The sequence below is a fragment of the Nocardia noduli genome (assembly GCF_019038455.1).
Taxonomy (GTDB): Bacteria; Actinomycetota; Actinomycetes; order Mycobacteriales; family Mycobacteriaceae; genus Nocardia; species Nocardia noduli.
Genome location: NZ_JAFMPL010000032.1, coordinates 1 through 56,385, shown reverse-complemented (window position 1 = coordinate 56,385; position 56,385 = coordinate 1). Strand labels below are relative to the sequence as shown.

Here is a 56,385-nt window from a genome sequence, read left to right as displayed (position 1 = left end):
CTGATTGAGGATGTCGCTGATCTGGACGTCGCTCTTGCCCTGCGCCAACTTCGGGAAAGCGCTCTTGAAACTGACGACGAAGGTGCCCGCCTTCGCACCGTCGACGACCCGGGCGACGCTCGAGGCGGCCGCCGCGGACGCCGAGGTACCGGCCGCCGCGGAGGATGTGGCTGTGTCGTCGTTGCAACCGGCGAGGAGCAGGGCGAATACGGAGGCGCTGGCCGCGAGAGCGGCGGAGGTTCTTCTCACGGAGCGGGATGCTAGCGGCCTCGAACAAAAGTCGCCCTCCGTGTGGTTAACGGAAGGCGACGATTGCGTGGACCGAAACTGTGAGGTCAGACCGGTTCGATCAGGAATACCTGAGCCCAGTAGGCGGCCTGGTCGGGGCCGAGCAGCGGCATCAGGTAGTCGAAGATGATCGATGACATCAGTGCGGTACTCCCAAATATCGACGTACGGGGTCACTTCGGAACACGCGGGATGTGCCGAGAACCGGACAGCCCGCGCCGCCCGGGAACGTTAGCAGCCGCCGACGACGCGCCGACGGCTGCGGGTCGGGCATAACAATTCATCTCCTACTGGCCCCGATCGTGATCGACGTCATAGAGTGGTCGCCGTTGGCAAGGCCCGTTGCCGGGCTGCATCGGGCCTTTCGAATTTCGATCGCGGAAGCAGGTCTCAACTCCATGCGGGTAGTTCGTTCTATGGTCGCCGGTGCTCTCATCGCCGGGGCCGCATCGGTTTTCGCAGTGCTCGGTGCCGGGTCCGCAAGCGCGGTCGCCGTCACCCCGCTGCCGGGTGGGGTTCAGGTCGATCTCAGCCCGGCCGATACCCAGTGGGTGCACCAGACCCACTTCGGTCGCACGATCGCGGGCCTTCCGCATCCGTCGGCCGCGTCGTTCGGTGAGGCGCTGGACGGGGCTGCCGCCGTGTCCTCGGCCTACCCGACGGGACGGGTCACCTTCACCGTCTTCGGTCCGTTCAACGAACTGAACGGCACCATGCTGGCGTTGCAGTAGCTGGTGGAATTACACCAGCGGATCATCTCGGCGCCGGTCGACTTCGGCGCCGTCAGATCCGAATTCGGCTTGGCCTCGACGTATCCCGCCGAGGCCACCGCGGAAGCCCGCGACGCGAACGACGTGTTCGCGGGCAACCGGATCGATCGCACCGATATCGAATTCGTGACCATAGACCCGCCGGGCTCGATGGACCTGGACCAGGCCGTCCATCTCGAGCGCACCGGCACCGGTTTCACCGTGCACTACGCGATCGCCGACCTCGGCGCCGTCATCGCCCCCGATGGCGCGCTCGCCCGTGAGGCAGGCGCGCGAGGCCAGACCTTCTACATGCCCGACACCGTCGTGCCACTGCATCCGCCGGTGCTCTCGGAGGGTTCGGCGAGCCTGCTGCCCGACCGCACCAGACCCGCCGCGCTGTGGACCATCGAATGCGACGAGAACGCCGAACCGCTGCGGTACTCGGTCGTGCGGGCCACCGTCCGCTCCCGCGCCCGGCTCGACTACGCCGGTGTGCAAGCCGACGCCGACGCCGGTCGCCTACACCCCTCGATCGCGGCCCTGCCGGAATTCGGCACGCGGCGCATCGAAGTGGGGCTGGCCCGTGGCGTGATCGGGTTGCGGCTGCCGTCGCAGAGTGTCATCCGCGACGACGCCACCGACGGGCACTGGCAGTTGGTACTGGAACCGCGCACCGCCGCCGACGACTGGAACGAACAGATCTCGCTGCTCACCGGGATGTGCGCCGCCCGCATCATGGTGGACAACTCCGACGGAGGCCGGGCCGGTCTGTTGCGCACGATGCCGCCCCCGCCCGAATCGGCCATCCAATCCCTGCGCCGCACCGCCGCGGCCGTCGGGGTCGCCTGGCCCACCGACAAACCGGTCGGGCGGATGCTCGCCGAACTGGATCCGAACACCCCCGCCGCCCTCGTGCTCATGTCGGAGGCCACCGGCCTGCTTCGCGGCGCCGCCTACACCGTGCTCGGCGCCACCGATCTGTCACCGGAGGCATTGCGCCACAGCGCGATCGGCGCACCCTACGCCCACGTGACCGCGCCGCTGCGCCGACTGGCAGACCGCTTCGGCACCGAGATCTGCCTGGCCCGCTGCGCCGGGACACCGATCCCGGAATGGGTGCGCGAGGGTCTCGCGCCGACCGCCGAATCGATGAAACGCAGCGACGCCGTCGCGGGCAAGGTCGAGCGCGCCTGCATCGACCTCACCGAATCGACCCTGCTCGCCTCGCGCACCGGCGGCGAATTCGACGCCGTCGTCCTCCGCGAGGGCAACGGCAACCGGCCCGCCGAGATCTTCGTCGCCGACCCGCCCGTACTCGGCCGCTGCGCGGGCGCACCCCCGGAAGGGACCTCGGTCCGCGTCCGTCTCGTCACGGCCGATCCCGCCACCCGCAAGATCACCTTCACCTTTCCCGCCTGAGCGGGCCCACTCGCAAGACCTCTACAACGTGTCGGAGGATTCACTCCCCGCCCACGAACGCCGCCGTCGCCAACGCCGTGATCGGCAGCCCGACGTGCGGCAGCCCAGCGACGTGTGGGCCGCCCCGCAACGCAATCCCGCCGATCCGCGGCCGTCGTGAACGCCGCGCCGCCCGTGCGGCCGAGCGCGCCGCTCTGCGCGACCAGACCACGACCTGAGCCGACTTCCGGGCCCGTGCCGCCGAACCCGACCACGCCGCCACCATGGAAGTTATGCGCAGCTTCTTCGACCCCGCGGAAATCTTCGATGCTCGCGGCACGGTCGCTCCTGGACAGATCGTGTTCCTCAACGGTGCGTCGAGTTCGGGTAAATCCAGCCTCGCGCGCCGACTGCTGATCGATCTGGACCGGCCCTTCTTCCACATGGGTGTCGACATGATCGGCGCGATGCGGTCGGAAACGCGCACCGGCGAACTCGATCCGGCGGCGCTCGCCGAAGTTCTGCGGCGCACCCGTGCGGGTTTCCATCGGGCGGTCGCGGGAATGGCGCTGGCGGGTAACGACATCGTCGTGGACCATGTCCTCGGTGAGCCGTGGCGGCTGCGGGACTGTCTCACGGTGATGGCGGGCATCGATGTCGTACTCGTCGGTGTGCACTGCTCCCTCGACGAATTGCGTCATCGAGAACGGCGGCGCGGAGACCGCGTCGTCGGTACCGCCGCCGCGCAGGTCGATGTGGTCCACGCACACGGGATCTACGACCTGGAAGTCGACACCGGACGCGACACCGTCGAGGTCTGCTCGGCCCGGGTCGCGGAGTTCCTCGAGCAGGGACCGAAGCCGCGAGCATTCGATCGTCTTCGCGCCGCCGCGAAACCGTGACGCGGCGGGACCTACTGCGGCTACCCGGTCGACAGTGCTCGGGCGGCGACGGGGTAGCGGTCCAATTCGCGATCGGCGGCGCTCTGTTCGACGGCGGCGAGGCGGTGGTAGATATCGGTGGATTCCCCGGCGGCCTCGGCCGCGGCGGCGCGTTCGAGGATCGCCTCGCGCGATTCGACGGCGTCGCGGTGGTCGCCGAGCACCGTCTGTAGTCGTTTGGCGCGCGAGCCGAGCGCGGTCGCCTGCTCCCCGAGGACGCCCTCGGCCGCTTCGCACGAATACCGCAGGCGTTTGGCGCTTTTGCGGATGTCGTGCAGCAGTTCGACGCGGTCGGCGGGGGAGACGGTCGGCTCGGTCCTGATCAGCGCTTCGACGCGTTCCTGGTCGCGGTGCAGTACGAAACCGAAGAATCCGGCGGCGGGGGCGGCGGCGCGCGAGGAACGCAGCGGCGGCGCGGTACGCCATCGGATCAGCAGGTCGTGCAGCGCGCGGTAGCGGTCGGCGTCCAACGCGGTGAGGATGTCGGTGTGCGCGGACTCGTAGCGGGCGCGCTCCGCGGTGACGAGCCGGGCGGTCGCGGTGGCCAGGTCGCCGGGGGAGAGGTCCGCGGCCTGTTTGTCGAGCAGGGTGACGAAACGATCGGCGCGCACCTCGGCGTCACGCGCGACGCCGAGCAGATCGGCCAGCCATTTCAACTCGATATTCGCCGCCGTCACCGGATCTCGCTGGAGCAGCGTCTTGTACGACCGCAGCACACTGCGCAGCCGTCGCGTCGCCACCCGCATCTGGTGCACCGAATCGTCGGCGTCGGCGCGCACGTCGGGTTCGGCGGCGGTGAGCCGGTCGACGTCGTCGCCGAGCGCCGTGATCAGCGCGGTTCCTGCGGTGACCCCCATGCGATCAACTCACTTTCGAGAATCCGTCGGTCGCCTCGACGAGATGGTGGGTGATGCCGGGTTCGTTCGCCGAGTGACCGGCGTCGTCGACGATGTGCAACGTCGAACCGGGCCAGGCGCGATGCAGATCCCAGGCGCTGACCGCGGGGCAGACGATGTCGTGACGCCCCTGGACGATGACCGCCGGAATATGGGAGATGATGCCGATATCGCGCAGCAGCTGTCCTTCTTCGAGGAAACCGCCGTGGCGGAAGTAGTGGTTCTCGATCCTGGCGAAGGCGAGCGCGAACCGGGGAGCGGCGGTCTCGGCCACGCGGTCCGGCTGCGGCAGCAGCGAACTCGTCGAACCTTCCCAGGTGGACCAGGCGATGGCGGCGGCGGTCGCGATCCGGTCGTCGAGGGAGTGCAGCAGCCGGTGGTAGACCTCGACCAGATCCTCGCCGCGTTCGGATTCCGGCACCGGGGCCAGGAATTTCTCCCACTCGTCCGGGTAGACGTATCCGGCGGCGCCGTTGTAGTACCAGTCGATTTCCTTGCGCCGCAGCAGGAATATGCCGCGCAGCACCAGTTCGGTGACCCGCTCGGGATATTGCTGGGCGTAGGCGAGGGCGAGCGTGGAACCCCACGAGCCGCCGAAGACCTGCCACCGATCGATGGCGAGATGGGAACGCAGCGCTTCGATATCGGCGATCAGATGCCGGGTGGTGTTGGTCTCCAGTGACGCGCCGTCGGCCAGGTGCGGGGTGGAGCGCCCGCAACCGCGCTGATCGAGCAGCACGATCCGGTAGGCCGACGGATCGAAGAACCGCCGTTGCGCGGGCGAGGTGCCGCCGCCGGGACCACCGTGCAGGAACACCACCGGCTTACCCTCGGGGTTGCCGCTGACCTCCCAGTACACGGACTGGCCCGCGCCGACGTCGAGCATGCCGGAGTCGTACGGCTCGATCTCGGGATACAGCGTGCGCATCACAGCCCCACGATCACCGAGGCCAGATCCGGCGCCGACAACGCCTCGATCGCCTGCTGGCGCACATCGGGACAGCTCTTCGAGGTGGCGGTGTCGACGACGGCCTTGTTGCCGAGAACGTCGATACCGTATTGCAGTCCCCACGGATGCACGATCAGGTTCATGCCGACCCCGCCGAGCGTGGGGCCCTGCACCCGGAAATTCGACAGCTCGGGGCGGATCGCGTCGCACAGCGCCTTGCCCGCCGCGTCGGTCACCTGGGCGGTCGGCTTCTGACTGCCGCCGCTGCCCGCGCCCGTGGTGGCCTGCGGGGTCGAGGTGACCGAACCGGAACTTCCGGTGGGATTCGGGTCGTCGGTGGGTCCGCAGGCGGCCAGCGCCGCGGCGGTGAGAACTCCTGCCGCGAGCAGCGTGCTGCGGGAAATCCATCGGCTGTGCGGCATCGGTACCTCTGATCGTGTCGAATCGGTCGATTTCGATACTGCCACTGATTCGACCGGTCCGGTGCGCGCCTCGGGAGGTCCGGTTCAGCCGAGGTCGTCGCGCAACTCGTCGAGCAGGCCCCGTTCTCGTTGTACCGCAACGGGTTCGAGGACCGGCGCGGACGGCAGGTCGAGCAGTGTCGTGGGAACGTCCACCGCCCGACCCGCCCGCGAGATCAGAAGCTGTGTTCGGGACCGGGGAAGGTGCCGCGCCGCACCTCGTCGGCGTAGGACGCCGCCGCGGTGCGCAGCTGACCGCCGATATCGCCGAAACGCTTGACGAATTTCGCGGTCCTGCCGCTGGTGTATCCGGCCATGTCCTGCCAGACCAGCACCTGGGCATCGCATTCCGCGCCCGCGCCGATGCCGACGGTAGGAATGGTCAGTTTGCGGGTGACCTGTCCGGCGAGTTCGGCGGGAACCATCTCCATGACCACCGAGAACGCGCCCGCCTCCTGTACGGCGATAGCGTCGGCGATGAGCTGTTCGGCGCCGTCACCGCGGCCCTGCACCCGGAAACCGCCGAGCCCGTTGACGCTCTGCGGGGTGAAACCGATATGCGCCATCACCGGGATGCCCGACGCGCTGATCAGCGCGATCTGCTCGGCCACACGCTCGCCGCCCTCGAGTTTCACCGCGTGCGCCTGGCCCTCCTTCATGAACCGGGTCGCGGTCGCGAGGGCCTGCTGCGGGGAACTCTCGTAGGTCCCGAAGGGCAGGTCGGCGACGACGAGGGCGTTCGGCGCGCCGCGCACGACGCCGCGAACGAGGGGGATCAGCTCGTCCACCGTGATGGGCACGGTGGTGTCGTAGCCGTACACCACGTTCGCGGCCGAGTCACCGACCAGCAGGACCGGGATCCCGGCCTCTTCGAACAGGCGGGCCGACGAGTAGTCGTAGGCCGTCAGCATGGCCCAGCGCTCGCCGTCGGTCTTCATCTGCTGGAGGTGATGCACCCGCGTCTTGCGCACGGTCTTCTTCGGCTCGGCAGGAGCCGCACCGTAGGCAGGGGTTTCCGAATCGGATACGGACATCATCGTCCCTTTCGCTACGTGTCGCCTCGAGGCCCTGTCGGGTCCCCGGGTTCTCTGACAGCTCCAGTGTGCCACCGCGGCGACCCGGGTAATAAGGCCGGTCGCCGGTGCAATTGGTCACAGGCGGTGACCGGCCTGCCCCTCCGCGGCCGCCGTGGACGGTGGTGACCGCGCGACATGATCGGCGGCCCGGGTGGTGGCGCGCGGGGAAGCGCCGAGCTCCTGGCAGGATCATCGCCATGGGTCGGGTGCGGAGCGGTCGTGGGTTGCTGGTGACAGGTGTGGCCGGGATGCTGCTGGTCGTCGCGGGGTGCGGCGGTACGGCCGAGCCGAAGACGACACCGGTGCCCTCGCCCCCGGCGCCCGCCGGACTGGAGCGCTTCTACAGCCAGTCGGTGCGGTGGGGTGACTGCGACGGCTTCGGCGATCCGGAGGATCGTCTCCCGCCCAGCGCCGAATGCGCGAAGATCACCGTTCCGGTCGATTACGCGAAACCCGACGGCGCTACCGCGCAGATCGCGCTGTCGCGGATCCAGGCCTCGGGAGACAAGATCGGATCACTGCTGCTGAATCCCGGCGGTCCCGGCGGTTCCGGATTGTCGATGGTCAGCATCGCCGGGCGCGGCGAGCTGGCCGAACGTTTCGACCGGGTCGGGTTCGACCCGCGCGGGATCGGATCCTCGACGCCGACCATCTCCTGCCTGACGCCGCAGGAGTCCGACGCCGAGCGGGCCGACCCGCCCGAGGACAACTCCCCGGCGGGGATCGCCGAGATGGAGGCCGAGAACAAGGCCTACGCGGACAAATGCGCGGAGCGGACCGGCACGGAATTCCTCGCCCACGTCGGCACCCGCGAGGTCGTGCAGGACATGGACGTGATCCGGGCGGTGCTCGGCGATCCGGGGCTGAACTATCTGGGCTACTCCTACGGCACCAGGCTCGGTTCGGCCTACGCGGAGCGATTCCCCGACCGGGTGCGCGCGCTCGTGCTCGACGGCGCGGTCGACTCCTCGCAGGACCCGGTCCAGGAATCACTGCGCCAGGCCGCCGGATTCCAGGGCGTGTTCGAGGCATACAGCGTCGAGTGCGCGGCCGAACCCGACTGCCCGCTCGGCTCCGATCCGACTCGAGCCGTGGCCCGTTTCCGGGCACTGGTCGACCCGCTGTGGACGACGCCCGCCGCGACCACCGACCCGCGCGGGCTGACCTACGACGACGCGATCACCGGCGTCCGGCAAGCCCTCTACACCGACGAACTGTGGCAGGTGCTGACCATGGGCCTCGACGAACTCGGCAAAGGTCGCGGCGACACCCTGTTGCAACTGGCCGATATGTACGACGGCCGCCGCGAGGACGGCACCTATCGCAATACCGACGACGCCTTCAACGCCATCCGCTGCGTGGACGATCCCCGGATCGCCGATCCGGCTCTCACGGGTCGCCAGGACATGGAATACCGCAAGGCCGCGCCTTTCATCGATGACGGTCGTGGCACCGGCGCGGCCCCGCTCGACCTGTGTGTGTCGTGGCCGGTCCCCAATACGAGCGAACCGCATCGGATATCGGTGACGGGTCTGCCCGAGACGGTGGTGGTCTCCACCACCGAGGATCCGGCGACTCCGTATCAGGCCGGTGTCGATCTGGCCCAGCAACTCGGGGCATCCCTCATCACCTATCGCGGGAATCGGCACACCGCCGCGCTCGTCGCGGGCGACAAATGTCTCGATGACGCCGTTGTCGCCTACCTCGTCGACCTCACCGAACCCGCGCCCGGACTCACCTGCTGACAGCGTCGCGGCGCGGCCGTGTCCAACCCGCGTCATACCTCACATTCACGGCAGTTCGGACGCGAACTAGGTACCGGAAAGCCACTCAGCTACCGACATTGCAAACCTCAGCCTGTATGTAACACGGATTTAACGCCAGGTCTTTACTCTCGCGGACATGGATCGCCAGAAGGAATTCGTGCTGCGGACGCTCGAAGAGCGGGACATCCGCTTCGTGCGTCTCTGGTTCACCGACGTTTTGGGTTATCTGAAGTCCGTCGCGATCGCGCCCGCCGAACTGGAAGGCGCGTTCGAGGAGGGCATCGGATTCGACGGCTCGGCCATCGAGGGCTTCGCCCGCGTCTCGGAGGCCGATATGGTCGCCAGGCCGGATCCGTCCACCTTCCAGGTGCTGCCGTGGGCCACATCCAAGGGGCATCAACATTCGGCCCGCATGTTCTGCGACATCACCATGCCGGACGGCTCACCGTCCTGGGCCGACCCGCGCCACGTGCTGCGCAGACAGTTGAACAAAGCCGCCGACGTGGGCTTCAGCTGCTACGTGCACCCCGAGATCGAGTTCTTCCTGCTGGAGAACAGCCCGCAGGACGGCACCCCGCCGCAGCCCGCCGACTCCGGCGGCTTCTTCGACCAGGCCGTGCACGATTCGGCCCCCAACTTCCGCCGTCACGCCATCGACGCGCTGGAATCGATGGGCATCTCGGTCGAGTTCAGCCATCACGAGGGCGCGCCCGGCCAGCAGGAGATCGACCTGCGTTACGCCGACGCGCTGTCCATGGCCGACAACGTGATGACCTTCCGCTACCTGATCAAGGAAGTGGCCATCGACGAGGGCGTGCGCGCGACGTTCATGCCCAAGCCGTTCGCCCCCTACCCGGGTTCGGCCATGCACACCCACATGAGCCTGTTCGAAGGCGAGGCCAACGCCTTCCACGATCCCGACGATCCGATGACCCTGTCGAGCACCGCTCGCGCGTTCATCGCGGGCATCCTGGAACACGCGCCGGAGATCAGCGCGATCACCAACCAGTGGGTGAACTCCTACAAGCGCCTGATCCACGGCGGCGAGGCGCCCACCGCGGCCTCGTGGGGCCGGTCGAACCGGTCCGCGCTGGTGCGCGTGCCGATGTACACGCCGAACAAGTCCTCCTCGCGCCGCGTCGAGATCCGCAGCCCCGATTCGGCCTGCAATCCGTACCTGACCTTCGCGGTCCTGCTCGCGGCCGGTCTGCGCGGTATCGAGAAGGGCTACACGTTGCCGCCGGAAGCGGAGGACGACGTGTGGTCGCTGACGGTGGCCGAACGTCGCGCGATGGGTTTCCGGGAACTTCCCGGCACCCTGGACGAGGCGTTGCAGGCCATGGAGCGGTCCGAACTGGTCGCCGAGACCCTCGGCGAGCACGTGTTCGACTTCTTCCTGCGCAACAAGCGCCGGGAGTGGGCCGACTACCGCAGCCAGGTCACGCCGTACGAACTGAAGGAATACCTGGGTCTCTAGATCGAAGAGATCACACTGCAACCTGTGCTCGGCCGGCTGTCGACCGGCCGAGCACCTTTCTTCACCCGGGCCATGTAATTTAAGAACCATGGTCCGGCCACCGTCTGCCCGCTCCGCTGTTCCAGGTGTCGGTCGGCTCGGATTGCTCGAGCCGACAGCCGCCGATTCGCTACGCGAATTGGCCTGGGACAACGTCGAAAGTATCCCCGTGCTGTGGGCGCTGTCGCGCGCACCGGACGCGGACCTGGCGCTGAACACGATGGTGAAACTGCGTGAGCAGCTCGGAACCGAATGGGCGGCACTGGATTCGGCGGTGCGCACCGATACCTCGTTACGCGGCAGGCTTTTCGCGCTGCTCGGCGCGTCGAGCGCCTTCGCCGACCACCTGGTGGCCGACCCGTCGTCGTGGCTGGTCCTGCAACGCCGTGACCTGCCCGATCGCGACGAACTGATCGCCGATCTGCTCGAGGTGGTCAAGGCCGTTCCCGAGGAGGGCCCGCACGCCGGGCCGATGCTGTTCCGCGCGCAGATCGCCGGGCCCGACGCGGTGGCACTGCTGCGCAGGCGCTACCGCGATCAGCTCATGCTGCTCGCCGCGCTCGATCTGGCCGCCACCGTGGAGAACGAACCGGTACTGCCGTACCAGCTGGTCGGGCGGCACCTGACCGACCTCGCCGACGCCGCGCTCACCGCCGCGCTGTCGGTCGCGGTGGCCAGGGTGTGCAAGGACGGTCCGTGTCAGGTCCGGCTGGCGGTCGTCGCGATGGGCAAGTGCGGTGCGCGGGAACTGAACTACGTCAGCGATGTCGACGTGGTCTTCGTCGCCGAACCCGCCGACCCGACGGCGACCAGGCTGGCCGCCGAGATGATGAGCGTGGGCAGCCAGGCCTTCTTCGACGTCGACGCGGCGTTGCGTCCCGAGGGCAAGGCGGGCGCGTTGGTGCGCACGCTGGAATCGCATCTCGCGTACTACCGGCGATGGGCCCGCACCTGGGAATTCCAGGCGCTGTTGAAGAACCGTCCGATGACCGGTGATCTCGAACTCGGGCAGCAGTATCGGGACGCGCTCATGCCCATGGTGTGGGCCGCTTCGGAGCGTCCGGATTTCGTGCCCGACGTGCAGGCCATGCGCCGCCGCGTCGAGGATCTGGTGCCGGAGGATCTGCGCGAGCGCGAACTCAAACTCGGCCACGGCAGCCTGCGCGACGTCGAATTCGCCGTGCAGTTGCTGCAATTGGTGCACGGCCGGGTGGACGAGACCTTGCACGTGCAGGGCACCGTCGAAGCGCTGACCGCCTTGGCGGCCGGTGGTTACGTCGGCCGCGACGACGCGGCGAATCTGACCGCCTCCTACGAATTCCTGCGCCTGCTCGAACATCGGCTGCAATTGCAGCGGCTCAAGCGGACCCACACCCTGCCGCCCGCCGACGACGACGAGGGTATGCGCTGGCTGGCCCGTGCGGCCCATGTCCGTCCCGACGGCAGACAGGACGCGGTCGGCGTGCTGGCCGCGGAGATCCGCCGCAACGCGGTGCGGGTGCGGCGATTACACGCCAAACTCTTCTACCGCCCGCTGCTGGAATCGGTCGCGAAACTGGATTCGGACGCGCTGCGGCTGAGCCCGGACGCGGCGATCCGCCAGCTGGCCGCGCTCGGCTACACCTCGCCCGAACACGCGCTCGGACATCTGAAGGCCCTGACCGGCGGGGTGTCGCGTAAGGGCAGGATCCAGGCGCTGCTGCTGCCGACGCTGCTCGAATGGCTGGGTGACACACCGAATCCCGACGCGGGCCTGCTGGCCTACCGTCGGGTGTCCGAGGGTCTGGACGACCAGATCTGGTTCCTGCGCGAACTGCGCGACGAAGGCGCGATCGCGCAACGGCTCATGATCGTGCTCGGCTCCTCGGAATACCTGCCGGACCTGCTGATCAACGCGCCCGACACCATTCGCATGTACGCCGACGGTCCGAGTGGGCCGCTGCTGCTCAGCCCGAAACAGGAGGACGTCTCCCGCGGCATACTCACCGCCGCCGCGCGTTACGAGGATCCCTGGCGCGCGGTGGCAGCGGCGCGTTCGCTGCGTCGCCACGAACTGGCCAGGGTGGCCTCGGCCGATCTGCTGGGCATGCTCGACGTCCCGCAGGTGTGCCGCGCGCTCTCCTCGGTCTGGGTCGCGGTCCTCGAAGCCTCCCTCGCCGCCGTGATCAGGGCCGACGAGGCCGAGACCGGTGAACCCGCGCCCGCCGACTTCGCGGTGATCGGCATGGGCCGACTCGGCGGCCTCGAACTCGGTTACGGCTCCGACGCCGATGTGCTGTTCGTCTGCGATCCACGGCCGGGCGTCGATGAGACCAAGGCCGTGAAATGGTCGAATTCGGTGGCCGACCGGGTACAGAAACTGCTCGGCGCCCCCAGCACCGACCCGCCGCTGCACGTGGACGCCGGGCTGCGCCCCGAGGGCCGCAACGGCGCCCTCGTGCGCACCCTGGCCGCCTACACCGCCTACTACCAGCAGTGGGCCCAGCCGTGGGAGATGCAGGCATTGCTGCGCGCCCACCAGGTGGCCGGTGATCAGGAACTCGGCGTGTGCTTCCTGCACGTCATCGACAAAGTGCGCTATCCGGTCGGCGGCGTCTCGGTCGAGGCGGTGCGCGAGATCCGGCGGATCAAGGCGCGGGTCGACGCCGAACGGCTTCCGCGCGGCGCGGATCCGACGACCCACACCAAACTCGGTCGCGGCGGCCTGGCCGATATCGAATGGACGGTGCAACTCATGCAGTTGCGTCACGCCCACGAGATCCCGGCGCTGCACAACACCTCGACGCTGGAATCGCTGGATGTCATCGAGCAGACGAAACTGCTCGACGCTTCCGACGTGGCGCTGCTGCGCGACGCCTGGCTGACCGCGACCAAGGCCCGCAACGCCCTGGTCCTGGTCCGGGGCAAGCCCGCCGATCAATTGCCCGCGCCGGGGCGTCTGCTCTCGGCGGTGGCCCGTGTCGCGGGCTGGCCCAACGACGACGGCAGCGAATTCCTCGACAATTACATGAGGGTGACCAGGCGTGGGAAACGCGTGGTGGAAAGGGTTTTCGGCGGGTAGTCGCGAGCCTGCCGATCCCGGCTCGGGTGCGCGGTGCCGACATTTCGGCCGCACCCGGGCGAGGCCGAATACCAGGCGAATCGGGCAAAACGCTACTGCGGGACTGTCGGCTTCGTAACCTTGACGTCCATGTGGAGTATCGTCCCGATTTCTGTCGTCAGCGCCGTTCTCATCGCCATCGGATTCGTCCTCGGCTTCCCGAAGGAATGAACCCTCAGCGCCGCGCCGACTCCCGGAATCGGGAGACGAACGCGCGAATCGCTCTGCGGTCCTCGGTATCCGGCGGATGATGTCCCGCCTCGGCCGTCACCGCCACCACACTGCCTGGTCGCACCGCGAGGACGTCCCAGCACGTCGGTAGGACCGGCGCGTGCACGCTGCGTCCGTTACTGGTCACCGTGATACGCGAGGTGAACCGGGCCGCGATATCGGCCAGATCCTGCGCGTCGTCATCGGTGAGCGCCCGCGTCGCCATGAACTCCTCGAAATACATTCGGACCACCTCGCAAACTTCCGCGTCGACCTTTCCGCCACTGTATGCCGCCGCCGGTAACCCCCGTGCGCACACCGACAAGGTAGGTCGCACCCGTCGTCACTGTCCTCCGCACACCTAGAGTGGGCCCGATGGACCGCCCGTCACAGTCCGCCGAGAACGCGTCCGACCTCGACGACCTCGTAGGACGCCTTCGCGCGCAGCCGCCTTCCTGCGGGCGGGTCCGCCTCGTCGCGATCGACGGCCATGCCGGTTCGGGAAAGAGCGGTTTCGCCCTTCGGCTGGCACATGCCCTCGGTGACGCGCCGATCCTGCACGTCGACGACCTCGCCACCCACGAGGAATTCTTCGGCTGGACCGATCGTCTGCGCGACCAGGTGCTGACCGCGCTCGCTCAGGACCGCACCGCCGATTACGGCATCTACGACTGGAACGCCCGGGCGTTCACGACCGTCGGCCACCTCGCCCCGGCGCCGGTGGTCCTGCTCGAGGGTGTCGGCGCGGGGCGGCGCGATCTGCGCCCGTGGCTGTCGCACCTGCTGTGGATGGAACTCGACGCCGACGAATCGTGGCGCCGTGGCCGTCGACGCGACGGTCCCGGACTGTCCGAGTTCTGGGACGCCTGGATCGTGGCCGAGCGTGACCACTTCGCCTCCGATCCCTCACGGCCCCATGCCGATCTGCTGATCACACAGCGTGACGGGGGATACGGGTTCGCGGCGACCGCGCAGAGTTAGCGTTCGAACCCCGCGTCGCCCTCCGATCTACACGAAGTCTCCACACGCGCCGGGTTCCGCTGTCACCGCGCCCACCTAGAGTGCAGAACATGGTGCGTATATGGATGAACCGGGCACTGCTCGGTCTGGGGTGGGGCGCCCTCGTGACGGGAATCGTGGGAATAGTGCTGTATTTCGGCGCGTTCCGCCAACGCGAGATTCCGGTGCTGCTCGCGTCGGGTGCTTCCTACCTGATGCTCGGCGCGATCGTCGGTCTGCTGTTGTTCCTGCTGGCACGCGGTTGGCGCAGCGCGGTCGCGGCCGGACTCGTCGTCGCGGGGGTGCTGTGGACCCAGTTGCCGATCTTCGTGGCCGACGGCAGGGCGGCGGGCAACGGTCCCGTGGTCACGGTGCTCCAGTCCAATCTGCTGTTCGGCGGCGCGGACGTGACGCAGGTCGTGCGGACGGTGCGCGAGGACCGGGTCGACCTGCTGACCGTCGAGGAACTGACCGCCGAGGCGGTGACGCGCCTGGACGCGGCCGGAATCGCCGAACTACTGCCGTACCGCTACGTCGAGACGGCGAGCTGGGGCGCGGGCACCGGCATCTACAGCCGATACCCTTTGCGCGACACCAGGAAATACGACGGTTTCGTCATGAACAATCTCGGCGCGGTGATGGAACATCCGGAGCGTGGCGCGGTCGCGGTGTTCGCCTTCCATCCGATGCCGCCGCCGCTGGACTTCGAGGCGTGGAATTCCGAGATGCGCCGCATCCGCGACATCCTCGACGCCACCACCGGTCCGGCGCTGGTCGGCGCGGATTTCAACGCGACACGCGATCACACCGCCTTCCGCGACCTGCTGCGCGGCGGGTTCGCCTCGACCGCCGAACTGGTCGGCGCGGGCCCACTACCGACCTATCCGACCGACAAGAGCTGGGGGCCGCTCATCGGTATCGACCACATCCTGATCTCCGGGGGCAGCGCGGAAGAAGTCAGGGCGATGACCGTCACCGGATCCGATCACCGGGCCGTGCTGGCCAGGACACGCCTGAACAGCTGACCGAGCGGCCGGTCGCGCTGCGCGCGGCGCGATATCTGCGATTACCATGTGAACGCTCGATGGTGGATGTGCGGATCCGCCGGCGGGGTCCGCGAACATGCGGGTCCCGCACAGGATTTCGGGGAGGTACCTGATGAGGTTCGCGCGACTGCGCGTCGGGGTGATCGCGGCTCTCGTCGTGTTCGGCATCACGCTGACGGCCTGCGACGCCGTCACCGTCACCGGCGAGAACGCCGCCGCTCCCACGATCACGGAGAATCCGTGGGAGCTCGCCGCCGCCGCGACCAGCAGCGGTACGAGCGGCCCGCGCCCCGGCGTCCCGGACGCGCCGCTGACGGCCGAGAACGGGGACGGCGGCGCGATCGACCGGCTGTCGCTCAACGCCATCGCCGATATCGAGGAGTACTGGAAAGCGGAGTACGCCAAGACTTTTCCCGGAACCTTGAAGCCGGTGAGCCGCTTCATCTCCTGGGATGCGAAGGCGCCGGAACAGAAATCGGTGAAGTTCTGCCGCTCCGACACCTACCAGGTGGTCAACGCCGCCTACTGCTCGGGTGATCACACCATCGGCTGGGATCGCGGGGTGTTGCTGCCGGAGGTGCAGAAGAAATACGGCGCGATGGCCGTGGTGATGGTGCTCGCGCACGAATACGGTCACGCGATCCAGGGCCAGGCGAAGATCGCGGGTTTCCTGACCCCGGTACTGGTGCAGGAACAGCAGGCCGACTGCCTCGCCGGGGTTTTCCTGCGCCACGTGGCCGAGGGGAATTCGAAACATTTCACGATGAATATGACCGACGGACTCGACGGAGTGCTCGGCGTGACGGTCGCCATCCGCGATACCGATCCCAGCGATCCCGACAATGTCCACGGTTCGGCCTTCGAACGGGTGACGGCGGTGCAGCTGGGCTACAACGACGGCGCCGCCGCCTGCAAGAAGATCGATCGCAACGAGCTTGAGAGCCGTCGCGGCACCCTGCCGACCACCTTCGAGATCGAGGACGAGGAACAGCAGCAACTGCCCGTCGACGTGGCCTCGCTGACGAGTGTGAGCCAGGCGCTCGCCAAGGCGTTCCCGATCCGTCAGACCCCGAAATTCGACTACTCGGGTGTGGTGAAGAACTGCCCGAAGGTCACCGCGACCGCGCCGGTGTCCTACTGCCCGACCTCGAACACGATCGGCACCGATGTGCGCACGCTGGCCAAGCGCGGCGCGTCGGCCGGCGAGGACGAAGTCCTCTCCGACACGGTGGCGGGCGACTACAACGCCTTCATCGTGTTCGTCTCGCGCTACATGCTCGCCGTGCAACAGGATCGAGGACTGAAACTGACCGGCGCGGACACCGCGGGTCTGCGCACGGCCTGCCTGAGCGGCGCTTTCACCACCGAGTTGAGCGAACCGAGCAGTGACCCCCGGCTGTCGGCCAAGGATCTCGACGAGGCGGTCTCCGGACTGCTGTCGGACGGTCTCGCCGCCGCCGATGTCGACGGCAAGATCGTGACGAGCGGGTATCAGCGGCTCGAGGCGTTCCGGACCGGGGTACTCGACGGTGAGCGGGCCTGCCTGACGAAATTCGCCTGAGCCGTCGGATCAGTCGGCGACGGCGGGCAGCGACCGCAGCGAGTTGAGCGTGGTCGCCAGCGCGCGGGCGGCCTCGGCGCCCTTGGTGACGAAATGGTCGGTGAAATAGGTGACGTGCTCGCTGTGCTCGTGGAAATGATGCGGGGTGAGCACCACCGAGAACACCGGGACATCGGTGTCGAGTTGCACGCGCATGAGTCCGTCGATCACCGCGGAGGCGACGAAATCGTGCCGGTAGATGCCGCCGTCGACGACCAGCGCGGCGGCGACGACGGCCGAGTACTTCCCGCTGGCGGCGAGCCGTTTGGCGTGCAGCGGGATCTCGAAGGCGCCGGGCACCTCGAAGACGTCGACGGTGTCGGGGTCGAAGCCGAGATCGGACAATTCGGCGGTGAAGCCCTCTAAAGCCTTACCGACGATCGAGCTGTGCCACATAGCGCGAACGAAGGCGACCGACCCGGTGGATGTGGTTCCCATGCCGGGAGTCTACTGCCCGGTAATGTGGCGCTCCAGCCATTCGACCACGTCGGTCAGAACCCTGTCCTGCTCCGGTTCGTTGAATACCTCGTGGTAGAAGCCCTCGTAGCGGATCACCGTCAGATCCTTCGATCCGGCGCCGCGCTCGACCAGATCGGTGCTCGACGGCGCGGCCAGCGCGTCGGCCGTGCCGTGCAGCACCAGCAGCGGCTGGGTGAGCTCGCCGAGCCGTTTCTTGACCAGGTCGGTGCCGCGCAGGATCTCCGCACCCGTGCGGGCGGGCAGTTTGCCCCGGAACACCAGTGGATCGTTGTCGTAGGCGCTGACCACCGCCGGATCGCGGCTGATCATCGAGGAATCCAGGGTCAGCACACCGAGATTCGGTGTCAGCGTGCTCAGCACCGGTGCGAACAGGCGCTGCAACGGATTGCCGACCGGGATGTCGAGCGGGGGAGCCGACAGGATGATGCCCGTGACGTCGACGGGTCCGCGGGTCGCCAGATACAGCGTGATCAAACTGCCCATCGAATGCCCGAGCAGGAAGGTCGGCACATCCGGTTGTTCGCGGACGGCGAGGGCGAGCATGGCCGCGACATTGTCGGCCGAGGCGTCCATCGACCCGATATTCGCCCCGCCGCCGCCTGCGGATTTCCCGTGCCCGAGGTGATCGAGCGCGTAGACGGCGAAACCGGCGTCGGCCAGCCGGGTGCCCACATGGGCGTAGCGGCCCGAATGTTCGGCGACACCGTGCACGAGCACGACCACCGCGCGCGTCGCCGTCTCGGGAAGCCATGCGCGCCAAGCGATCCGGCTGCCGCTGCCCTCGAAAACGCCTTCTTCGGTGCGGGTCACCCGCGCTCCTTCCGGTCCTGTCGACTACTCGGGGCCCGTCGCGAGCGCGTCGATCAGCCGTCTGTTGAACTCGATCAGCCGAGCGTAGTTCACCCGGGAGATCCGCTCGTCGGTTCCGTGGATCGTCGCCAGGTCCGCCGCGGTCAGCACGATCGGCGCGAAATTGCAGCGGGTGACGGCGAGATCGTCGTAGTGCCGGGAATCGGTGGCTCCCGGCACGATGCCGGTGGTGACCGCGATACCCGGCACCACCGCCTCGGCGAGCGCGGCGATCATCTCGTAGGCGGGACCGGGAGTGGCGCTGCCGGACGGTTCCGACGACATCCCGACCAGTTCGATGCGGATGTCGGCGTCACGCACGACCTCGCGGCAGTGCTTCAGCACCGTGTCCACCGAGTCGCCGGGCAGAATCCGGAAATTGACCAGCGCTTCGGCATGCTGGGGAAGGACGTTCGCCTTCACCCCGCCGCGGATGACGGTGGGCGCCGTGGTCGTGCGGACCATCGCCTCGGTCTGCGGAGTCCGCGCCAGGATCCGGGTGATGAACGGCGCGACGACACCGACCGACGCCAGACCGAGCAGACGTCGCCTTGCCTCGGGCATCGCGTGGCGCAGTCGCGAGAGCATGTCGATCGCGCCGGGGGTGAGCCGCAACGGCATCGGATTGTCCTGGACGCGCGCCACCGCGCGGGCGAGCCTGCCCACCGCGGTCTGCTTCCCCGGCATCGAGGAATGCCCGCCCACTTCTCGCACCGACAGTCGGACGGTGGCATAGCCCTTCTCGCCCAGCATGATGGACGCCACCGGGCGATCCACCCCGTCGGCGACGCCCCGGGTGATCACGCCGCCCTCGTCGAGCAGCAGATCCGCGCGCACCCCCGCTTCGCGCAACCGCCGTGCCATGCGGACCGCGCCGTCATCGCCGAACACCTCCTCGTCGTGTCCGAAGGCCAGGTAGACGGTGTGCCGGGGCCGCAGACCGTCGGCGAGCGCGGCCTCCACCGCCTCCAGGATCGCCACCAGCCTGCTCTTGTCGTCGATGGCGCCGCGACCCCAGATATGGTCCGCGTCCACCATGCCGTCGAACGGCGGATGCGTCCAGCCCGGTTCGTCCCCGACCGGAACCACGTCCTGGTGCGCGAGCAGAATCGCCGATACCCGATCAGGCTCCGCGCCCGCCCAGCGGTAGAGCCTGCTGCGACCGAAGGTCTCCAGCTCGAGTTCGGCGTGCGTCAGCGGGAAGGACAGCTCCAGGTGCTCGGCCAGGCGCGCGAACTCGCCGTCGGCGGCGTCGGTCGGTTCCTCGGTGGAGATCGTGACGCAGCGCAACGCCCGCGCCAAGCGCTCGGCGACCGCGTCGTCGACCGTATTCGTCTCGGGGGTGGTCGGCGCGGGCCCACCGGCGTTCACGGTCGGCCCGTTTCGTTCGGCAAGTTCATGAACATCACTGCATTGTTCAACACCTCGGGCGCGAGCGTCGTCGTCTTCTCCACGCGCCACTTCGCGTGGGCCTCGCTGGTGCCGCCGGTCAGATCGGGCACCCTGGGGTCGGTGAGCAGCGGGAGTTCGAGTCGGGCGGCTTCGACGGTCACCCGTGCGTCGGCCGGTGCGTGCGACCACACGTCGTCCACGACGTCGGTGATCCGCACCCCGAGTCGATGTCCGGCCGCCAGCGGCCAGTCCTGGGCCAGCGTCCGGATCCGAGTGTCGGCGGCGACCGGCGCGATACCGCGGGTGACGAGTGTGGCGTGCCCGGTCGGCTCGACGTCGTAGATCTCGATCGTCGCCGTCGCGGACGGGGGACCGCCGAGCCGCAGCGACGCGGTCGCGACCCCGGACAGGTGCGTCACCCGGTCGAACGGCTGCGAGATCGACCAGATCTCCCGGTCCGGACCGGGAAGGAAACCGCGATCGGTATAGGCCCCGGTCCGCAGCTCGACCGGGTACCGGCGCGAATCCGCCGGGGGCCACGCGGATTCGGCACGCCACCCGCCGTCGAACTGGCCGACAGTCACCTTCGGTCCCGGAATCTCGACCGGCCGCAGCGCCACATGCCGGTCGAAGAACGCCAGCAGTTCGGTCTCGAAATTCGGTGTGCCGCATTTGGTGTGACAGTCGCTGTGGCCCCACTGGCCGAACCACGCGCGATGCTCACCGGGCCCCTGCGCCTGCCACAGGTCGAATACGCGATCCGGGCGGGTATTCGCGTCGAGGAAACCCTGCCCGAGGAACAGCGGAATCGTATTGCCACGGGTGGCCGTCACCAGATCGCGATCCCGCCAGCCGGGCCGGTTCGCATCGTGGTCGCCGGTCAGCGACAGATAGTCCTCGGCGCACCGCTGCGTCATGGCGATCGCGTTGGCCTGGTATTCGGCGGAATCCTCGGGCCGACCCGGTGTCGACGCGATCGCGAGATGTTCCAGCCCGACCTGATCCGCGGGACGTATTCCGTTCTCGGTCACCGGCTTTCCCGAGAACTTCCACGAAACGCCCTGCATGTACAGATACGAGTACGGATCGACCACCGGGGAGAACGCCGCCACCGCCGCGAGCCCTTTCGGCTTCGCGGCAAGGCCCAGCAGTCCGGTCCAGGCTTCGTAGGACACCCCGACCATGCCGACCCGACCCGTCGACCACGGTTGGCTCGCCGCCCACTCCACCGCCGTGACCACATCCGAACGCTCGCCCGGCCCGCCGTAATCCGGGCAGCCGTCGGAACCGCCGAAACCGCGCAGGTCGACGATGACGTAGGTGTAGCCCGCCCGCAACGCCATCTCCACCGGGAGGGATTCGGTGGACGGCCCACCCGTCAGGCGGGGCAACGAGATGTAGGCGGTGTGCGACCGGTACGGGCTGACCGTCAGGATCACCGGGGTCCGGGCGTCCTCGGGCAGGCCGGCGGGGCGCAGGATGTCCGCGTGCAGCCGGGTGCCGTCCGGCGCGGTCAGGTAGGTCTGGCGATACTGGTGCGTCACCGGAACCCCGTCCGACCACGGATCGGCGACCGGCCGTGGCTCTGCCACCGTCACCGGGGCCGTCACCCCGACGGCCAGCATCAGACCCGCCAACACCCGCACCACGACCGACACCGAACTCACCCATGGACTATCGCCGCATGTCATCGGCGAGTCCAGACCCCGGAACCGGGGGTCCGTTTCGGGGTGCGCGATATGCGGACCGTGTCGCCCACCCTCAACTCGTGCGCCCAGCGCGAACCGCCCCGCCCGGCCGGATCGAGCCGCACGTTCGCCACCCGAGACCGAGCCGGTCCTCTGGGGCGCGGCGCCCAGCTCGCCGGTCGGGCTCCGTCCGGAATATGGATCGAGCGCACATCGAACACGGCCAGGTGGGTGGTCGGCGCTTCGCAGGTCAGTGGAGCGTCGACGCGGGCGAGCGCTCGGGCGCGGAGTTCGGTCCGGTCGATGTCGAGGACGAGGAGATCGTCCGGGCAGGACCGGACCGGAAAAGCGTAGCGGCGCAGGGTCGTCGGGCCGTATTCGTCGAGGAGCCAGGAACTCCGGTCGAGGGTCGCGAGCACGCGGGCGCGGTCGCTGCCCGTCGCGGCGAGTTCGTCGGCGAGTTCGGTGCGCCGCGCGGGATCGGTGACCTCGCGTGGCGTGAAGCCCGGCGCGGTGGGGGAGAGTTCGACGCTTCCGACCGCTTCGGCCGGACCGTCACGGTCGGCGGCGGCCCCACCAACCGTCGTGACGCCGTCGATCGCGGCCCGCGGCACCTTGAACACCACGAACGGCGTGTAGGCGCGTGCACACTCCGGATGATCGATGCCGCCGAGAAACTCCGGCCGCAGATCGGTGCCGACCCGTCCCAACTCCGCGCTGGTCGGCGCACGGCAACCGGTGCTGGTCACCAGTGCCAGATAGGCGTAGGTGTCGGTGTCGCCGAGAAGTTCGGGGTGTTGGACGACCTGCGGCAGAGTCGACGCCGCGCCGCGCCGGGACGCGAACCACCCTGCGAACGCCTCGGCGGCGGACTCACTGTCGATGAGCGCCGTGAAGGGCGGTCCGTTGAAGCCGGACGGATCGAACTCCACCACTTCGGCATCGAAATCCACCCCGCCGGGACCGACTTCCGGCGGTACGGCCCGCGCGTCACAGCCTGCCAGCGCGCACAGAGCCGCCACGGTGCCCAGCACGGCTCGTCTCGTTCCACCCACACGGGAATATCCTCCGGAACGGAGGCGGTGTTAGCACCTACGGTGCGATAAGACCGCCTCCGAGATCGGCTCCGACCGCGGTCGAGGACACGGGTAGATTGCATCCAGTTCGAGGTACCGGGAGAAACGAGACCATGAAACGCCCACCCGTGAGCGTATTCCGCGGAACACGTCTGTCGATCCCCGTCCTCGCGGCCGCGGTCGTCGCCGCCGACCAGCTCACCAAATGGTGGGCGCAGACCAGCCTGACGCCGGGCACCGCCACCCCGGTCGCAGGCGAATTCCTCCAATGGCGGCTCGTGTACAACCCCGGCGCGGCCTTCGGCACGGCCGCCGCGTACACCTGGATCCTGACCGTCATCGCGGGCGTCGCCGTCATCGGTCTGTGCGCACTGGCGCGCCGCGTACACACCTACCCCGGCGCGACAGCCGTCGGCGTCCTGCTCGGCGGCGCGATCAGCCATTTCGCGGATCGACTGCTGCGAGCCCCCGGCTTCGCCCGAGGCCACATCGTCGACTTCATCGACTACAACGGCTATTTCGTCGGCAATGTCGCCGATATCGCGATCGTCGGCGGGGCCGCGGCGCTGGCACTGCTCACCGTGCTGCGTCTCGAACCCGCCGCGTCACCGGAGCCCGCACGCCTCGACAACGCGGCGTGACCCGTGGCGCCGACGCCCCGTTTGCTCGGCGCTTCTCCCGGGCTCCGGACCGGACGGTCGATGCACCGACTGGCACCGCATCGCCGCGCTCCGGCGCTGGTCGCGCGGGCATGACAGGCGGCGATCGAGGCTTGCGGCATGTGTGCTTCGCGGTCCCTGTGCTGACGACGCGACGCATGCGGCTATCTGTCGCCACCCGTTCGGCAGGACGCGGCCCGCTCGAGCAGCAGCGTCCGCTCGGCCTCGTTGCCGGTCATCGCCGCGGCCCGTTCGAATTCCGAGCGAGCCTCGTCGCGACGTTCGAGTTTGAGCAGCAGGTCACCCCGGACGGCAGGCAGCAAGTGGTAACCGCGCAGGGCGGTGACGGCCGACAGTTCGTCGACGATGGACAACGCGACCGCGGGTCCGTCGGCCATCGACACCGCGACAGCCCGGTTCAGCTCCACCACCGGCGAGCCGGTGAGCGCGCCGAGCTCGCGATAGAGCGCGGCGATGCGATGCCAGTCGGTGGCATCGGCGCTGGTCGCGCGGGCATGACAGGCGGCGATCGACGCTTGCAGCACGTAGGACCCGCGTCCGCCGAGTCGGTCGGCCCGCCGCAGCGCACCTCCGGCATGGGTGATCAGCAAGCGGTCCCAGCGGGTCCGGTCCTGACGGTCGAGCGGCACCGGCCGACCGTCGGCATCGGTTCGGGCCCGCAGCCGTGACGCCTGGAATTCCATCAGCGCCACCAGTCCGTGCGGCTCCGGTTCGTCGGGTGCGAGGGCGGCGAGCATCCGGCCGAGCCGCATCGCCTCCGCGCACAGCTCGGCACGCGTCCACGAATCGCCGCTGGTGGCGGAATATCCCTCGTTGAAGACGAGGTAGACGACCTCGAGTACCGAGGCCAACCGCGCGGTCAGCTCGTCGCCGACCGGGACCTCGAACGGAACCCCCGCGCTCGACAACGTCTTCTTCGCCCGCGAGATCCGCTGGCCGAGCGTGGTGGGCGGGATCAGGAAGGCGTGCGCTATCTCGTCCGTGGACAGCCCCGCCACGGTCTTGAGCGTGAGCGCCACCCGCGCGTCGCGGCCGAGCATCGGGTGGCAGGCGGTGAACATCAGCCGCAGGACGTCGTCGCCGATATGCCTGTCGAATTCGATCGCGTCCATCGGATCGTCGCCGTCGGGCATCTCGCGGGCGAGCAGTGCGAGTTTGCGCTCCAGGTTCACCCGGCGGCGGACGGTGTCGACCGCGCGCCGTCGGGCGACAGCGAGGAGCCAGGCGCCCGGCTTATCCGGGACGCCCGACTCCGGCCACTGCTCCAGCGCCGCGATCAGCGCGTCCTGGGCCAAGTCCTCGGCCAGATCCAGGTCGTTCACGGTTCGCGCCAGCGAGGCCGTCAACCGCGCCGACTCGATCCGCCAGATCGCCTCGACGGTCCGCTGGGTCGCACTGGTCACCCGATGCCCTGTCCCTACAGCCCGGTCGCCTCACGCAGTTCGGCCGTCAGCGCCTCGCCGAAATCCTCGGGCCCGTACAACGGCCGCACCTCGACCACACCATTGCGGATCGGTGCCCGGCGCACCCACTCGAGCGCCTCCTCGAGCGAGGACACCTCCCAGATCTGGTACCCGGCGATCAACTCCTTGGTCTCGGCGAACGGTCCGTCGAGCACCGACGAACCGCCGTCCGTGTCGAAAGCGACCCGCTTGCCCGCCGAACTCGGCTTCAGCCCCTCACCGGCCAGAATCACCCCCGCCTTGGTGAGTTCGTCGTTGAACGCCTCCATCTCGGCGAACTCCTCGGCGGTGGGCGGCACCCCACGCTCGGTCTCCTCGGTCGCTTTCCCCAGAACCATGACTCGCATGAACGCTCCTTCGCCGCCGGGGCCGACCCACTGTTCGCGGACCGTCTCAACCCTGACTCACCCCTACGTCGATCGGCAAGCACCGGTTTCGACATCGCCGCCCGAGAAAATTTCCGGTAGAACGACCACGTGCGATGTGCCTCGAGTTGGTGTGCGGCGTGTCTTGCTTCCACGAGGTACTCGTCCATCGATTTTGTCTCAAAAATATCTCAAAACTAGGTCGTCGTTGGATTCGCTGCTTTCGCAAATGGCCGGGATCTACCGCTCGGGCAATCATCCGCAAGCCAAGGCCTACCTGATGTTCCGCAGTCCACCCCTGGATATAGACCCGCGAGACCAGGCTGCGGCGCGAGCTCTCCTGTCAGCCGCGTTCGACGGCGAAACAGCCTGGCACACAACGGAACTGCTCGCCAGCGTACTGGCCGACCCCAACGCCTACGTCGACGCGCTCGCTCAGGTCCGCATGGACTCGTGGTCGATCGGACGCATCGCACTGACCGGCGACGCCGCCCACTGTCCGTCCCCGGTCTCCGGCGCCGGAGCCGAACTCGCACTGGTCGGGGCCTACACGCTCGCCGGAGAACTCGCCTCCCGCACACCCGAACGCCGCGCCGCGTTTCATCGCTACAGCAGATCCACCGCCCGCTCGTCCACCGGAAACAACAGGTGGGCCCCAATCTACGGCTGATGGTGCCGAAAACACGTCTGGGGATAGCGGTGCGCAACACCATCGCCCGCCTGCCCCTCCTGGAATCGATGGCGGGTATGGAGCGCCTCATGGCCCCGGCGGCCACCGAACCTCTCCCCGACTACGGACTCTCTTCTCCCCCACCGTTTGTTGGTTCATGACGGTGGGATCCGACTCTCCAGCAAGCGTGTGTCGCCGCGCGTTCAAGCCGGGATGGTTCGACGAGGCCGCAGCGGCGTGTGGTCGCGGAACGCTTCTATTGCGGCGGCGACTTCGAAGGGTGTTGTCGCGTTGGCGATGGCATCGCGGTAGAGGACTCTGTTCGCAACGGCATCGAGATCGAACCCCCAGACCATCGACATCAGCGGAGAGATGAACAGTTCGGCACCTTTCGCACGAGTGCGAGCCAGCGAATGGTGATCGCCGTATTCACCGCGGGCAGCGTCGGTAATCGAGGCGCAGACGATGCTCTCGCGACCGGGGGTGTGTTGCTGGACCCAGTCGACGGCCTCGAGCCATGCATCGGTACAAGAGGTGCCGGGCAGTAGGGCGAACACACCGTGATAGGAGCCGAGTTTGGCGAGGGCAGCGACGTTTTCGAGGAAGTGTGCGTGGCAGACGCCGTGGAAGGCGTCCACACCGAATCCGACACAGACCGCGAGTTTGACTGGAAGATCGAGCGCGTGGGCCCCCAGAAGACTGGTGATGTCTTCGACCGGTGTCCCGAGTCCGGCCTCGTCACCGGTCATGAGCAGGTCGGTGCCGCCGTCGACCAGAACTATGGCGTCCAAGCGTAACCCGCGGGCCAGCCATGCGTAGGCGGCTCGGATGTCGGCGGGCCCGCCCTTGCGGATCAGGAAGATCCGGTCGGGGTAGGCGTGGTCTCGTAGCCAGACCGCGAGATGCTTTTCCGGGAAATAGGACATCGGACCGGTGGTTTCGGCATCGATCTCGAAGAGCCCCGCGGCCACCGGTTGCGCGCCGATGCGGGTGACAGGTGTGAAGGTAAGGTTTGCCAGGAAGACCGTTTTGTGACGTTCGTGCAGTGCGAAGGCCAACGGCAGGCCACTGAGCAGGTCGAACCCGCCACCGGCGCCGGCAATCAGAACTCGCTCGCAGTTCCGCAGGCGATGCAGCAGCGGTGTGTCGAAGAGGGTGAGAGCAGCCATCCAACAAAGTATGCTGCCCACCCGTCGACCGAGTGACTACTCGCCGTTCGCGGGACGGCACCGCCACCCTCTCCCGGGCACAAGCCGCCGGGCGTGAGCGGCCCGCTAAGACGACCGTGGGCTGCAAGTTCGTCGACGGGCTCGAAATCCATGCTCGCGCAAGACGTCTCCACCGACCGGTAAGCAGAAGACCTACGTCGCCACGACGGCTCAGGTGTGGGCGTTGCACGACGCGATGCCCGAGCACATTCGTCCGGCAATTCTGCTCGGAACGTTCGTCGGGCTTCGGGTGGCGGAGGTGTCGGCGTTGCGGGTCGACGATATCGATTTCGTGCATGGTGTCGTATTGCCGAAAAGGCAATGGCCGGATAAACGTTGAAGACGAAGTCCAGCGAGACCGCGGTTCCGATTCCGCACGAATTGACGTTGCTGCTCTCGGCCGCGGTGAAGAAGTGGCCGAACGAATACACGGTGACCAATGGCGAGGGAAGCAGGTGCCACCGTGGATCATCGAACGGCGTATCCGCGAACTGCGGGAGGTGGGTGCGGTGCCGGGCCTGCCCGAGGAATTCGGCTTCCACGATCTGCGGCACTACTTCGCGTCGCTGCTCATTCCAAGGGGGCCGACATCAAGACCGCTCAGGCTCGGGTGCGCCGTGCCAGCGCCAAGACGACCTTGGACACCTACGGGCATCTGTGGCCGGACGCAGACGAGTCCACCCGCTTCGCGATCGGTGAAGTGATCACGGAACGGATGGACTCGGCTGGGACTACTACGGATGGACTGCGTACGGAAGACCTGAAACAGATGCTCCGTTGCAGGTCACGCCACTACGAACCCTTACACGTCGAAGTAGAGCTCGGATTATGAACTGGGCGTTTGGTTCGTTGGTAGCCGTTGGCGTCGGTTGCCCTGAACTGCGGGTTTGTCGTTGTGGCGTTGGTCGGAATCGGCTATCGGTGGGGCCGCTGCGTATGAGCTGCGTATGAGAGCCGCGCGCAGGGGGGTGGTCGACGCTATCGCCTGTGCCCCGGAGCGCCTACTCGTCGTTCTGCGTGGGTCACCAGTCTAGGACGTGTCTGACGCGCCGACCGGCGTCAGCTTGGTGACTTCCCTTCCCTTGCTTCCTCGTCCTGGCCATCTCTGAGCTGAGGGAGGTCGTGTCAAGGGCGCTCTTTCCCTTGACTCGTCCGAGTGAGGTCAGACAATCGGGCCATGAGGAGGCAGGGGTTTCGCAACCACGCGATGCCACGTCGACATGGTGCCGCGTCCGGCTGCCCCACGCCAGATTTTGTTAGCAATTCATCTGCGCAGGTCAGCACGTTCGTCGTGTGCCCGAGCCTGCCAACCACGGGGCACTACAGTGCCTCTCAAGCCTTCTGACGGCCTGGCTCCGGGCGATCTGTGGGCGTTTGTGGTCGAAACTAGTCGATGAGTCGATCAAGCACCCCGCCTAGACCGACCGTTGTGCTGACTTGTGTCGGCGGTGCTCTGCAGATTGCTCGGCATGCGCCTTGGGTGCCCCGCTGTTCTGACGCAGCCCGGATCCGGTAGTCTGCACGATCGAATCTGTCCGATCACTGTGCAGCACAAACAAGTCAAGTGCGAGGGGTAGGTCAGCAAATGAAGGTTAAAAACACTATTACGATGACGGCCGCTACGACCTCCGGCTTCTTCGCATTTTTTCTGGCTGATTTTGAGCCCTTGGCAAAGTCGATAGCTACGGTCGCCAATGCGGATATGACCGATCCGGCGACCGCCATAACGTGGGTTTCTATATATCTTCGATTGAACGTATTCCTACTCGTTGGATTAATTACCGTAGTGGCGAATCTAGTTTATCACCACCGCCGACCGACGAACCTCAAGGGGCGCCCTCGGTTCGGCACTGACGATATAGTAGACGAGATGAAGGCGCTCGAGACGGAGTTAGTCAATCTGACCATCTCGGGATATTCCCTCAGTTTTGCACAATCAATAAGGCACTGGTTGCAGGAGAATCCAAAACCCGATCTTGTCGTCAAGTTGCTCATCTCAAGTCCCGCTTTTTTGCGCGAATACTGCAAGGAAGAGATTAATTCAATCGATTCGCGTATCTATCGACAAGAAGCTATGGTTCGCGAGTGGCTGGATCTCGAACGGGCAGGGCGCGTAAAGAAGGTTGAAGTCTACCATTTTAAGTCTCTCGCCGTCGAGTACTCAGTATCTCTAGATCGCGAAGTGACTTTTGTAGGGATCTACCCATGGCATTCTGAAAATGGAAAGCACAAACTTATCAAGACGCCTACCTCATCACGTTACATGGAGCGTTTGACCAGCGCCGATGGGTTGCCATTTGAATACATGAATAAAACATTAGAATCACGTCAGATTGACGGTGCGAACCACCACTACGCAAATGCATAGCACCGAGACTGCACCTGTATCTTGGGAGAAGGAATTAATTCACCCGGCGTGCACGAGGCTGGACGCCGGTCCCGCGTTCGCATAGCGTAAGCCACTAGCCGTGACAAAGCTGCCGATGAATCCCATCTGCGCGCGCAACACCCCTGTCCGGAGCGGCAGTTTACGGTGCGCATCGCACCCCTGACCTAGCGTTTCCCGCAATTCCAGGCGAGTCCGGAAATGGAATTTGATGCATACGCGCTAACTTCCACGGGCCCGAACCAGAAACCTGCCGATTAATCCGGGCGTCCGATGGTGTCTGCGGAGGTATGCGTAACTGTCTGCGATTCAATCGATCTCAGAAGACTGCGTGCCGCGTCGTCCGGTGTTGTCCGACAAGATCCGGGAGCATTTGTAGTGGCAAAGTAGTCATCGACTCATACTGTCGCAAGTACAGGCGCTTGTCCTGTGGCTAGTGACATACTGGTGGGCATGCGTGCAGTACGGCCTCGACGGAGGAAGCTCGATCCGGGTTGGTATGCGAAGAGCGCTGCGGCGCATCAGAAGAGGCAGCGCAAGCAGGCTGAGGAACGTGCGGCACGACGAACGCCACCGGCCGGTGATGTGACTATCATCTCGGCCGATGGCACGATACGGGTGGAGCCAGCCCTGGTGGGGCGGCACCTGCGCGCCGTTGTGAAGGAGCGGCCGCCGATCTCGGCGAAGTTGAGGCACGATGTGCTTGGCCGAGATGGATACTCGTGCCGGTACTGCGGCTACGACGGGCCGGTATTGGAGATCGAACACGTAGTGCCTATAGCGAAAGGCGGCGCGACCAACCTGTCAAACCTGGTCGCCGCGTGTGGTCCTTGCAATCGCAAGAAGGGTACTGCGGTCTGGAAGCCGAATCCGCTACCAAGGCGTCGACGGCGAGCATCGCCCTTGAGGAGTTGAAGTCATGTCGTAGGTTGTCAGCCGGCCGCGCACCCCGGCAATCGCGACTCACTGCAACCGCCTGACTCCTAGGACTACTGGCTGAGTGTCTCTCGATCATCCAGCACGTCTAGTAGCGTCGGGCACAATCGCCTCCACCTCGGCCCAGTGGGCACTGATGTTGTTCTCTCCCTACGAGGTACAAGTTGGCCACTGGCGCCTTGTAGGCGTCGGATGGGTTCGGCCGGGCGCTGCTGGTCCGCCGACTAGGGCCGGTGGATATCCACGGAGGTATCCTTCGGCCAGGGGTTCGTAATTGACAGTAAGGGGGGCCTCATGGTCCGCGTTTCGGAGCACTATGGAATTTCAGGGGATCAGGGAACGCTTGACTTCATCGATGTCGAAATAGACCGCGACACACTCCTATTCATCGATCCGGCGGTGATCGCTTCGATAGATGGACCATGGGAGAACGCCTGCACATCGGCGATCCAGAGCTTTTTTCAAGCAGTTCTGGATTGCATAAAAAATGGTGAGCAAAATAAAGCAAAATCTCTACTTTCCCGCTTGAGCGAGGACAACTCGACTCGGCTAGGATATTCATCTCGAAACCGCGGTAGCGGACTCGGCCTAAAACTCGCAGAAGAATTCTACAAAGAACTTTCGAGCAGTCGTGCCGTTCAGTCCGGATTAATCGCCGATCTCGAAGACACAGCATTGCTAATTGACAACGTGGGCGAAGACCGAATTTCGGATGTCGTAACTAATATAGTTCGAAATCTACTCGCCGAATACACTCAAGCGGCTGCCGAATACTATGGAATTCCTCTCAAGCGGAATGTGGCCATGCATCCATACTGGGCGCCGTCGACCAAAAAGTGGACGACCGCATACTTCGATCTACCCATAGCGGGAGGATCGCCGCTACTGCTGGTGCCAAAGAGCATCGTACGCAAACTGCTGCTAATAAACCCTGGCGAGTACTATCAACACTATGTACTGACTCAACTTTTCGACGAAGAACTACGTGGGCAATCGCAGTTGACAACTGCCCTTAGATCGGAAAAGCGACCTCGCATCACCAAGGCCAGTGTGGATCGGATGCACAAAGACCGGTTCAAGGGCCTACGAGGCGCTGAAAAGCGAATTAGCCTGGAAACTACAGAAAAGAATCCCGACCTTATTGCCAGGTACAAGCAAGACAAACTGAAGAATCCACCTGCCGCAATTTCCGCAGCCATCATCGCGGAGGTCACGAAAACAGAGCTGCCAGACCTCGATGCCCTGTTGCAAACGGTGACTTCAATGCCCGGTGGCGGAGGCTCCCTTGCAGACAATTACGAGAAGGCCATCGAGGCACTATTGTCGGCACTACTTTACCCGAGCCTGGTGAATCCCGTTAGGCAGGAGAAGATTCACGAAGGCAGAAAGAGAATCGATATCTCATATACGAATATGGGACGGAACGATTTCTTCTACTGGCTATCGCAGCACTATCCAGCGGCGAATGTCTTTATCGAGTGCAAGAATTACACGCGACCGCTGAAAAACCCCGAGTTCGATCAACTGAGTGGAAGATTCTCTCCGTCGAGAGGTAAGTATGGGATACTCGTTTACCGTGGATACTCAGACAAGCCTGCCGTCCAAAGGTCACTAAAAGACACAGCGGTCGATGACCGCGGCTATATAACCGCTTTGGATGACGAGGACCTCGGCGTCCTGGTCGATGAGTATAAGAAGGTTGGCAGTGCAACGTTGCTCGATGGCCTGCTGCACACTCGTTTTAAGGCACTGACGCATTAGGTCCATTACCTACCATCAGTCGTGAAAGATCGTGACCAGACTGCGAGTCCGCGACCGATGCGTGGGGAGTTGGCATTACCGCAACCTTAGCTGTGCTAGCCAATTGTTTCCGCCAGGTATTCGATTATTGCCTCCAACTTTGGCCCATCTAGCGGAGACGTCCACTCGACCACGATTGCTGAAGGGGTTCCGCTCGGGTGCCTGGATAAAACCTTCATGCCAGACACCGCAGGGTATACATGGTTCGTGATGACAAGTATCGGCACCGACCTTCCCGAATCGATCCCGAACTCGCGTTCTAGATCCTCCAGGGAAATAACGCCACGAGTGTGCATAACTGCTACTTCCACTAAGGGGGTAGAGTTACGCATTATCGTGAAATCAATTGACGATAAGCCCAGATTGGGAACAATTTCGATATCTTTGGTATTCAGGTTTAATATGCTTCCAATAACTGAACTCTCGTAGGCCGATGCATAGTTCGCGGCGGTAAAGATGGGCCGAGGGGTAGATACTGTGGCATCCACCTGGTCTATGGTAGATGGGTCTACTTGGATTGAAAGCAGCCGATCAGCAAGGCGGAGAAATCCTGTCAGGGTTGTTTGATGGTATGGATGATTAGTTCTCGTAGCCATCTCTGCTCTGAGTTCGGGGCGTGGGCCGATAACTTTGCCGTCCGGCGCTCTAAGGTACCAATCCTCTTTCTCGTCATTTGTGACAAACAGTAGCGGTTTGTCCATTTTTTCGGCGTGATCCAGCAGTTCGCACCAGATAAGATAGTCACCCTCGGGGTTCGGCTTCTTGTTCTGTCCCTCAGTGTCTTTATACCCGGGCGGAATCCGCTTCAGGTAGCGCTTTGCGCTCTCGGCGATCCTCAACCCAAGTACGGCTGCGTCCGGTCGGGCGCCTATCGAGTCGGGAGAATCGAAAAGATCATCAATTGCGGCGCGTATCGGATCGTCGCTACCAATTTTTTCGAATTCTACTACATGCTTCTCTCCTAGAACTTTTAGTTCTGACTGAAGTTTTTGTATTGATTCTTCGAGCAGCTTGATTGGAGCTTTTCTTACTTCGGGGTCTGAAATCTGATTTTCGAATTTAGACTTGACTGCGCGGCCAGCCTTTGACACCTCGTCGGACAGTTCGGAAAAAACGCGCGTTTGATCGTACGCGTTGCGAAGTCGGTTTCGTTGATACTCAAGTCCAACCTGGTACGGTAGCCATAGCCGCGGACGAATGCGATCGTTCCCTAACACCGTGAGTACTTGATGGCGCTGCTCGTCGCCTAGACGGTAGAGGTGATGAAGAATATTTGCGTCGAGGGCGATTACTCCGCTCAAGAACACATGCTTGAGGACCTTCTCGGCTGGTGTATACCACTCCGGGTACGCGTGGCGCATACCGTACCTAATCATGTCAGCCACTTCCCGCTCGCGTCGGGCAGCAGGCAGCATGTCCGGGTGACTTCCCTTCCCCTGCTTCCTCGTCCTGGCCATCCCTGAGCGGAGGGAGGTCGTGTCAAGGGCGCTCTTTCCCTTGACTCGTCCGAGTGAGGTTAGACAATCGGGCCATGAGGAGGCAGTGGCTACGCAACCACACGATGCCCCCGTTGATGGGCTCCGTGCGCTGCTGTCGGTCGACGGATTTTGTTCAGCAATTCATCCGCGCAGGTCAGCTCGGTTTCGGAGTTCTTGTGACCGGACCACAGCCAGGCCCCACGTACGTAGCCGGCGGATTCGGTGGGCAGCTGCGGGAGATCAGGTCGAGGACGGCTCACGAAGTGCCCAGCACTGCTCACGTGAACGAAAAGGCGGCCAGCTCTGAAGAGTCCGCGTGATGCCACGTCGCCGAAGCGGATGCCAGAATACGCGAACTGGATCAAAATGCGCTCCGGCGGCCGAGCGCTGCCGACGCGCCGCCACCTCCGAGGCTTGCCGAGGAGGTGAGCGGTTGCGCGGTGGCGGCGCTTGCGCCGCCGGTGCGCTCTTGACTCTATATAGCGAAATTCAGCAACCACTTCGGAAAGTGATGGCCGTAGCGATCGTCAGAGTTTGAGGACTGCGACTGTCTTGTCATCGTGCCGCTTGGCTCGGGGCTGTGTTCGCCCGTCCGGGTCGGAGTCGGCTTCCCATGCGTGAATCCGTGCGAGTAGTACGGCTAGGTCGGCGCTGGGAAAGGTTGCGATGCCAGGCCAGTCGAAATCGACTGCTGTCTGAAGGTCGGAGACGCCATCTGTGGCGAGAATGATCCACGCGAGTTCTTCGCGGTCGTACGTGCTGGTGAATGAGTGGCACGCCGCCTGGGGGTCGGCTTCGGCGATCCAGTAGCCGCCTGGTTGGTTGCGGTGTGCGCGCTCGTGAGCTTGGAGCGACTTCAAGATGATGTGGTGCGTGTCGTCGTAGCCACAGCCGGTCGCAAGTCGTTCGGTGTAGCGGGTGGCGTCGGGTAGTCCGAGTTGAGACAGACGTTCGTCGGTGGTGATGCTGACTCGGCCGCTTCGGTAGCCGACAATGACGGAAGAGTCTCCAAGCACGAGGGATTCAACGGTGTGTGGCAGGGTCCGCACGATCGCGACGGTGCTGGATGGGGCGTAACCAGGCTTGAGGCGAAGTGCCTGGGCGGTGGTCGCTATGGCTTCGTGTAAAACGTGGGGGAGCGGGGCCGTCGAATCGACCGTGCGACTGAGTTGGATACCGAGTTCGTCCACGTAGTCACTCGCGCATGGCATCGTCGGATCGTGTGCGGTCGCGCCGTCCAGGACAATCACCGAATGCGGAGTGAGGACCAGGCGGTCATCTCCGGAGTTTGCGGGCAGCTGCGCGGATTCGACGTGGAGGGTCATCGGGTCACGGCGTACGGTCCGATGAGGAGACGGCTGTCCGTGATTGCCCGTTCCTCGGTGAACGCGCACTCGATGATGCAGTCGGTGAGTGCTGCGTCGGGATCGTAGACGGTACGAAGGTTGTTGGTGAGCCAGTGCGCTACACCATCGGACCCGATTGCGGTGATGCCAGCAATGTGCACGATGACTCGGTTCCCGTCGACTCGTCGAGACAAGTAGCCGATGTCCCGGTGGGTGCCGTCGGTTCGGTATGGAGAGAAGTGTTTGGCACCTTCGCGTATGTCGATGATGGACCACCCCTGATCGGTGCGGTCGAAGGCTAGCAAGGGGTCAGTAGCCAGAAGATTACGGGCGACCGGTGCGGAAGCGGGTCCGCACACAATGATGCAATCGCCCGTGGGCGTGTCCTCGGTGGTGGGGTGGATATCGAATTGCGTTGTTTTAAAAGACAATTCTTCCAATGCACGTTCTAGGCGTGTGCGGGTGGCCGCATCGTTGCTATCGACGTATGAGCGTTCGCGGCCCTCTTCGACGCCGATCCGTCGGGGTACGCCGATAGCGATCGGCCCGACGCCGTAGAACGCTCGCTCGGGTGGGGGTGCTGAGACGCGAATCTGGCTGATTCGGCCTTTTGTAAGCCCGAGTTTGGTACCGATCTCCGAGTAGCTGAGACCGTGTTCACGGTGCGCCTGCTCGATAGCGGCCTTTCGAAGGCGCGACAGTTCGGTGGTCCGCTGCTGATAGACCGTGATGAGTTCGCCAGCACGTCGCCCGCGTCGGATCGGGTCCGGGTCGTTGCGGATCGCATCGAACTCGTCATCACTGGTCACCTGCCAGAGTTTAGTCCCCCTTGACCGCTCGGGGGAGTCGGCCTATCCTTGGGTTTACCCCCCCTAAACCGCCAACGACCCAAACGGCGCGCCACGTGGTTTAGGCCCCCTAAACTCGAGAGGTTTCAGAAATGGCTTTGAACGATGTGTGGTTCAACACGGATTTCGGCGGGGCGCACCCGAAGGGTTTGTTCCTGCTGGGCGCTATCTCGGCGGTGACGGAGTTCAGCTCCGATCGGAACGCGCCAAAGATTCAGAAGGTCGATCTCGACCGTGAGGGCAACGGCACCGGTAAGCGCTTGTGGAAGGGCACGGTCACCGATCCGACCGCGGCGAACGCGCGTAACGCCAGCTTCGACGTGGTGTTCGTCTCCGATGTGATGCCGGTTCCGCCGGTTGCCGAGATCGTTCCGGGGATGACCCCGATCGAGCTGGACGGCATGCAGGTCAAGCCGAAGGTTGTCGGTGCGGGGGAGTTCAAGTCGATCGGCTTCAACGTCCGCGCGACGGGGATCAAGGGTGACACCTCCGGTACTCGGCAGGCTCCGGCCGATCCGGGCGCTTCCCGTCCGAACTCGACCGGGTAAGGCGGCGTGATCATGTCGCAGTATCAGATCCGGTCGAGCGTGACCACGGATGTGACGGTCGATGAGGTGACCGCGAAGTATCACCCGGCCTACGAGTTCCGCGGCGGTGACTTCTCGGCGTCGGTTCAGATCAAGTTCGGGATTCACAGTGCGTCGTCGGTGACGTTGAGCATCGCTGATGCCCGCGCGTTGGCCGAGCAGCTGCCCGCGATCCTGGCCGAACACGACTCCGTCACGGTGTCGGTGCCGGTGTCGCTGGTCAAGGCGGCGTGATGAGCGCGGCGGATCAGCACAAGTCGACAGCTATGAAGTGGGCTCGCTGGTCCGCCGCTGTCATCATCCTCGCGGTCGGTGCCGCGGCGTTCCGGCTCTCGTTCACCACCTTGCAAGACCTGGCCGTGCTCGCCAGGGTGCCGAAGTCGGATGCGTGGCTGTTCCCGCTGATCGTGGACGGCACCATCCTGCTCGCCACCTTCGGCGTCCTGGTGTCGCCGAGCAAGACCAGCGAACAACGGTTCTTCCTCGCGGTACTCGGTATCGGTGCCGCGGTGTCGGTGGCGGGCAACAGCATCCACGCGATGGCATCCGGTCACCCGTTGCCGGGTTGGGCGGCGGCGATCGTCGCGGCGGTGGCACCGATCAGCCTGCTCGCAGACACTCACGGGCTGGCGTTGTTGTTCCGCACGGTCCAACGCGCCCCGACACCCGTCACAGAGTCGACTGCGGTGGTGGCTTCGGCCGGTGAGGTTGCGGTCGATCCTGTGTCGGCCGATCCCGAACCGGTGGCCTCCGCTACTCCCGAACCCGTCTCGGTCGCCTCGAAGCCCGTGGCGAAGAAACCCGCTCGTACCGATCCGAGGACGGTGGCTCGCGCGGTCGAGCTGCACCGTGACGGCATGAAGTACGCCGACATCGCCCGCGAACTGGGTGTGTCGGCACGCACCGCGGCGAAGTACGCCAAGTCCACCGATACACCGGAATCCGTTGACTACGAGACGGTCCCGGCCGAAGTCCTCGACTCTCCGACTCCTGCTCCCGAACCCGAACGCGCCCCGGTGCGTGTGGCTGCTGCGGCGGTTCCGGTTCGTGTGGCTCCTGTTCGTCCCGTGCGTCCGGTGCAAACAATGCTTCCGGTCGCTGCTGTCCCTGCTGGGGGTTTCTGATGGTCTCCGTCCTCTCGATCGCCGTCCCTTCCGTCTTCGCCGCGGTGATGGCTCCGGCCGTACTGCTGGCCTCCGCTTCGACTCCCGACGCTCCGGTGTCGCATCCGGTTCCGGGTGAGTGCGTGATGTTCTGCGACGAACCCCGCGGACTGTCGCCGGAAGCGTGCGTCATGTTCTGCGTTGATGCGCCCGTTCCGCCCGCTTCGGAGGGCTGCCGCCTGTTCTGCGAGCTCGACCGTCGCTCCGATGACTGGGGGCTGTGACATGTACGAGTCCTTCGTCAACGTCATGCCCAACGTCGAGTTGGGCGGGGTCACCTATCGGCCCCACGCGATCGCCACTGACCCGGCGTCCCCGCCAATGGTGCGAATCGCGTTCGACACCTTCGGTTCCGGGCTGTCGCTGACCATCGCTGATGCCCGCGCGGTGTTCGCCGGTCTCGGTGACGCGCTAGCCGAACATGATCGCCTGGCCATTGCTCTGGTGAAGGCGGTGGCGTGATGGCTGCCCTCGACGCCATCGTCTTCGGTGGTGGCCTGGTTGCCGCGTCGGCGGGCATGTGGTGGCTGCGTTCCCTCGGCGGCGGTGTCCGACCGTCCCACCCGGCGGATGTCGCCGATGTCGCACCCCGCGAACTGCGTACGGCGGTGCTGGTTGTGGCCGATCCTCGTCAGCGGGCGCACATGTTCACCGCGCTCGGTCTCGGGTCGCTCGACACCGGTTTCCCGCCGTTGGAGGACTGGGTTTACACCGAGTACGGGTTGCAGATCGACCTATTGATGATGGCCGGTCAGAAGCGCAAGGACTGGGCCGGTGACGACGCTCTCGACGCGTTGGCTCAAGTGCTGGCGGTCAAGGCGGTGACCGCGGTTTTCCCTGATCCGGGGGTGGTTCGTCTGCAACTGCGGGTGTGGGACACACTCGCGGACCCGACAAGGGCGTCGGGGGTTCACAACGGCGTGGACTTGCAGGCGCTCCCGGTCGGGGTGCTCGAGGACGGCGGTACCTGGCTGCTGCCGATCCTGTACCGGCATCTGTTGATCGCGGGCGGCACCAACGCCGGTAAAGGCGGTCTGGTGTGGGCGATCATCGCCGCACTCGCCCCGGCCATCGCTTCCGGTTTGGTGGAACTGTGGGTCGCCGATCCCAAGGGCGGGATGGAGTTCGGCCGCGGCAAAGCCTTGTTGACCCGGTTCGAGTACACCGAAGAAGGCATCGTCGCGATGATGGCCGACGCCGAAGCGGCGATGCTCGAACGCGCCAACCGTTGCCGTGAGGCCGGTATCGAACAACACGTCCCCACCACCGATGAACCGCTGATCGTGATCATCGTGGACGAGGCAGCCTCGATGACCGCCTACGCCGAGCCGGACTCGATCAAGAAGTTCGACCGCCACTACGGCAAGGTCCTGACCCAGGGCCGTGCCGCGGCGTTCTCGGTCATCACCTGCGTGCAGGACCCGTCGAAAGACACCCTGCCCCAACGCCAGCTGATCCCGATCCGTATCGGTCTGCGTCTGGACGAGAAAACACAGATCGGCATGGTCCACGGCGACTCCGCGCGTGAACGCGGTGCCCGCTGCGACGAAATCCCGTACACGACACCCGGTGTCGCCTACGTGCGCGAGGACGGGACACCGAACATCGTACGAGCGCGCTCGTACTTCGTCTCCCGTGAGGATATCGCCGCCCTGTGCCAGCAGTACGCGCCCCGCGGTCACGGCATCGACTTCGCGCCGCAGGGCGACTACTCCGACTTCGACCCCGACGACCTCGGCGACGGCGACACGGGGCCGGTGGCGGCATGAACCGGCCACGTACTGCCGCGAGACATGTCGTCGTCTACTGCGACGGCTGCGGGGATGTCTACGCCGAGCACGAGGACGAGGGCATCGTCTTCGACTCCATCGCCCAACTCCTGAGCAACGTCGGTGCCGACATGAGGCGCGCGGGTTGGGTCTTCGACGGGGACCAAGTGCTGTGCGACGGCTGCGCTGCCGACGAGCGCTGCGAACAGGCCGGTCACCACAGCGTGCCGCCTGATGCGGACTACTGCCACGTCTGTGGCATCGACATCGACAAAATCAACGGGGAGAACCAGTCATGAAGCGCAACAACAGCACTCGTCGCACCGATTCCGGCTATCAGGACAACGTGATCGACCTGGCCTCGCGTCGGCGCGGACAACTCGAACGACGCGGCGCCAATCCGTTGGAGGTCGCGGTGGCCCTGTGCCTCGAAACGGGTTCCTTCCCGGCGTGGGACACCGATACCGATGACGGTGGGTGGGCGGCGTGAACGGGGTGTGGAAGCCCGCCCCCGGCATGGACTTCAACCGGGTCGCCGTCGTGGTTGACCGTGGCCGGATTCGGGAACGCTGCGAGGTCTTCGCCCAATACCGGCCCGAATCCCCTACCGGTGCCGGTCAGGTGGAACTGACCTTCCACCGGGAAGCCGGGTTCGCCGCCGTCGCGCACCTGGTCATGACTCTCGATGACGCCGCGTCGGTGCTCGCGGTCCTGGCCTACGCGATCGGCGACGCCTGCGACCTGACCGGCCGCGATATCCCCGAGGTGTCCCCAGTCCAGGTTCGCGGGTCAGGGGCGAGGTCGTGAGCGCCCGCAAGAACGTGGAGTGGGGCGTGTTGATCGGTGAGACCGTGCGCCCCCTGCCCAAAGCGGAGAACGTCACTCAAGCCTTGCTGATGGCCGACAAACCCAGCAATCGGGGCAAGCGCGGGAACAAGCCGGTGGTTGTGTACCGCGACGACGAACACGACATGTGGAAACGCCACCGCGACAAGACACCCGTCCCGACTCAGCTCGCTCTGTTCGATCAGGAGGCGTCATGAACACGGGCAGGCCGCGGTTGCTGGATTTGTTCTGCTGCGCTGGTGGTGCCGCGACCGGGTATCACCGTGCCGGGTTCGACGTGGTCGGTGTCGACATCGCCGCACAACCGCGCTACCCGTTCGAGTTCCACCGGGGTGACGCGTTGGAGTTCCTGGCCGCGCACGGGCACGAGTTCGACACCATCCACGCCTCCCCACCGTGCCAGGAGTACTGCACACTGCACGCGTTGTCGCCGGACAAGCGGTATCCGGATCTGGTCGCGGCTACTCGCGCCCTGCTCGACCAGGTGGGGCGTCCGTATGTGATCGAGAACGTCATGACCGCACCCCTGATCCGGTCCCGTTCGATCACGCTGTGCGGCAACGCGTTCGGGCTGCGCACCTACCGGCATCGACGCTTCGAGTCCCGACTGTCCCTGTCGGCACCGGCGCATCCGCGTCATGTGGTGCGTACCGCGACCCGCCAGCGTAAGGCCCGTTGGGCGGACGGTTGGAACATCTCGGTCACCGGTGATGTCGGCCGCTACGTCGGACCGGAGGCGATGGGCATCGACTGGATGACCGGCGACGAACTGTGCCAAGCCATCCCACCCGCCTACACCGAACACCTCGGCCACCAACTCCTGACACAACTCACCGATCCCACCGGCCCACTGACCCTGTTCGAGGTGGCATAACCATGAACACGAAAATCACTGTCCACCAAACGAACCCGGCCGACGCGATCACCGACGCCGTGCTCGGCATCGTCTGGGTTCTCGTCAAGGCCGCGGCGGTGCTGGTGTGGTGGGTGCTGCTGTTCCCGATGGTGTCCGCTCCTATCGCGCTCGTCGTCGTCGCCGGTCTCCTCGTCTCGCCGGTCGCCGCTGCCGTGCTGGGTGGGGTGTTCGCCGTGGGGATGGTGCTGTGGCGACTCGGGAGTCCGCAGACCTTCGAGCGGTGGATCACCTCGCGGGCACGGTCCCGGTTCCTGGCGTGGTTCCGCTACCGCCGACGCTGGACGCGGATGTTGTCGGCGTGCGGGTTACAGGTCGTCTTCGGCGAACAGGTCGCGACTCCGCGGCTGGCCGGTGTGCGGGTGGGTGCGTTCACCGACCGGGTGACGGTGCGGATGCTGCCCGGTCAATGCCCCGACGACTACACCGGCCGTACCGCTCACCTGGCACACGCGTTCGGTGTCCTGGAATGCCGAGCGGTCATCGTCGGCCCGTCCACGGTGGAACTGGCCTTCCGGCACCGCGATTCACTCGCTGAGCCGGTCACCTTGCCGCCGCGTACCTCGGTCGAGTGGCTTTGGGATGAGAAGGAGGCAGCGTGACTGCGCCTCAACTCGTCGGTTCGGCCCCGGTCGGGGCTGTGCCTCCGAATCGTCAGACAGCCGCTGAGCGTCGCGCTATGCCGGATCTGAGCGATATCGCCGAATCGGCCGCAGAGAAAGCGGGGGTGTGCGCGCGGGTGGTGCCGATGCGCGCTTTCGACACCAACACCGGTCGTGTCTCCTACGTCGGTGCCCCGTGCAAGGCCACCGTGGCGACGGTGTGCCCCGCCTGCGCGAAGGCGAACAAGGCGGTACGTGCCACACAGCTGCGCGAGGGCTGGTGTGCCGAACATGAACCCGTGCGGCCGGAACCGGTCGTCACCGAGGCGCAGGCGCAGGTGTTGGCGGCGCGTGCTGATCTGTTCGGCCAGTACCACGATGCTCGCCGTGACGGGGACGGCGAACTCGCGGACGCGGTGAAGGACTGGGTGGCCGATCTGGACGTCGAGCTTCGCGAACTCGGCGTGCGGGGCCGTCTTCCCGCGTTGGAGGAGAAGCCTCGTCGGCGGGCGAAGTCGACTCGGCGTCGCGATGATGTGCCGGACCTGCCGCGTAAGAAGGTGCTGCGTACGACGGTCGGTACCGCGTATGCCAACGGCAAGTATCGGCCGTCCACGTTCTGGACTCTCACGATGCCGTCCTACGGCTCGATCAACCGGGTGTGGGATCCGGAAGGTGGCAAGGACAAGCGGGGTGCGTGGGTCTCGGACGGTTCACCGGTCGACCCGGATTCCTACGACTACCGGCGTGCCGCGCGCGACACCATGCATATGAAGGAGTTGTTCGATCACTGGATGAAGGTCCTGCGTCGCGCGGTGGGTTGGAACGTGCAGTACTGGGCCGCTGTCGAACCACAGAAACGCGGCGCCCCGCATATCCATCTCGCTATCCGGGGCTCGATCCCGACCAAACTCCTGTACGCGGTGACCGCGGCGACCTACCGCAGCATCTGGTGGCCGCACTACGACCGGGAGGTCTACACCGCCGATCACATGCCGGTCTGGAACCACGCCGCGGCGACGTTCGTCGACCCGGACAACGGTCGTCCGTTGACCAGTTGGGACGACGCACTCGATGTCATCAATTCCGTCGATGACATCGAACCGGCGCACACGGTGCGGTTCGGCGGGCAGTCCAAACCGGTTCAGATCCTCGCGGGCACACCGGAAATGGATCGCAAGGTGGCCTACCTGACCAAATATCTGACCAAGTCGGTCGGCGAGATCCTCGAGACCGACAGCGCGCGCGTGAACCGCCACTACGACCGGTTACACGCCGAACTCCAGCGCACTCCGTGTTCGAAGTCGTGCGCGGTGTGGCTGCGCTACGGCATCGTCCCCAAGAACGCCAACGAGAAGACCCAACCGGGCCACTGCCGAGGCAAGAACCATCGCCGGGAACTGCTCGGTGTTCCGGGGAAACGCTGCAACAACTCCCGCGAGTGGAGCGGCAAGACCCTGCCCGACCACAAGGCCGAACGCATGGAATACGTGCGGAGCAAGCTGGCCGCGATCGGCATCATCCCACCCGACACCTCGCACCTGAGGATCACCCCGGTCGGTCCGGGTGACCGTGACGCGCCCCCGATCTCACACCTGATCATCGCAGCGGTCTCAGCCAAGATCGCCCAGAAAGCGCAGTACACAACGGCCCGTCTCGTGAACGCCGAAGGACCACCAGGCAACGACCCTGTGTCACCTGAAACCGTTGCAAAACAACAAGATTCGACAAGTCAGATAGCGGCGTAGGAGGAATGGCAATGAGTGAGAAAGATACGTTTCTCCGGGCGAAGCAGTGCGAGGAGTTGACCGGGATTCCGGAGGCGACTTGGCGGTGGTGGGCGCACGTAGGCCGCGGTCCGGAGAGCTTCAAACTCGGTCCGCGTCGGCGAGTGTGGCGCAAGTCCGTCGTGCTGGCCTGGATCGCCGAACAGGAAGAGACCACCGGTAGCAACCGGACGGCGGCGTAGTGGCTATTCGACGTCATCGCCGGTCCGGTATCGAGGATCTCTGGACCAAGGAGGAACGTCTACCGGACGGCTCGGTGCAGCGTGTGCCGTCCGCGATCCACGGTAAGTGGAAGCGTTGGCGTGCAAGGTATGTGGACGATACCGGTCAGGAGCATTCGAAGACCTTCGCCCGTAAGACCGATGCACAGGCGTGGCTGAACGGTCAGGTGTCCTCGCTGGTGCAGGGCACCCACGTTGCCCCGAAGGACATGCAGCGCACGGTGTCGGAATGGTGTGAGGAGTGGCTCAAGGGCTACGCCAACAACCGTGACGGAACCGTGCGCCAGGCGCGCGTCCATATCGCCCAGATCACTGCGGAGTTCGGCGGTGTGCAGCTGGCAGCTATCCGTCCGTCCGCGATCAAGACATGGACGGCCAAGCTCAAGGCCCGCGGTCATGAGGCCAGCTACATCTACGCGTTGCACGGTCGGCTGTCGCAGATCCTCAGTGACGCCGTGCTGGACGGCATCCTGGCGCGTAATCCGTGCTCGAAGCGGACGACACCGCCGATGGGCAAGCAGAAGGTCTATTGCGCTACGACGGAACAGGTTTGGGCGCTGCATGACCTGATGCCGGACCATCTGCGGCCCGCGATCCTGCTCGGGGCCTTCGCCGGACTGCGGATCTCCGAAGCCTGCGGACTGCGGGTGCTGGATGTCGATTTCGTGCGCGGTGTCGTCCATCCGAAACAGCAGTGGCCTGCTCGGGAACTCAAGACCGATGGTTCCGAAGCGCCGATCCCGATCCCGCGTGAACTCGCTCTCATGCTGTCGTCGGCTGTTCAGCAACGACCGGGGGAGCGGGTCCTCACCGATGACGACGGCAAGCCGGTCCCGCCGTGGCATATCGATCGTGCGCTGCGTGCGGTCCGCGGTGACGTTGTCGGCCTCCCCGAGGAGTTCGGGTTTCAGGATCTGCGCCATTACTTGGCGTCGTTGTTGATCGGCAACGGGGCGAACATCAAGGTGGTTCAGGCCCGGATGCGGCACGCGACGGCGAAGACGACTCTCGACACCTACGGGCATCTGTGGCCGGATACGGACGAGTCCACCCGCCGTGTGATCGCGTCTGTGATCACGGAACGGGTGGACTCGATGCCGTCTACTGCGTATGAACTGCGTACGAAACGGGCCAAGTAGCCCTATTCGTGCAGGTCAGGGCTACACGTCGAAGTAGAGCTCGAACTCGTACGGGTGCGGACGCAGGTTGACCGGGGCGATTTCCTGGGTGCGCTTGATGTCGATCCAGGTCTCGATCAGGTCGGGGGTGAAGACGTTGCCTTCGGTCAGGTAGTCGTGATCCTGCTCGAGGCGGTCGATGACCGAGGCCAGGCTGGTGGGGGCCTGCGGGATGTTCTTGGCCTCCTCCGGCGGGAGCTCGTAGAGGTCCTTGTCGACGGGGGCCAGCGGCTCGATCTTCTTCTTGATGCCGTCCAGGCCGGCCATCAGCATGGCGGCGAAGGCCAGGTACGGGTTGCCCGAGGAGTCCGGCGCGCGGAACTCGATGCGCTTGGCCTTGGGGTTGTTGCCGGTGACCGGGATGCGGACCGCGGCCGAGCGGTTGCGCTGCGAGTACACCAGGTTGATGGGGGCTTCGTAGCCCGGCACCAGGCGGTGGTAGGAGTTCACGGTCGGGTTGGTGAACGCGAGCAGCGACGGCGCGTGGTGCAGGATGCCGCCGATGTAGTGGCGCGCGATATCGGACAGGCCACCGTAGCCGGCCTCGTCGTGGAACAGCGGCTTGCCGTCCTTCCACAGCGACTGGTGCGCGTGCATGCCCGAGCCGTTGTCACCGAAGAGGGGCTTCGGCATGAAGGTGACGGTCTTGCCGTCGGCCCACGCGGTGTTCTTCACGATGTACTTGAAGAGCTGCAGGTCGTCGGCCGCGCCGAGCAGGGTGTTGAACTTGTAGTTGATCTCGGCCTGACCGGCGGTGCCGACCTCGTGGTGGCCGCGCTCGAGTTCGAAGCCCGCGTTCTGCAGGTTGGTCGCGATCTTGTCGCGCAGGTCGACGTAGTGGTCGTACGGCGCGACGGGGAAGTAACCACCCTTGTTGCGCACCTTGTAACCACGGTTGGCGGTGCCGTCCGGGTTGGTCTTGGCACCGGTGTTCCAGGAGCCCGAGACCGAGTCGATCTCGTAGAACGAGCTGTTCATCGTCGAGTCGTAGCGGACCGAGTCGAAGATGTAGAACTCCGCCTCGGCGCCGAAGTACGCGGTGTCGGCGATACCGGTCGAACGCAGGTACTCCTCTGCCTTGCGCGCGATGTTGCGCGGGTCGCGGGAGTAGGCCTCGCGGGTGAACGGATCATGCACGAAGAAGTTCAGGTTCAGCGTCTTGGCGGCGCGGAACGGGTCGAGGCGCGCGGTGCTGAAGTCCGGCAGCAGCAGCATGTCCGACTCGTCGATCGACTGGAAGCCACGAACGGAGGAGCCATCGAAGGCTAGCCCTTCCTCGGCGAGGTCAGCGGTGAAAGCCTTCCCCGGGATCGAGAAATGCTGCTGTACACCCGGAAGATCGCTGAAGCGGATATCGACGTATTCGACCTCCTGCTCCTTGATGTACTGGATGACCTCGTCGGCCGTGCTGAACGTCACTTGTTCTCCTTACGGATCGGTTCCCAGCGAGTGTCGATTGCATGGGTTCGTCGCGTCCAGACGCTATGGACGCGGTGTTTCCTGGCAATCAAGGCTGTGTTTCGCCAGTGTTACACGTGCGGCTGGCGGGGTGTGGATGCTCACCCCGGCTCGTCCAGCATCGTAATCCTGCCATCCGTTCATCGCCCGGTGACGCTGAACTCCCCTTATGCGGTGCGGGCCCCGTGGTCGCCGCCGCCTACCCTGGAAGCCATGGCGCGCATTACCGGTAGCTGGCTTTCCGGACCCTCGGCCGAGTCGGGGGACTCGGCTACGCCCGAGTTTCCCGGCGAACACCTCGGCCTGCCGAAGTCCGGCGCCGGGGCGATCGCGGGGCAGGGTCGCCGGATCGCGGCGATGTTCGTCGACTGGCTGATGGCCGTCGGGATATCGCTGCTGATCCTGCGTCATGTGAACGCGAATCTGCCGTTGCTGATCTGGTTCGTGGTCGGTGTCGCCGCGGTGACGCTGTTCGGGTTCACGCCCGGTCAGTACTTCCTGCGGCTGCGGGTCCTGCGGGTCGATGCCGCGGTGCCCGTCGGGTTCGTGCGAGCGCTGGCCAGGCAGGTGCTGTTGATCTTCGTGGTACCGGCGTTGTTCACCGACGCCGACGGTCGCGGCATGCACGACCGGGCGACGGGAACGGCGGTCGTCAACGCGCGCTGATCGCCGAGCGATCAGCGCCTGCGGATGGTCCGCTGCACACCGCGCATCTTGGCGCCCGCGGGCATCGGCCCCTTCGGCATCGCGGGTCCGCTGCGCGCGCCGAGCGCGGCCAGCCTGCCCTCGATGAGGTCGATCCGCTTGACATCGATATTGCGCGGCAACTTCGTGAGGTAGCGCTGTAGTTCCTTGAGCGGCACCTGGCCCTCGTCGTTGCCGATGATCACGTCGTAGATGGGGGTGTCACCGACGAGGCGGGCGGTCTTCTTCTTCTCCTGCGCGAGCAGGGACTTGAGCCGCTGCGGGGAGCCCTCGCCGACGAAGACGACGCCCGGCAGCCCGATCACCCGGTGCACCGCGTCCAGTTGGGTGGTCGCGGCGATGCCGTTGTTCACCCGCCATTTGCCCTGCAGGTTGTCGAGCACCCACGCGGCCGCGCCCGCCTGGCCCTCGGCCTTGGCGTAGACGTTCTTCTGCACCCGGCGGCCGAAGATGATGAAGGCGGCCAGGACGCCGAGCAGGATGCCCAGCGGCAGCAGGAACAGCAGGATGCCGAAGATCAGTCCGATGACAAGGAACACCGCGGTGATGCCGACGAGTGCGCCGATCATCAGCGGCAGCAGCAGCTTGTCCTCTTTGCGCTGCATCTGGAATGCCTGCCACAGCTGCTGACGCCGCTGTTTCGACGCCTGTTTGCGCGCCGCCTTAGCCGCGGCTTTCGCTTCCTTGGACTGCGTGCCGCCCTTACCTGCTGCCATGGTTCCCAGGATAGTGGCAGCGTAGGGGCCGGTCGGCGGCGGGACGGACTGCTCGCCGATGCCGGGAGCGGTAACCGTGACGCACCGTCACCTCAGCGGTCGGCTTCGTCGCGGATCGCCGCCGCGACGGCCGCGGGCATCGACTCGTGACGGACGTAGTTCCTGCTGAAGTCGCCGGTTCCGTGCGAGAGCGACCGCAGGTCGATCGCGTAGCGGCTCAGCGCGAGTTCGGGTACCTCCGCGCGCACCCGGGTTCGTCCGTCACCGTGCGGTTCGGTGCCGAGTACCCGCCCGCGCCGCGCGGACAGATCGCTCAGGACCGAGCCGACGTAGTCGTCGGACACCACGACCGCGACCTCCGCGACGGGCTCGAGCAGCGCGACTCCGGCGGTGGCCGCGGCCTCGCGCAGCGCGAGCGCCCCCGCGGTCTGGAACGCCGAATCGGAGGAGTCGACCGAATGGGCTTTGCCGTCGAACAGCGTCACCCGGACGTCGACCAGCGGATATCCGGCCGCGACGCCGCGCGCCGCCTGTGCCCGCACACCCTTCTCGACCGAGGGGATGAACTGGCGCGGCACCACGCCGCCGACCACCCGGTCGACGAACTCGATCCCCGACCCGCCCGGCAGCGGTTCCACCTCGATCTCGCAGACGGCGTACTGGCCGTGTCCGCCGGACTGCTTCACATGCCTGCCGCGCGCGGTGGCCTTCCCGGCGAAGGTCTCGCGCAGTGCCACCCGGTGCTCGACCACGTCCACCTGGACGCCGAAACGGCTCCGCAGCCGCTCGAGCGCCACATCCCGGTGCGCTTCGCCCAGACACCACAGCACCAGTTGTTCGGTCAGCGCGTTGTGTTCGACGCGCAGGGTCGGATCCTCGGCGGCCAGCCGGGCGAGACCGTGTGACAGTTTGTCCTCGTCGGATTTGCCGTGCGCGCGAATCGCGATGGGCAGCAGCGGATCCGGCATCGGCCACGGTTGGATGAGCAGCGGGGCCCCGGTCTCCGACAGCGTGTCGCCGGTTTCCGCGTGCCCCAGTTTGCCGACATAGGCGATATCGCCCGCGATGACCTGCCCCAGCGCGAACTGCCGCTTGCCGAACGGCGCGGTCACCGAGCCGACGCGTTCGTCGACGTCGTGATCGGGATGCCCGCGCTCCTCCAGACCGTGCCCGCAGACGTGCACGGTGTCGTCGGTGTGCAGGGTTCCCGAGAACACTCGGACCAGCGATACCCGCCCGACGTAGGGGTCCGACGCGGTGCGGATCACCTCCGCGGCCAGGGCCGCGCCCGGGTCGCACGACAGGGGGCGCGGTTCGCTGCCGTTGGTCGCGGGCGCGGCACGGACCACGTGTTCGGTCGGTGTCGGGAATCCGCCGACGATCAGATCGAGCAGTTCCACCGTGCCGAGCCCCTGTTTCGCGCCTTCGACAGCGGGCGCGCCGAACAGCACCGGGTGGAAACTGCCGTGCGCGACGGCCCGCTCGAGATCGGCGGTCAAGGTGCCGAGTTCGATATCGTCACCGGCGAGATATCGCTCCAGCAGCGATTCGTCCTCGCTCTCGGCGATGATTCCCTCGATCAGCCGATTACGCGCGTCCTCGAGCACCGCGCGCTGTTCCTCCGACGGGGCGGTCCGCTCGGCGGCGCCCGAGGAATAGTCGACGACGCAATTCGGCAGTAATTCGATCAGCCCGGTCACCGGGCGATGTCCGTCCGGACTCTTCGGCCCGTAGACGGGCATATGCAGCGGCAGCACGTGCTCGGCCCCACCGCCGAGTACCGCGCCGCAGGTCCGCACCATATCGTCGAAATCCCCGCGTGCGGTGTCGAGATGGGTGATGACGATCGCGCGCGGCATTCCCACCGCCGCGCATTCCTCCCACAGCGCCCGCGTCGCCCCGCTGACCCCCTCCGGCCCCTCGGCCGCCGAGACGACGAACAGCGCCGCGTCCGCCGCGCGCAGACCGGCCCGCAACTCGCCGACGAAATCCGCGTATCCGGGGGTGTCGACCAGGTTGATCTTCATGCCGTCCCAGGCCATCGGCACCACCGACAGCTGCACAGATCGGCGCTGACGATGTTCGATGTCGTCGTAATCGGACAGGGAGGTCCCGTCCTCCACCCGCCCGGCGCGATTCACGGCCCCCGCGGTCAACGCCAGCGCGTCGACCAGTGTCGTCTTACCCGCCGCGCAATGACCGACCAGCACCACATTCCGAATGCGTTCGGGCCGGTCGACCGTCACCACTCTGCCGTTGCCCCCGGCAGATCCACTCGTCTTGTCCACCATGTGTCACGCTTCCTCGCCTCGACACCGCGGTACTTCGAGCTTCCCACCATCGGATGCCGAACGTGGACGATTCCGCGGAAGGCGGCGACCGGGGAGGGGGCCCCGCCCCGGTCGCGCCGCCGGATCAGGCCGAGATCACCCCGGCGAACCAGGTCCAGGACCGGCCCTTCGACGAACAGGTGAAACTGCCGTGGAAACCGGCCTCGCATTTCGCGCCCGCGTACTCGACGTAGGGCCCCCACTGTCCGTCGCCGGATTTCACGTCCGCGAGGGCGGGATTGCCGCCCGCGAGGGTGTACGGGGTGCCCGGGTCGGTGGAGGGGTGGGCGGGCAGCCACGGCTGGCTGATGACGATCTTGTTCATCTTCACCGTTGCGGGCAGGAAGCTGTACTGCACCGGGACCGGTCCGCCCAGGTCACAGCCGACGGTCCCGTCGTCGAAGATGGCGCAGTTGGCGCTGCCCGCGTTGAAGAAGACCGGGCCGGGGTCGGCCTGCGCGATACCGGTGGAGAATGTCGCCGCCGTCGCCGCGGCCAGTGCCACCGTGCCGAGAACCGCGCCGACCATATTCGCCATACGTTTCATTCGAACTCTCCTGACGTCTCGTGTGTCGCGGAAAGGAATCGTTCTGTATGTCGTCTGCTCCGAGGTGTTCGTTCCGGATGGGTGGTAAGCCTATCGGTCATTCGCGCGGCACGGTCAGAGCGTCAGCCCGGGATCGGTGAGATCGGGGATTCGCCGCAACCCCGCGCCGACCTCGAAGGCGAGGTCACGGTAGCCGAGGGCGAGTTCGGAGAGCCGGTGCCAGGCGTGGTGCAGTTCCGGTTCCGGATGACGATCGGTCAGCGCGCCGCGGGCGAGCACGCTGTATCGGGCGAGCCGATCGACCACGGCGCCAACCGATTCGGTGTGCAGGTGCGCCCCGCCGTGCGCGGAGGGCAGTTCGGCCGCGAGCCAGCGATCGATATGGCGGACCAGGCTCGTGCGACGGATCGCGATCTCCCCGCGTGGACCCGCGGCGGTTCGTAATTCGGTATGGGCGAGGGCCAGCTCGCCGGCCGCCCACAGCACCGGATGGGACGCGCCGCGCTTACCGGCGCAGGAATCGAGGAGCAACTCCTTCGAGGGGAACAGGTTCGACGGGGTCCCCGGTTGTCGACTCGCGCTCATCTCAGCGCCGCCTTCGCGTGACACCCGGCGTCTCTGTTCGCCACGGCGGATCGGCGAGGGCGTAATACACTGCCTCCCGCGTGGTCAATCCGATGAGTCGGGCGAATTCTGCTGCTTCGCAGACGAATTCGGCGAATTGCATGGCAGCGACGGCCTGTTCCAGCGACACCGTGCGGCCCGGTAGGTACGACACCACCCACCGGCCGTCCCCGACGGTTCTGGCATTGTGCCCGCTCCGATCGCTGATGACATGTACACGATTGACTACCTGCACCGACATGGTTCCCCGATCTCGCCGAATGCTCGGCGTGCCACCACTGCTCAGGTCCGCTGCTCAGCCCTCCCGCAGATCAGCCCCCGGGTCCACTGAATCAGAGTGTGAATCTACAGTACTGAAATTCACACGAGGTGACAATCGTGAATATCGGTATTCTCCCGCACGAGCGGGCCCCAGCGGCCGGACCGAGCTGAGGAGTACCGATGGCGCCGACCTCCCCGACCGTCGCGGGTTGGGAACTGGTGCTCCGAATACGTCAGCGCGTCAACGAACTCGGCCTCACGTCCCGCGAGATCCAGAAGACGCTCGGCATCGGACCCACCTACTGGTCGCAGACCACCAATTACAAAGGGGTCCTCGCCGAGAACAAACTCGACCAGCTCGCCGCCCTGCTCGAATTCCCCGCGGGCGAACGGCGCGAACTGGTCGAACTGCGCGGCCTGGCGAAGGAACGCGGCTGGTGGAACCGGTACTCGGCACTGTTCGACGAGGGCACGCTGCGCTACCTCGGGCTGGAGGCGGGCGCGACCCACGTCAAGAGTTACGAGAGTTCGGTCGTCCCCGCGCTTTTGCAGACCGAGGACTACATCCGCGCGCTGATGACCTCGACGGTGGCCGCGCGGCCCGCCGAGGCGGAGGAACTGGTCAGGGCCAGGCTGGAACGACAGCGGCGACTGCGCGGCGAGCATCCGGTGCTACTCACCGTGGTTCTGGGACAGGCGGCGCTGATGCAGCAGGTGGGCGGTGTCGACGTGCAGCGCGCGCAGTTGCGCGCGTTGGTCTCGGCGATCGAGGATCTCGCGGGCACGGTCGACATCCGTGTGATCCCGTTCGAGGTGGACACGGCCGCGGCGGTCAATGCGGCGACCTTCACCGTCCTCGAGTTCGCGAGTGAGCGGCTGCCGACCATCGGTCGACTGGAATCGGCGACTTGGTCGGAATTGATCGAGGAACCCAGGATCGTCGAGCAGTTGAAGTACCAGTATCTGCGCGCGCGGTCCTCGGCGCTGGAACTGGAGGATTCGGTGGCGTTGATCGAGGAGATCGAGCGGGGGATGACGGGGTAGTCGCGTCGCGCGCGATCCGTTCGGCGGGTGCCGGAACGGATCGCGCGCCGAGGCTCAGCTCTTCTCGCAGGCGATGCCGTCACCGTCGCGGTCGAGGTCGTATTCGTCGGGGCCGATGACCTGTACCCGTCCGGTGTAGGCGGGCCCGTTGCCGCTGCCGCCCTTGCAGTCGACGTCGCTCGCGTACGGAACACACGGGGTGTAGGAGGGGTGGCAGCCGGACTCGGGTGCGGCGGTGGCCGCGCCGGTCGCGGTGAGGGCGAAGCCCAGGGCAAGGGTGGAAGCGCCGAGGGCGGCAGTGAATCGCATAGTGCTCCATTCGAGATTTACAGCGGGGGACAGTGTGGCACAGCGGCGCGGGCATCGACCGGGCAACCGGGCCGCTGTCGAGCGAACGATCGACACGCGCCGCAGCTCACCGCGTGATCCGCGCGGAGCCCCGCGGCGGTGTCGGCACGGGAACGCGTCGGTGGGCAATCATCGGGATGCCCCCTGAACCTCGATTCCCGGCATCGGATCCCGTGCGGTGCTGTGTCAACTCTCACACTGCGCCACACCCGACTTTGTGATGCCAATGCCCTGCTCTTACAGTGCCTTTCGGGTTTTCCGCGCGTTCATGCGCCGGATACTGTCGACTGGTCGATTGTGCGAGCGTGATGGAGGGTGACCGCCGATGCTGGTCATCAACGAACGGGCGGCCCTGCCGCGATCCGAACAGCGAGTTCTCGACTGGATGCGGACCTGGACGGGTCAATACATCATTGTCGGCCTTGCGATCTCGGGATGTCATGTCCCCGAGAGACACCGCGAGGGCGATACCCAGGAAGCCGACCTCGTCGTCATCACGCCGCGCGCGGTGGTCGTGATCGAGGTCAAGGGCACGGTTCCCGACGCGACCTCGGGCGTGCTGTCGGTACAGGCCGACGGTCGCTGGCGGCTGTCGGGCTTCGAGGGCGACCCGATCCACGTGCGCGACAACGACACCAGCCCGTTCGACCAGGTGACGAACAATGTGTTCAACCTCAAGACGCTGGTGCGCGGACACCACCCCGACGCCTACGTGGACGGGTTGATCGTCGTCGTTCCGTCCTGGGAATCGACCATCACCCTCGAGGTCGAATCGCGGCAGCACGGCTGCGGTGTCGTCCTCGGATCCACACCGGGGGAGTTGCGGGCGTGGTTGCACCGCACCTCGAATCGCAAACTGCTGTGGACGGCGGAGGCGGTGCACGCGCTGTTGGTCGATATGAACATCGGCGATCAGCTCACGGTCGAAGACCTTCTGGCCGAGGGGTTTCCATCGGCGACCGGTCGACGCGTCCAGCGCTCGGCCGCGGTGAGTGGCGAATCGGTCGCGGGCCGGGAGGAATCGGTGACCGAGGTGTCGGGTGCCGCTGTCGCGCAGGCATATCCGGATCACCTGTCCGGACAGTTCGCTCGCCGCACTGCCGCGCAGGACGCCGAGGTCGGTGCCACACCGGTGACCACGGCCCCGGCGGATTCGCCGATGGTCGAATACGCGTCCGCGGCGGTCGACGTCGCACGGATGCCGGAATCACCCGCACACCGGCTCGCGAGCTCCGCGTCGACCGTGGATACCGCGCTCGCGACACCGTCGGCCGTCCAGCAGCGGGATTCCTCGCAGGCGGCGATGTCGGAGCAGTTGGTCGTCGTCACGGACCGGGCCGACGAATCCGGTGTCCGAGCGCCGATCGAGGGGGTACTGAATTACGTCGCTCCATTGGCGTACGCGGTATCGGGCCGTACCGACTCGCCGCCACCGGGGTCTCCCGCGCCGTACGAAGCAGACGAATCCGGCGTGGCCGATCATCCGCCCACCGGGACAGAACACGGGCCGAGTGGGTCCGACCCGGATACCGCACCACCTGTTCGTCCCGGCGCCTCGCCGTATCCGGACGGCTTGGAGGACATTCCCACGGATCTCGAACCACGGCGTCTGCCGGAATCGGGCGGTCAGCGTCCGCCCCATTCGCTGTCGCCTCGGGCCGACCATCAATTGCCGTGGATAGCGCCGGATCCCGACACGGACTCGTCGCCGGTTCCACGAGTGCCATCCACCTATGTGCGTCCGCCCTGGATTCCGCCCGATGACGACGCCTTGGCGTCCCCGCCCCCGGTGGACGTCCAGCGAGGTCACCCGGAGCCGGATTCCGACGATGTACGTGCGCTCGTCCTCGACAAGAGCCCGACGCCGCCCGCACCCATCGAGCCCGCCCGGTCGACCGGAACGTCGGGGGAATTCCGCGAGAGCGCACCCGAGGCCGAGGTCGATCCGTCCCCGACCGCTCACCCGGCGTCGGAGTTCACCGACCGATGGACGTCGTGGATCGACGACGTCCGCCCCGCGCCCCTGCCGCGCAGGACCGTCCCGGTCCGGCCGGAGCCGAACGAGCCCCTGCCCGCGTACGGGAATGTCGCCCGGCCGAGCGGAGCTCCACCGTTCGCGTACCGGGCTGTCGACCCGCCGACCCCGGTGCGCACGGTCGCGGAACCGTCCACCCGCGGGCCGCACGTGGATGCCTCATTGCCTGTCCGCGCGTCCCGTCCGGTGCTCGCGGATGTGTCCGCACCCGTCGACGAGCCGCGGTTCCTGCGCAGGAATGTGACCGTCGTCGAACCCGAAAATCGTTCCACGAACCCACTTCACGCCGCGGTGACCACGATCCGCGACCACGTCCCCACCCGTATGCCGAGCCTGAAACTGGGCGACCGTTTCCCGCAGCAACTCGCCGCGCTCGCCGTCATCGCGTTGAGCGTCGGCGCGATCTGGGTCATCGTCTCCACGGGAGCCGCCGAAGAGGGGGCTTCGGTGACCCCACCGGCCCAGCAGAACCAGAACGCCGAAGTCGTCGGTCCGCCCGGCGCGGAGACGCCGGGCCGGTCACCGATATCGCTGCCCGCGGTGTGCTTTCCGCTCCCGACGAGCTGCTGACCGCATTCGGGCACACCTCCGGGACACGCTCGCCGGTATCGGCGAGCTCTTCCAACTGCGGCACCCGGCACCTGCACAAACGTACTTAGGGTTTGCTAACCTAAACACATGGCCAAGCGCGTGAAGTACGTCAAGCCGGAGGCGCGGCGGATCCGGTCCGCCGAGACCCTGACGTCGAAGCGAATCAGCACCAATTTCGTACGGGTGACCGTCGGAGGTCCCGACCTGCACGATTTCACCGCCATGGGCTACGACCAGTGGTTTCGCCTGTTCCTCCGCAGGGAGCAGCAGAGCGAACTACGACTGCCGACCGTCGCGAACAACCTCTGGTATGCCCAATACCTGATGATGAGCAAGGACTCCCGTCCCTTGGTGCGCAACTACACGGTGCGCGATTTCCGTCCGGCGGGTTCCGGAGAATACGGCGACCATCCCGAGATCGATATCGACTTCGTCTCCCACGGCGACGACAGCCCCGCCTCGGCCTGGGCGAACAATGTGAGCACCGGGACGCCGGTCGGCCTGTTCGACGAGGGCCTCATGTACCAGCCGCCCGAGCACACGAACTGGTCACTGCTCGTGGGTGACGAGAGCGCGCTGCCCGCCCTCGCGGGTGTGCTGCGCTCGGCGCCGCGCGACCTGCGTGGCGCGGCCTACATCGAGATCCCCACCGCCGACGACGTTCAAGAACTCGACGCGCCCGAGGGCGTGCAGGTGCACTGGCTGACGCGAAAGAATCCGGACGACGCGGTCGGCAAACTCGCCCTGGACACCGTCCGCGAATCCGACCTACCGACCTCCGGCGTCTACGGCTTCGTCGCGGGCGAACAGAGTCTGGCCACCGGCGCGCGCAGGCATTTGGCCAACGACCGCGGAGTCCCCAAGGGCGACATCACCTTCACCGGCTACTGGCGTTTCGGCAAGGCCGCACCGAGCTGATCCGCGGAAGAAGCCCGACCGTTTCACGGATTGGGCTCCGCGGTTCTCGGCAGGCTCGATCTGCCGGGCGGGGCTCAGA

The 56,385-nt window shown here is 65.9% G+C and carries 57 protein-coding genes (1 of these 57 only partly in view); 33 read left to right on the top strand and 24 right to left on the bottom strand.

The window, feature by feature from the left end; translation table 11 throughout:
• A protein-coding gene (locus JZ792_RS19170; RefSeq protein WP_216911890.1) for a hypothetical protein crosses the window boundary here: on the bottom strand, positions 1-249 show its 5' portion. 141 nt of this gene lie to the left of the window's left edge; 249 of the gene's 390 nt are visible here — the first part of the coding sequence; it begins with the start codon at positions 247-249; its stop codon lies beyond the left edge, outside the window.
• Positions 250-704: 455 nt separating this feature from the next.
• On the opposite strand from JZ792_RS19170, the gene JZ792_RS19165 reads away from it, so the two are divergent.
• The 3 genes from JZ792_RS19165 (at position 705) to JZ792_RS19155 (ending at position 3,340) form a co-directional block, all read left to right on the top strand.
• On the top strand, positions 705-1,019 hold the full coding sequence (locus tag JZ792_RS19165; RefSeq protein WP_232839872.1) for a hypothetical protein: 315 nt from the start codon (positions 705-707) through the stop codon (positions 1,017-1,019).
• 3 nt (positions 1,020-1,022) lie between these two features.
• Complete coding sequence (locus JZ792_RS19160) at positions 1,023-2,459, top strand: RNB domain-containing ribonuclease (protein ID WP_216911889.1); 1,437 nt, start codon at positions 1,023-1,025, stop codon at positions 2,457-2,459.
• 272 nt (positions 2,460-2,731) lie between these two features.
• Positions 2,732-3,340, top strand: coding sequence for a chloramphenicol phosphotransferase CPT family protein (locus JZ792_RS19155; protein WP_216911888.1), 609 nt, complete (start codon positions 2,732-2,734; stop codon positions 3,338-3,340).
• Positions 3,341-3,360: 20 nt separating this feature from the next.
• Here the strand turns inward: JZ792_RS19155 and JZ792_RS19150 are convergent, their stop codons facing one another.
• The 4 genes from JZ792_RS19150 to panB form a co-directional block, all read right to left on the bottom strand.
• Positions 3,361-4,236, bottom strand: a complete 876-nt coding sequence (locus JZ792_RS19150; protein ID WP_216911887.1) for a CHAD domain-containing protein — start codon at positions 4,234-4,236, stop codon at positions 3,361-3,363.
• A 4-nt stretch (positions 4,237-4,240) separates the two neighbouring features.
• Positions 4,241-5,203, bottom strand: a complete 963-nt coding sequence (gene pip / locus JZ792_RS19145; RefSeq protein ID WP_216911903.1) for a prolyl aminopeptidase — start codon at positions 5,201-5,203, stop codon at positions 4,241-4,243.
• Positions 5,203-5,646 (bottom strand): hypothetical protein, encoded by a 444-nt coding sequence (locus JZ792_RS19140; RefSeq protein WP_216911886.1) that lies wholly within the window; start codon positions 5,644-5,646, stop codon positions 5,203-5,205. Before JZ792_RS19140 ends, pip begins: the two co-directional genes overlap by 1 nt.
• Before the next feature lie 215 nt (positions 5,647-5,861).
• A complete protein-coding gene (gene panB, locus JZ792_RS19135; protein ID WP_216911885.1) occupies positions 5,862-6,719 on the bottom strand; it encodes a 3-methyl-2-oxobutanoate hydroxymethyltransferase in 858 nt (285 codons plus the stop codon).
• 239 nt (positions 6,720-6,958) lie between these two features.
• Here panB and JZ792_RS19130 point away from each other — a divergent pair, with 239 nt between their 5' ends.
• The 3 genes from JZ792_RS19130 to JZ792_RS19120 all read left to right on the top strand — a co-directional run bounded on the left by JZ792_RS19130 (position 6,959) and on the right by JZ792_RS19120 (position 13,104).
• Positions 6,959-8,506 carry an alpha/beta hydrolase gene (locus JZ792_RS19130; RefSeq protein WP_216911884.1) on the top strand — a complete coding sequence of 516 codons (1,548 nt, stop codon included), beginning with the start codon at positions 6,959-6,961 and terminating at the stop codon, positions 8,504-8,506.
• 157 nt (positions 8,507-8,663) lie between these two features.
• Positions 8,664-10,004 carry a type I glutamate--ammonia ligase gene (gene glnA, locus JZ792_RS19125; protein ID WP_216911883.1) on the top strand — a complete coding sequence of 447 codons (1,341 nt, stop codon included), beginning with the start codon at positions 8,664-8,666 and terminating at the stop codon, positions 10,002-10,004.
• Positions 10,005-10,092: 88 nt separating this feature from the next.
• Positions 10,093-13,104, top strand: a complete 3,012-nt coding sequence (locus JZ792_RS19120) for a bifunctional [glutamine synthetase] adenylyltransferase/[glutamine synthetase]-adenylyl-L-tyrosine phosphorylase (protein WP_216911882.1) — start codon at positions 10,093-10,095, stop codon at positions 13,102-13,104.
• 214 nt (positions 13,105-13,318) lie between these two features.
• Here JZ792_RS19120 and JZ792_RS19115 read toward each other — a convergent pair whose 3' ends face one another.
• On the bottom strand, positions 13,319-13,597 hold the full coding sequence (locus tag JZ792_RS19115; protein ID WP_216911881.1) for a hypothetical protein: 279 nt from the start codon (positions 13,595-13,597) through the stop codon (positions 13,319-13,321).
• A 131-nt stretch (positions 13,598-13,728) separates the two neighbouring features.
• Between JZ792_RS19115 and JZ792_RS19110 the strand changes: the two genes are divergently transcribed.
• The 3 genes from JZ792_RS19110 (at position 13,729) to JZ792_RS19100 (ending at position 16,959) form a co-directional block, all read left to right on the top strand.
• Positions 13,729-14,334: a uridine kinase family protein gene (locus tag JZ792_RS19110; RefSeq protein ID WP_216911880.1), complete on the top strand. Its 606-nt coding sequence runs from the start codon at positions 13,729-13,731 to the stop codon at positions 14,332-14,334.
• Positions 14,335-14,423: 89 nt separating this feature from the next.
• Entirely contained in the window at positions 14,424-15,377 is a 954-nt protein-coding gene (locus tag JZ792_RS19105) for an endonuclease/exonuclease/phosphatase family protein (protein ID WP_216911879.1), read from the top strand.
• 133 nt (positions 15,378-15,510) lie between these two features.
• Positions 15,511-16,959 carry a neutral zinc metallopeptidase gene (locus JZ792_RS19100; RefSeq protein ID WP_216911878.1) on the top strand — a complete coding sequence of 483 codons (1,449 nt, stop codon included), beginning with the start codon at positions 15,511-15,513 and terminating at the stop codon, positions 16,957-16,959.
• Positions 16,960-16,968: 9 nt separating this feature from the next.
• Here the strand turns inward: JZ792_RS19100 and JZ792_RS19095 are convergent, their stop codons facing one another.
• From JZ792_RS19095 to JZ792_RS19075, 5 genes are read right to left on the bottom strand one after another with little or no spacing between them, the layout of a single operon-like run.
• Positions 16,969-17,436, bottom strand: coding sequence for a 6,7-dimethyl-8-ribityllumazine synthase (locus tag JZ792_RS19095; protein WP_109526341.1), 468 nt, complete (start codon positions 17,434-17,436; stop codon positions 16,969-16,971).
• A 9-nt stretch (positions 17,437-17,445) separates the two neighbouring features.
• On the bottom strand, positions 17,446-18,288 hold the full coding sequence (locus tag JZ792_RS19090; protein ID WP_216911877.1) for an alpha/beta hydrolase: 843 nt from the start codon (positions 18,286-18,288) through the stop codon (positions 17,446-17,448).
• A 24-nt stretch (positions 18,289-18,312) separates the two neighbouring features.
• Entirely contained in the window at positions 18,313-19,698 is a 1,386-nt protein-coding gene (locus tag JZ792_RS19085) for a M20/M25/M40 family metallo-hydrolase (protein ID WP_308165360.1), read from the bottom strand.
• Positions 19,695-21,386 carry a CocE/NonD family hydrolase gene (locus tag JZ792_RS19080; protein ID WP_308165359.1) on the bottom strand — a complete coding sequence of 564 codons (1,692 nt, stop codon included), beginning with the start codon at positions 21,384-21,386 and terminating at the stop codon, positions 19,695-19,697. The genes JZ792_RS19085 and JZ792_RS19080 overlap by 4 nt, the downstream gene beginning before the upstream one ends.
• A 20-nt stretch (positions 21,387-21,406) precedes the next feature.
• Positions 21,407-22,462, bottom strand: coding sequence for a ferredoxin reductase domain-containing protein (locus tag JZ792_RS19075; protein ID WP_216911873.1), 1,056 nt, complete (start codon positions 22,460-22,462; stop codon positions 21,407-21,409).
• Between the two features lie 134 nt (positions 22,463-22,596).
• On the opposite strand from JZ792_RS19075, the gene JZ792_RS19070 reads away from it, so the two are divergent.
• Positions 22,597-23,124: a signal peptidase II gene (locus JZ792_RS19070; RefSeq protein ID WP_216911872.1), complete on the top strand. Its 528-nt coding sequence runs from the start codon at positions 22,597-22,599 to the stop codon at positions 23,122-23,124.
• A gap of 182 nt (positions 23,125-23,306) precedes the next feature.
• Here the strand turns inward: JZ792_RS19070 and JZ792_RS19065 are convergent, their stop codons facing one another.
• Together JZ792_RS19065 and JZ792_RS19060 are read right to left on the bottom strand one after the other, a co-directional pair.
• On the bottom strand, positions 23,307-24,566 hold the full coding sequence (locus tag JZ792_RS19065) for an RNA polymerase sigma factor (RefSeq protein ID WP_216911870.1): 1,260 nt from the start codon (positions 24,564-24,566) through the stop codon (positions 23,307-23,309).
• A gap of 14 nt (positions 24,567-24,580) precedes the next feature.
• Positions 24,581-24,973 carry a YciI family protein gene (locus JZ792_RS19060; protein ID WP_216911868.1) on the bottom strand — a complete coding sequence of 131 codons (393 nt, stop codon included), beginning with the start codon at positions 24,971-24,973 and terminating at the stop codon, positions 24,581-24,583.
• A 247-nt stretch (positions 24,974-25,220) separates the two neighbouring features.
• Between JZ792_RS19060 and JZ792_RS19055 the strand changes: the two genes are divergently transcribed.
• Complete coding sequence (locus JZ792_RS19055) at positions 25,221-25,661, top strand: FAD-dependent monooxygenase (RefSeq protein ID WP_216911867.1); 441 nt, start codon at positions 25,221-25,223, stop codon at positions 25,659-25,661.
• Between the two features lie 203 nt (positions 25,662-25,864).
• Here JZ792_RS19055 and JZ792_RS19050 read toward each other — a convergent pair whose 3' ends face one another.
• Positions 25,865-26,830 carry a DUF1152 domain-containing protein gene (locus JZ792_RS19050; RefSeq protein ID WP_216911865.1) on the bottom strand — a complete coding sequence of 322 codons (966 nt, stop codon included), beginning with the start codon at positions 26,828-26,830 and terminating at the stop codon, positions 25,865-25,867.
• Between the two features lie 223 nt (positions 26,831-27,053).
• Here JZ792_RS19050 and JZ792_RS19045 point away from each other — a divergent pair, with 223 nt between their 5' ends.
• The 4 genes from JZ792_RS19045 to JZ792_RS19030 all read left to right on the top strand — a co-directional run bounded on the left by JZ792_RS19045 (position 27,054) and on the right by JZ792_RS19030 (position 31,952).
• Complete coding sequence (locus tag JZ792_RS19045) at positions 27,054-27,209, top strand: site-specific integrase (RefSeq protein ID WP_216911864.1); 156 nt, start codon at positions 27,054-27,056, stop codon at positions 27,207-27,209.
• A 1,245-nt stretch (positions 27,210-28,454) separates the two neighbouring features.
• The gene (locus tag JZ792_RS19040; RefSeq protein WP_216911862.1) at positions 28,455-29,237 is read left to right on the top strand and encodes a hypothetical protein; all 783 of its coding nucleotides are present in this window, start codon (positions 28,455-28,457) and stop codon (positions 29,235-29,237) included.
• A gap of 471 nt (positions 29,238-29,708) precedes the next feature.
• Positions 29,709-30,170, top strand: coding sequence for an HNH endonuclease (locus JZ792_RS43220; RefSeq protein WP_216911861.1), 462 nt, complete (start codon positions 29,709-29,711; stop codon positions 30,168-30,170).
• Between the two features lie 315 nt (positions 30,171-30,485).
• Positions 30,486-31,952, top strand: a complete 1,467-nt coding sequence (locus JZ792_RS19030; protein WP_216911859.1) for a DUF8370 family protein — start codon at positions 30,486-30,488, stop codon at positions 31,950-31,952.
• Positions 31,953-32,047: 95 nt separating this feature from the next.
• On the opposite strand, the gene JZ792_RS19025 is transcribed toward JZ792_RS19030, so the two are convergent.
• The 3 genes from JZ792_RS19025 to JZ792_RS19015 form a co-directional block, all read right to left on the bottom strand.
• Entirely contained in the window at positions 32,048-33,352 is a 1,305-nt protein-coding gene (locus tag JZ792_RS19025) for a PIN-like domain-containing protein (protein ID WP_254190038.1), read from the bottom strand.
• Between the two features lie 644 nt (positions 33,353-33,996).
• Positions 33,997-34,794, bottom strand: coding sequence for a hypothetical protein (locus JZ792_RS19020; RefSeq protein ID WP_216911857.1), 798 nt, complete (start codon positions 34,792-34,794; stop codon positions 33,997-33,999).
• A complete protein-coding gene (locus JZ792_RS19015; RefSeq protein WP_216911855.1) occupies positions 34,791-35,624 on the bottom strand; it encodes a sigma factor-like helix-turn-helix DNA-binding protein in 834 nt (277 codons plus the stop codon). Before JZ792_RS19015 ends, JZ792_RS19020 begins: the two co-directional genes overlap by 4 nt.
• A 188-nt stretch (positions 35,625-35,812) precedes the next feature.
• Between JZ792_RS19015 and JZ792_RS19010 the strand changes: the two genes are divergently transcribed.
• The 14 genes from JZ792_RS19010 (at position 35,813) to JZ792_RS42985 (ending at position 44,690) form a co-directional block, all read left to right on the top strand.
• Positions 35,813-36,211, top strand: coding sequence for a hypothetical protein (locus tag JZ792_RS19010; protein WP_254190033.1), 399 nt, complete (start codon positions 35,813-35,815; stop codon positions 36,209-36,211).
• A 12-nt stretch (positions 36,212-36,223) separates the two neighbouring features.
• A complete protein-coding gene (locus JZ792_RS19005) occupies positions 36,224-36,484 on the top strand; it encodes a hypothetical protein (protein ID WP_216911852.1) in 261 nt (86 codons plus the stop codon).
• Entirely contained in the window at positions 36,484-37,374 is an 891-nt protein-coding gene (locus JZ792_RS19000) for a DUF2637 domain-containing protein (protein WP_216911851.1), read from the top strand. Before JZ792_RS19005 ends, JZ792_RS19000 begins: the two co-directional genes overlap by 1 nt.
• Positions 37,375-37,620: 246 nt before the next feature.
• Positions 37,621-37,875 carry a hypothetical protein gene (locus JZ792_RS18995; protein WP_216911849.1) on the top strand — a complete coding sequence of 85 codons (255 nt, stop codon included), beginning with the start codon at positions 37,621-37,623 and terminating at the stop codon, positions 37,873-37,875.
• Positions 37,875-39,182, top strand: coding sequence for an FtsK/SpoIIIE domain-containing protein (locus JZ792_RS18990; RefSeq protein WP_216911847.1), 1,308 nt, complete (start codon positions 37,875-37,877; stop codon positions 39,180-39,182). The genes JZ792_RS18995 and JZ792_RS18990 overlap by 1 nt, the downstream gene beginning before the upstream one ends.
• Positions 39,179-39,481: a hypothetical protein gene (locus tag JZ792_RS18985; protein ID WP_216911845.1), complete on the top strand. Its 303-nt coding sequence runs from the start codon at positions 39,179-39,181 to the stop codon at positions 39,479-39,481. The genes JZ792_RS18990 and JZ792_RS18985 overlap by 4 nt, the downstream gene beginning before the upstream one ends.
• Complete coding sequence (locus JZ792_RS18980) at positions 39,478-39,672, top strand: hypothetical protein (RefSeq protein ID WP_216911844.1); 195 nt, start codon at positions 39,478-39,480, stop codon at positions 39,670-39,672. The genes JZ792_RS18985 and JZ792_RS18980 overlap by 4 nt, the downstream gene beginning before the upstream one ends.
• Positions 39,669-39,989 (top strand): hypothetical protein, encoded by a 321-nt coding sequence (locus JZ792_RS18975; protein WP_216911843.1) that lies wholly within the window; start codon positions 39,669-39,671, stop codon positions 39,987-39,989. Before JZ792_RS18980 ends, JZ792_RS18975 begins: the two co-directional genes overlap by 4 nt.
• Positions 39,986-40,225 carry a hypothetical protein gene (locus JZ792_RS18970; protein ID WP_216911842.1) on the top strand — a complete coding sequence of 80 codons (240 nt, stop codon included), beginning with the start codon at positions 39,986-39,988 and terminating at the stop codon, positions 40,223-40,225. Before JZ792_RS18975 ends, JZ792_RS18970 begins: the two co-directional genes overlap by 4 nt.
• The gene (locus JZ792_RS18965; RefSeq protein WP_216911840.1) at positions 40,222-40,902 is read left to right on the top strand and encodes a DNA cytosine methyltransferase; all 681 of its coding nucleotides are present in this window, start codon (positions 40,222-40,224) and stop codon (positions 40,900-40,902) included. Before JZ792_RS18970 ends, JZ792_RS18965 begins: the two co-directional genes overlap by 4 nt.
• 2 nt (positions 40,903-40,904) lie before the next feature.
• A complete protein-coding gene (locus JZ792_RS18960; RefSeq protein WP_216911838.1) occupies positions 40,905-41,543 on the top strand; it encodes a hypothetical protein in 639 nt (212 codons plus the stop codon).
• 77 nt (positions 41,544-41,620) lie between these two features.
• Positions 41,621-43,291, top strand: a complete 1,671-nt coding sequence (locus tag JZ792_RS18955; RefSeq protein WP_254190032.1) for a replication initiator — start codon at positions 41,621-41,623, stop codon at positions 43,289-43,291.
• An 11-nt stretch (positions 43,292-43,302) separates the two neighbouring features.
• Positions 43,303-43,512, top strand: coding sequence for a helix-turn-helix transcriptional regulator (locus tag JZ792_RS18950; RefSeq protein ID WP_216911837.1), 210 nt, complete (start codon positions 43,303-43,305; stop codon positions 43,510-43,512).
• Positions 43,512-44,690: a tyrosine-type recombinase/integrase gene (locus JZ792_RS42985; protein ID WP_216911836.1), complete on the top strand. Its 1,179-nt coding sequence runs from the start codon at positions 43,512-43,514 to the stop codon at positions 44,688-44,690. The genes JZ792_RS18950 and JZ792_RS42985 overlap by 1 nt, the downstream gene beginning before the upstream one ends.
• A gap of 21 nt (positions 44,691-44,711) precedes the next feature.
• Here the strand turns inward: JZ792_RS42985 and glnA (JZ792_RS18940) are convergent, their stop codons facing one another.
• Positions 44,712-46,148, bottom strand: coding sequence for a type I glutamate--ammonia ligase (gene glnA / locus JZ792_RS18940; RefSeq protein WP_216911835.1), 1,437 nt, complete (start codon positions 46,146-46,148; stop codon positions 44,712-44,714).
• A gap of 252 nt (positions 46,149-46,400) precedes the next feature.
• On the opposite strand from glnA (JZ792_RS18940), the gene JZ792_RS18935 reads away from it, so the two are divergent.
• Positions 46,401-46,853 carry an RDD family protein gene (locus JZ792_RS18935; RefSeq protein ID WP_216911833.1) on the top strand — a complete coding sequence of 151 codons (453 nt, stop codon included), beginning with the start codon at positions 46,401-46,403 and terminating at the stop codon, positions 46,851-46,853.
• A gap of 11 nt (positions 46,854-46,864) precedes the next feature.
• Here the strand turns inward: JZ792_RS18935 and JZ792_RS18930 are convergent, their stop codons facing one another.
• From JZ792_RS18930 to JZ792_RS18910, 5 genes are all read right to left on the bottom strand, one after another.
• On the bottom strand, positions 46,865-47,608 hold the full coding sequence (locus JZ792_RS18930; protein ID WP_109526330.1) for a DUF4191 domain-containing protein: 744 nt from the start codon (positions 47,606-47,608) through the stop codon (positions 46,865-46,867).
• 92 nt (positions 47,609-47,700) lie between these two features.
• Positions 47,701-49,899 (bottom strand): elongation factor G-like protein EF-G2, encoded by a 2,199-nt coding sequence (locus tag JZ792_RS18925; protein ID WP_216911831.1) that lies wholly within the window; start codon positions 49,897-49,899, stop codon positions 47,701-47,703.
• Between the two features lie 124 nt (positions 49,900-50,023).
• Complete coding sequence (locus tag JZ792_RS18920; RefSeq protein ID WP_216911829.1) at positions 50,024-50,485, bottom strand: hypothetical protein; 462 nt, start codon at positions 50,483-50,485, stop codon at positions 50,024-50,026.
• A gap of 114 nt (positions 50,486-50,599) precedes the next feature.
• Positions 50,600-51,070, bottom strand: a complete 471-nt coding sequence (locus JZ792_RS18915) for a DUF4254 domain-containing protein (RefSeq protein ID WP_216911827.1) — start codon at positions 51,068-51,070, stop codon at positions 50,600-50,602.
• A 1-nt stretch (position 51,071) separates the two neighbouring features.
• Complete coding sequence (locus JZ792_RS18910) at positions 51,072-51,350, bottom strand: hypothetical protein (protein ID WP_216911826.1); 279 nt, start codon at positions 51,348-51,350, stop codon at positions 51,072-51,074.
• A gap of 200 nt (positions 51,351-51,550) precedes the next feature.
• Between JZ792_RS18910 and JZ792_RS18905 the strand changes: the two genes are divergently transcribed.
• A complete protein-coding gene (locus JZ792_RS18905) occupies positions 51,551-52,414 on the top strand; it encodes a DUF5753 domain-containing protein (protein ID WP_216911824.1) in 864 nt (287 codons plus the stop codon).
• A 54-nt stretch (positions 52,415-52,468) separates the two neighbouring features.
• Here the strand turns inward: JZ792_RS18905 and JZ792_RS18900 are convergent, their stop codons facing one another.
• The gene (locus JZ792_RS18900) at positions 52,469-52,723 is read right to left on the bottom strand and encodes an excalibur calcium-binding domain-containing protein (RefSeq protein WP_109526324.1); all 255 of its coding nucleotides are present in this window, start codon (positions 52,721-52,723) and stop codon (positions 52,469-52,471) included.
• A 364-nt stretch (positions 52,724-53,087) separates the two neighbouring features.
• Here JZ792_RS18900 and JZ792_RS18895 point away from each other — a divergent pair, with 364 nt between their 5' ends.
• Positions 53,088-55,367 (top strand): nuclease-related domain-containing protein, encoded by a 2,280-nt coding sequence (locus tag JZ792_RS18895; protein ID WP_216911822.1) that lies wholly within the window; start codon positions 53,088-53,090, stop codon positions 55,365-55,367.
• 108 nt (positions 55,368-55,475) lie between these two features.
• Positions 55,476-56,306 (top strand): siderophore-interacting protein, encoded by an 831-nt coding sequence (locus JZ792_RS18890; RefSeq protein ID WP_216911820.1) that lies wholly within the window; start codon positions 55,476-55,478, stop codon positions 56,304-56,306.
• Positions 56,307-56,385 lie beyond the last annotated feature (79 nt).

Bases quoted from the DNA above. Each gene is read 5' to 3' on its own strand.
- JZ792_RS19150 (WP_216911887.1), bottom strand. From the start codon at position 4,236: ATGGGGGTCACCGCAGGAACCGCGCTGATCACGGCGCTCGGCGACGAC.
- JZ792_RS18965 (WP_216911840.1), top strand. From the start codon at position 40,222: ATGAACACGGGCAGGCCGCGGTTGCTGGATTTGTTCTGCTGCGCTGGT.
- JZ792_RS18890 (WP_216911820.1), top strand. From the start codon at position 55,476: ATGGCCAAGCGCGTGAAGTACGTCAAGCCGGAGGCGCGGCGGATCCGG.
- JZ792_RS19050 (WP_216911865.1), bottom strand. From the start codon at position 26,830: ATGGCTGCTCTCACCCTCTTCGACACACCGCTGCTGCATCGCCTGCGG.
- JZ792_RS19060 (WP_216911868.1), bottom strand. From the start codon at position 24,973: ATGCGAGTCATGGTTCTGGGGAAAGCGACCGAGGAGACCGAGCGTGGG.
- JZ792_RS18915 (WP_216911827.1), bottom strand. From the start codon at position 51,070: ATGAGCGCGAGTCGACAACCGGGGACCCCGTCGAACCTGTTCCCCTCG.
- JZ792_RS18955 (WP_254190032.1), top strand. From the start codon at position 41,621: ATGCCGGATCTGAGCGATATCGCCGAATCGGCCGCAGAGAAAGCGGGG.
- glnA (WP_216911883.1), top strand. From the start codon at position 8,664: ATGGATCGCCAGAAGGAATTCGTGCTGCGGACGCTCGAAGAGCGGGAC.
- JZ792_RS19140 (WP_216911886.1), bottom strand. From the start codon at position 5,646: ATGCCGCACAGCCGATGGATTTCCCGCAGCACGCTGCTCGCGGCAGGA.
- JZ792_RS18920 (WP_216911829.1), bottom strand. From the start codon at position 50,485: ATGAAACGTATGGCGAATATGGTCGGCGCGGTTCTCGGCACGGTGGCA.
- JZ792_RS19020 (WP_216911857.1), bottom strand. From the start codon at position 34,794: ATGACCCTCCACGTCGAATCCGCGCAGCTGCCCGCAAACTCCGGAGAT.
- pip (WP_216911903.1), bottom strand. From the start codon at position 5,203: ATGCGCACGCTGTATCCCGAGATCGAGCCGTACGACTCCGGCATGCTC.
- JZ792_RS19025 (WP_254190038.1), bottom strand. From the start codon at position 33,352: ATGCGCCACGCGTACCCGGAGTGGTATACACCAGCCGAGAAGGTCCTC.
- JZ792_RS19165 (WP_232839872.1), top strand. From the start codon at position 705: ATGGTCGCCGGTGCTCTCATCGCCGGGGCCGCATCGGTTTTCGCAGTG.
- JZ792_RS19040 (WP_216911862.1), top strand. From the start codon at position 28,455: ATGAAGGTTAAAAACACTATTACGATGACGGCCGCTACGACCTCCGGC.
- JZ792_RS19055 (WP_216911867.1), top strand. From the start codon at position 25,221: ATGGCCGGGATCTACCGCTCGGGCAATCATCCGCAAGCCAAGGCCTAC.
- JZ792_RS19115 (WP_216911881.1), bottom strand. From the start codon at position 13,597: ATGTATTTCGAGGAGTTCATGGCGACGCGGGCGCTCACCGATGACGAC.
- JZ792_RS18895 (WP_216911822.1), top strand. From the start codon at position 53,088: ATGCTGGTCATCAACGAACGGGCGGCCCTGCCGCGATCCGAACAGCGA.
- JZ792_RS19120 (WP_216911882.1), top strand. From the start codon at position 10,093: ATGGTCCGGCCACCGTCTGCCCGCTCCGCTGTTCCAGGTGTCGGTCGG.
- JZ792_RS19130 (WP_216911884.1), top strand. From the start codon at position 6,959: ATGGGTCGGGTGCGGAGCGGTCGTGGGTTGCTGGTGACAGGTGTGGCC.
- JZ792_RS43220 (WP_216911861.1), top strand. From the start codon at position 29,709: ATGCGTGCAGTACGGCCTCGACGGAGGAAGCTCGATCCGGGTTGGTAT.
- JZ792_RS18910 (WP_216911826.1), bottom strand. From the start codon at position 51,350: ATGTCGGTGCAGGTAGTCAATCGTGTACATGTCATCAGCGATCGGAGC.
- JZ792_RS19070 (WP_216911872.1), top strand. From the start codon at position 22,597: ATGAAACGCCCACCCGTGAGCGTATTCCGCGGAACACGTCTGTCGATC.
- JZ792_RS18990 (WP_216911847.1), top strand. From the start codon at position 37,875: ATGGCTGCCCTCGACGCCATCGTCTTCGGTGGTGGCCTGGTTGCCGCG.
- JZ792_RS18930 (WP_109526330.1), bottom strand. From the start codon at position 47,608: ATGGCAGCAGGTAAGGGCGGCACGCAGTCCAAGGAAGCGAAAGCCGCG.
- JZ792_RS19030 (WP_216911859.1), top strand. From the start codon at position 30,486: ATGGTCCGCGTTTCGGAGCACTATGGAATTTCAGGGGATCAGGGAACG.
- JZ792_RS19095 (WP_109526341.1), bottom strand. From the start codon at position 17,436: ATGGGAACCACATCCACCGGGTCGGTCGCCTTCGTTCGCGCTATGTGG.
- JZ792_RS18925 (WP_216911831.1), bottom strand. From the start codon at position 49,899: ATGGTGGACAAGACGAGTGGATCTGCCGGGGGCAACGGCAGAGTGGTG.
- JZ792_RS19000 (WP_216911851.1), top strand. From the start codon at position 36,484: ATGAGCGCGGCGGATCAGCACAAGTCGACAGCTATGAAGTGGGCTCGC.
- JZ792_RS18935 (WP_216911833.1), top strand. From the start codon at position 46,401: ATGGCGCGCATTACCGGTAGCTGGCTTTCCGGACCCTCGGCCGAGTCG.
- JZ792_RS19105 (WP_216911879.1), top strand. From the start codon at position 14,424: ATGGTGCGTATATGGATGAACCGGGCACTGCTCGGTCTGGGGTGGGGC.
- panB (WP_216911885.1), bottom strand. From the start codon at position 6,719: ATGTCCGTATCCGATTCGGAAACCCCTGCCTACGGTGCGGCTCCTGCC.
- JZ792_RS18905 (WP_216911824.1), top strand. From the start codon at position 51,551: ATGGCGCCGACCTCCCCGACCGTCGCGGGTTGGGAACTGGTGCTCCGA.
- JZ792_RS19100 (WP_216911878.1), top strand. From the start codon at position 15,511: ATGAGGTTCGCGCGACTGCGCGTCGGGGTGATCGCGGCTCTCGTCGTG.
- JZ792_RS18960 (WP_216911838.1), top strand. From the start codon at position 40,905: ATGAACACGAAAATCACTGTCCACCAAACGAACCCGGCCGACGCGATC.
- JZ792_RS19005 (WP_216911852.1), top strand. From the start codon at position 36,224: ATGTCGCAGTATCAGATCCGGTCGAGCGTGACCACGGATGTGACGGTC.
- JZ792_RS18985 (WP_216911845.1), top strand. From the start codon at position 39,179: ATGAACCGGCCACGTACTGCCGCGAGACATGTCGTCGTCTACTGCGAC.
- JZ792_RS18980 (WP_216911844.1), top strand. From the start codon at position 39,478: ATGAAGCGCAACAACAGCACTCGTCGCACCGATTCCGGCTATCAGGAC.
- JZ792_RS18900 (WP_109526324.1), bottom strand. From the start codon at position 52,723: ATGCGATTCACTGCCGCCCTCGGCGCTTCCACCCTTGCCCTGGGCTTC.
- JZ792_RS19155 (WP_216911888.1), top strand. From the start codon at position 2,732: ATGCGCAGCTTCTTCGACCCCGCGGAAATCTTCGATGCTCGCGGCACG.
- JZ792_RS19110 (WP_216911880.1), top strand. From the start codon at position 13,729: ATGGACCGCCCGTCACAGTCCGCCGAGAACGCGTCCGACCTCGACGAC.
- JZ792_RS18950 (WP_216911837.1), top strand. From the start codon at position 43,303: ATGAGTGAGAAAGATACGTTTCTCCGGGCGAAGCAGTGCGAGGAGTTG.
- JZ792_RS18995 (WP_216911849.1), top strand. From the start codon at position 37,621: ATGACTGGGGGCTGTGACATGTACGAGTCCTTCGTCAACGTCATGCCC.